Below are 57407 nucleotides of genomic sequence, written 5' to 3' on the forward strand. Positions count from 1 at the left end.
GCAGCCGATAAAACCATCCTGCTTGTACCAGTTGCAGCACTAAAGCCAACAAACCTCCGACAATACCAATTATCCACAGCATCCAAGGGTGAGCAATAATTTCCTCGATCGAACTTAATTGAGCGATCGTAATTCCCATAATTGCTCCTACAATGGGGCTGAAAATAATTTGCACAATTTGTAGCACCCGCTGCCCCACAAAAGTTTTAGAAGCAAATAACTCTAACAGCGACCAACTCACCAAGATGGTGATAGCCACTTGGGGGGGGACCCCCGACAATAAAGGTATTTCTGACCAAAGTTTGTCAATCCGCAACAAACCAATTAACAGCAGGGGCAGGGCAATTCTCATACCCCCTGCCGCAGACGCAGAGAGTGCGGCTAGGAGTCCAACCATAATAATAATTCAGTTTCTAACGTCAGCTAAAGCCTCGATCTATTTCAGAATTTAATTCCCCTGATGGCTGGCTGTAATTTGAGCAATCGAACTCAAATTGCGGCTTGAGGTTAAATATCACCTTCTATTGTAAGTGTATCTGCTTAATCGCTGCTTGGCACTGCTCGAAAAGTCGATCGACACAAGGTAGTTGACTGTTGTCAGAAGAAAGGAGGCAGCATTCAACCAGGATTGTGATTAAATTAGCTTAAGCACTCCAAGCCTTCTTCTCTCTGACAACAGTCAACTAACAACAGTCAACAGTCAACTAACTTCTTATGTCTGATTCATTATTTGCCGATGCCAGTCGCCGATTAGAACGAGCCTTAAAATATGTGTCCCTTTCCGAGGATACGATCGAACGGCTGAAATATCCCAAATCCAGTTTAATTGTATCTATTCCCGTGCGGATGGACGACGGTTCCCTGCGAATTTTTCAAGGTTATCGGGTGCGCTACGACAATACCAGAGGCCCGTCTAAAGGAGGAGTGCGCTATCATCCGGGAGTATCCCTTGATGAAGTGCAATCCTTAGCATTTTGGATGACTTTTAAATGTGCAGTTTTGAACTTGCCTTTTGGAGGAGCCAAGGGCGGAATTACTCTCAATCCCAAGGAATTGTCTAAACTGGAATTGGAACGGTTGAGCCGGGGCTATGTCGATGCGATCGCAGATTTCATCGGCCCCGATGTCGATATTCCCGCACCGGATGTCTACACCAATCCCATGATTATGGGTTGGATGATGGATCAGTACAATATTATTAAGCGACAGCTTTCTCCAGCGGTGGTGACTGGAAAACCAGTGACAATTGGTGGCAGTCTGGGCAGAGATACGGCAACAGCAATGGGTGCTTTTTTTGTAGTAGAAACTATTTTACCCAAATTTGAACTCAATCCTCAAGATACCACTGTAGCAGTACAAGGTTTTGGTAATGCAGGTGCCGAAATAGCTGAACTGCTCTGGAAAGCAGGTTACAAAGTTGTTGCTGTCAGCGATTCCCAAGGGGGAATTTATGCTAAACAAGGGCTGGATATCCCCAGTATTCGAGGCTTTAAAGACTCTCACAAAGGTATCAAAGCTCTTTACTGTGAAGGCTCTGTTTGCAATATTATCGAACACGAAATCTTGACAAATGAGCAACTTTTAGCATTAGATGTAAACGTGCTAATTCCAGCCGCTTTGGAGAATCAAATAACGGAAGCGAATGTTAATGATGTTAAGGCTAAGTTTATTTTTGAAGTAGCTAACGGCCCGATTGATTCTGCTGCTGATTTGATTTTAGAAACGAGGGGAATTCACGTAATTCCTGATATTTTAGTTAATGCCGGAGGCGTAACGGTTAGTTATTTCGAGTGGGTGCAAAATCGCAGCGGACTTTATTGGACGCTGGAGGAAGTCAACCAGCGGTTGAAGCATAAAATGGTTGAAGAAACAGAAGCAATTTGGAAAGAATCTCAGGAATTGTCAGTTTCCATGAGAACTGCTGCTTACGTGTACGGGTTAAATCGACTCGGGGAAGCGATGAATGCGAAGGGAACGCGGGATTATTATGTGAACGGTTGAGGGAAGTGCGGTAAGATTGTGCGATCGCACAATCTTACCGCAGTTATTCGAGAAGAGTGCAGTCTACGAACCGACTTGGCAAAACTTAGCTCGGAATAGGGAAATTTTAGGCCTGCACGCAGCAGTTTATTTGACCGCAACTTTGCTATTGCACAAGCGGAAAGATATTTTAAAATAGAGATTTTAAATAGAGAGAAATATGTTAATTTTTACGAACTACCTAATTGTACAAGACCCGCACTTATCATGTAGGGGCAACCACCGGAGGATTACCCCGAACAAACACCATATTGCGAGATCATGCTTAAGTTTGGATCTTGCAATTTTCTAAATCAATCGCCGCTGCACAATACGGGCATTCTTTTTTACAGCACTTCCGGATGTTATGAGGTACAGTAGCAGCAATTAGTAAACCAGTTTTTAAGATGTTTCGGATTAATCAAGTCAAGAGGCACAGCAATTATCGTGTCAACCATTTTAGTGCTGGTTTGCGAAAACAGTCGCAATAAAGATTTGAGTTGCGACCACCATAATTCAATTGGATTAAAATCAGGAGAGTATGGGGACAAGCACAAAATAGAAGCACCCACCGCTTCAATCATAGGCTTAATTGAATCTACTTTATGCGCTGGTAAGTTATCCATCACTACTACTGGTCCCGACCACAAGTGTGGCACTAAACATTGATCGATAAACACCTCAAATGCTAGGCCATCCGTCGAGTTGTCTATGGTCATTAATGCCACTACTGGCTGGAAACTAATTCCACCAATTACTGTGATTTTATTGGCCCGATAAAAAGGTTTGACAGCATAGGCTCTCGTTCCTCGTTGGGAACCTGCATGAGTTCTGGTTAAACAAGCGTAATACTCCTGTATCATCTAAAAAAACTAGATTTTTGGGGTCGATATGCTTGACTTTTTCCCAATGCTCTCACCTTAATTTCATGACTCTTTCTGTGCCAGCTTGGCTACTTCTCACTGTGTTTTTTTTACGATTTAATCCCAACTTTTGTAAAGCGTTACACGTGGCTGTTCTACCCACCCAATTTCCCGTCTCCTGGGCAAATAACTCACACAATTCTAGTAAGGTAGAATCGGGAGGTGCTGCCACTCTTTGTCTCAACTCTGCTGTGGAATAATTCAAATGACTGTATCTCGGTTTGCCCCTGGGTTTCGGGTGTAAGTTTCCCTCTATTTTTTGTTGCTTGACCAGTTTTTGAACAGAGCTTTTACTGACGGAAAATATCGCTGCTTTTTTTCTGATCGACAGCTTCTGATCTTGATGGGCTGCTACTATTTTTGTTTGCAAATTTACTGAATACGCTTTCCTTGGTGTATTCTTTTAATCTATTCTTATTGTACCTCATAACACCCGGAAGTGCTGTAACTTGTGAGTAATGGGTTAGCCCCCGCTTGGGCATACGGTTTCAAATTACACCAGAAACCCTGGAAATTTATCGCCCAGACGATCGCAAATTCCTCACTTCCGTAGAATTAGATCGACTTCGAGGACAGGAAAGCCAACTTGCACGCGAACAGCAAGAAAAACAACTCGTTCAACAACAGCTAGAAGAAGAACGCACTCTGCGACAACAGTAACAGCAGCGCTATCAAGCTTTAATAGAATGGCTGCGAGAAAAAGGCATGGACCCCCAACAATTGTAAGGGCGATCGCCCGCCCAACACCACCAATACCTCCAGACTTGCTACTGTAAAGAGAGTTAGATTTAATCAAAATCAGCGCAAGCAATTATGAGCGGTACTGTTACATCCCCCAACAACCTCAACCAGCAGCGGCCACTCTCCACGGAATCCGCTGACACTTCCAGTTCCCTGCTGGGCGACTTCATCCAAGAAACTCTCGCCTTAACCAAGCGCCTGTTTATTCAATTGCAGCGCCGCCCCTCGACGCTAGTTGCAGGAATTATTCAGCCGCTGATGTGGTTGGTTTTGTTCGGAGCTCTGTTTGAAAATGCTCCCGCAGGCTTGTTCGGCGAAAGCCAGAATTACGGACAATTTCTCGGTGCTGGTGTAATCGTTTTTACTGCATTTGCCGGGGCGCTGAATGCTGGTTTGCCGATTATGTTCGATCGCGAGTTCGGATTTCTCAACCGCTTATTAGTCGCGCCGTTGGCTTCCAGATTTTCGATCGTCCTCGCTTCGGCTATTTTTATCGTCACCCTCAGCTTCATCCAAACCGGCACAATTGTCACGGCCGGAGCATTTTTGGGCGCCGGATTCCCCGGAATTGCCGGACTCGGGGCGATCGCCCTAATTGTCCTACTATTAGTTTTGGGCGTCACCGGCTTGAGTCTGGGTTTAGCCTTCGCCCTTCCCGGCCACGTAGAATTAATAGCGGTAATTTTTGTTACTAACCTACCGCTGTTATTTGCCAGCACAGCCCTCGCGCCGCTGTCATTTATGCCAGAGTGGCTGCAAGTTGTGGTGACTCTCAATCCTCTGAGTTACGCGATCGAACCCATCCGCTACCTGTACCTGCACAGCGATTGGTCCCTAGCCAGTGTCGTGATGCAGGCTCCTTGGGGTAATGTTACCTTTGGAGGAGCGCTGTTAGTATTGCTAGCCTTTGATTTGGTGGCACTGCTGAGCATTCAACCGCTGCTGCGACGCCGGTTTGCGTGAGGAAGGGCGATCGCGACCTATCTGCGGGCGATCGTTTAACCTGCACCATCAATTGTAGGGACACGGCATTGCCGTGTCCTTAGCCCCAGCGAAGTAATATAATATTTAGTCACAAGTCAGAATATTGTTTAGATAGAATTGTTTTTTTGAAAGTTCAACTAATAAATTATGAACACCAAAACTTCCAAATCGGGCAAATTGATGATGGGGATTGCTGCAAGCGCGATCGCATCCTGTACTCTGTTATCGCCTCAAGCAAGCTTCGCTCAAGCCAGCGGTTTAAATAATGCCCAACCGCTGCAAGACTTTCAAACTCAAGACAATACCGACCCCTTTTCCGGCCGCAGCAGCGGCAGCGGAATATTTGATTTAATTCACCGGTCCAATTTGGGAGGCGGACGCAGCATGGAAGAATTTAATAGCGAACAGCGCCAAAATTTGAACGATGCGGCCGCAGAATTTCGCAACAAACAGCGCCTTTTGCTGCAAAAACAAGACCCAACAGTGCCTTCACCCGCGATCGCACCAGCAGAAGTTACCGCCCCCGTCCCTTAGATTGACAAGTTTTGTTCGCACCAAGGACTTGAGTTTTTATTTGCTAAAAACTTCCGACATAGAAAACTAATTTCTTCGTCTCAAGTGAGATGGACGAAAGTTTGTGTAGCAGCGATTTCAAGATCCGAATCTTATCTAAAAACCATCCTCCTTAATCCCGTTCCAACCACGCGCGCATTTTACCCGGATTAAGCAAACCGTAAGGATCGACCAACTCTTTAAACTGCAACTGTTCCACATTAATACTTTTCATCCCTCCATCTTCCAATATATAAGTGTGAGGATTAGCAATCAGTGCGCCTTGCTGTTCGTGATAGCGAATAATTTCATTGAGCCGTGATTCGGTAGTGTAGCGAACTATTTGCAAAGCTGCGGCGATCGCCCTGCCGTTCATCCGCAAAAACTCCAAGTGCATCATCACCTCATCCCCATAATAATTGTACAGTTCCTCAATTAACTTCAAACCTTTATCTGGGGGAAAAAGCGTCTGCAAATAAGTCAGAGACGGGTCAGCGCTGCGAGCGTGCAAAGTGGTATGATTCCAAGTAAATTCAGCAAGGGCTGCACCTTTGCTCGCTGCTTGCGCGTTTTTTTGATAGCAAATTGTGCCGCCATATTCCCGCACCAAATCTTGCAGCGGTTCCAGACAAGATTCAGCCACCATTAACAAAGCGCAGTGCTTACCTTCAGGAATTGCATCGCGGAAAGCAGCAAAATAAGCAGGAATCGGCCAAGCACAAACACAAATTAGTTTTTTGATAATTCCGTCAGCATCGCCCAAAGCTTGACCGAAGTTGGCCGATGTCATAAAATCGTCAAAAGTGACGATGATTTCCGCCCAAGGATAAGCAGGGGCGAGGGGAATTTCTAACTCAGTAATAATCCCATTTGTGCCGTAAGCGTGATTGACTTTCTGCACTTCATCGCCGCGTAATTCGATGACACGGGGATCGTCTTCCATTGTAACAACTCGAACGGCATAAAGATTTCCCCGATCGCGCAATTGCCCGTAAGTTATCGAACCAATTCCCCCGCTACCGCCGCCGATAAATCCCCCAATCGTTGCGGTGCGATAGGTTGAGGGAACCATCCGCAATTCCCAACCAGTTTCTCGGGCTTGTTTGTCGAAAGCCGACATTTTCACCCCCGGTTCTACGCAAGCTAAACCCGGTTTTATCCAGCGGATACTGTTCATTTTGCTGGTATCTAAAATGACGCCTCCCTTCAGGGGAATGCACTGCCCGTAATTGCCCGTTCCTGCACCTCTAACAGTTAGCGGAATTTTGGATTTGACGCAGGCGGCAGCAATCCGCAAAACTTCGGCTTCGCTGGCGGGACGAACTACTAAATCTCCTGTTTTATCACTTAAGAGAGGTTGCAAAACTGGACTGAAGTGATAATAATCTTGAGATAGCTTGACAACTTGCGCGCGATCGCTAATTATTTCAATTCCCGATAGTTCCGAAGAAAAAGCATCCCAGTCAATACTTTGAATCGCAGTTGCAGTCATTTTGTTTCCTAAATCCTGACAGTATTATATATTTTCTCCAGCATAGCCCAATAACATAAAATACTAACTGCAATCTTTCTTTAAGTAATAAGGTGCGTCCAGGCGCACCCTACATATAAAAGTTCTGCGTCCAGGACTGCTTTTTTCAATTAACAAATCCCCCAAACACTGCCATACCGTAGTATTTCCAAGGAACTGCAACAGTGTCAAATCTAGCTTTTACCAACATTTCTAACTGTGCCGAAAGTGTAGCTAGGCGATCGGGATTAGAATAACCGTAAGAGACACTCGTCCCCACATTTGCGCGAATTTCGGCTAACGTTTCCCCCTGATTTAGTACCCAATCTTCTCGCGCCGCTTGATAAATATCTTTCATTGCTGCTGATTCTGCTAAAAGAGGATCGGCATTCCAAAAACAGCTACCAGCATTTAAACTTTCGCGGATGCGTTGAAACAATTTCAACTTCATCTCGTCCTCAAGATGGTGAATTGCCAGAGATGAAATGCAAGCATTGAATTTATCGCCCAAGCCTGATAAATTTGGATTGTTCGCCCATTCTCCAAAATCCATTTCTATCCCAGTCCACCGAGTTGTGTATCCTGCATACTCTATTTTGGCGCGGGCAAAATCAAGCATTCGCGGCGAGTAATCGACAGCAACTATTTCCGCAGACGGGTAGCGTTTGAGAACTTTTAAAGTGAGTTCCCCCGTACCGCAGCCGAGTTCTAAAATGCGGTGGTTTGTGTTAGCAATGCAGCCTGCTACTACGTCTAGCATTTCGTCATATTTAGGTAAAAGTCGCCGAATGCCAGTATCAAAATTGGCAGTGTTGACGAAAACTTCTCCCGGAAAAATTTCGTTGTTAGTAAGTGAGACAGTAGAGTCAGAATTCACGATCGCCAACCAGAGACTACAATTGTTATCCTAACCGAGATAAAGCAAAAAATGCGTGAACTAGGGACAGGGCACTGCGGTGTCTTTAACCGAGCATCTGTACTTCACTCAACAAAAAATCCCTATAAAGTTATGGGTATTCTTACGGATAAGCGAAACACTCGCGGTAAACAATAATTAACCCTTGGTTGCACTCACAGAGTCTTGCTTTACCCCGGACGCCAGCAAAACAGTCTGAAAAAGCAGTGTTATGTTAGTAGTGCATAAATTCCAATTAAGATTAAACCTCACACTTGAGGATACCATGCGCCAGTTGATTTATCGAATTCGGGCTGCCATCAGCCAATTAATTTACAAGCGAATTCTCCTTGCAGTGACAATTTTATTTTGTATAGGTGTAGGAGTAGCGATGGAAAATATGTCTCGTCTTTCCTCCACCCTAATTGAATCGCAAGCCCTCCAAAATGCCACCCTCTATGCCCAAGCTGTTAAAGAAGCCCGCACCCTTTACAGTTCCGATGTTGTTAGTCCTCTCAACACTGCTAAAGCGATTAACTTTACCCACGACTACAACCCGACAAAAGTAACAGTTCCCGTACCAGCCAGTTTCTTAATAGAACTCGGCAACCATATCACAAAAAAAAATCCAGAAGTATCACTTCGTCTCTACAGTAACTACCCGTTTCCCTGGCGGAGAAAAGAAGGCGGAGTCCGAGACGACTTTGAACAGCAAGCTATTACGTATTTGACGCAAAATCCGACACAAAAGTTTGTCCGCCGTGAGAATTATCGCGGCAAACCAGCCTTTCGATATGCCGAGGCAGATATTCTAACTTCTAGCTGCGTGAACTGTCACAATACTCACCGTGACAGTCCTAAAACTGATTGGAAAGTGGGAGATGTGCGGGGTATATTAGAAATTATTCAACCTCTGGATACCATCACTCAAAATACTAAAAGTGAGCTTAAAAACCTGTTTTTACTGTTAGTAGGACTTTCACTTTTAGGGGTTACAGGATTAACTTTATCTATCAGCAGGTTGCGCCAGAATGCTAAACAATTAGAACAGCGCGTCAGGGAACGCACGGCACAATTGCAAGAAATTAATGTAGAATTGGTAAAAGAACAGGAAAAGAGCGATCGCCTGCTGCTCAATATTTTACCGGAATCCATTGCTGCCAAGTTAAAAGACGGTCAAAGCAGTATTGCTGACGGCTTCGCAGAAGTCACGATTTTGTTTGCGGATATCGTAGGCTTTACCGTGCTTTCAGCACAAATATCTCCCGAAGAACTGCTCAAGTTTCTAAACGAAATTTTTTCAGCCTTCGATAGCTTAACGGAAAAGTACGGCTTGGAAAAAATCAAAACAATTGGAGATGCTTACATGGTAGTGGGAGGTTTGCCAAATCCCAGCACCAACCACGCAGAAAGCATTGCAGAAATGGCTTTAGATATGCAGGAGGAATTAGCAAAATTTAATGCCAAACATCATGCAGGAATTAACATTCGCATCGGCATCAATACCGGGCCGGCAATTGCGGGGGTTATTGGCACTAAAAAATTTATTTACGACCTCTGGGGCGATGCCGTCAATACAGCAGCCCGCATGGAATCCCACGGGATTGCCGGCGCGATTCAAGTCACACAATCAACTTACGATATCTTGCAAAATAAGTATCGGTTTGAAGACAGAGGAATTATCCACATCAAAGGCAAGGGCGATATGAATACTTATCTGCTTGCAGGCAGGCTAGTTAGCGCAGTTTCGGTTTAATTTGTTTATTATATTATTAAGGGGTATGCTAGTTAGTCCGGAGTCAGTCAATTTTAGATTTTAGATTTTAGATTTTAGATTTTAGATTTACTGCACAGGTGAATCTGGGAGCTTGAACTTTGGTCTAAAATTTTTATATATCCGCGAGTTAAGTCGGGGGCTGGTATCCGTTTTTGGGCGGGTCATCAGTCATTCGTTGTTAGTCGTCAGCCAAGAACTAACAGTTAATGGCTGCTGGCTGTTGACTACTGACAATTACAGAAATTACACAGGAGATTTGAGAACCCGGTTTCTGCGCGGTTGCGTCGTTGACACACCCAAACTTGATGACCAGAAACCCGGTTTTTTTCCTATGTCCTACATTAGCCATTGACAAAATAGTAAATTTTATGCGATCGCGGATTTTATCATTCTTAAAATTTTTCCAATCTCGCTTGTCTAGGCAAATAGCTTTGTGGGTATTTGCTAGCATTCTTGTCATAGAGGGAATTATTTTAGTTCCCTCTTATTTTCGGCGAGAAAATGAACTTTTAAGCCAACTGGAACAGGTATCTCGGGCGACTGTTGATTCCCTAGAGTTTTTGCTCCAACAAGATATTTCCGATCGCACTTTCTTGCAAGAAGAAGTAAAAAATATTATTAAGGATTCTCAAGTAGTCTTAGGACTATCTATTTACCAAGCTAACGGTCAGCTAATATATACACTTGGCGAACCGCCAGAAATCAGTTTAAAGCAACTAAAAAGAGCTCGTATAGTTCACAGTCACAATTTCGATGGCAAGCGCTACGATATTGCTTGGACGGAGCGACATTTTGGAGGCGATTACATCTTAATTGTTCGGCACGATGCTTCCACCGTTCAACCGGAACTCTACGCATTTATCGGGCGGATTGCCGTTCTAGTCATCATTATATCAGCCTTTGTCACTTCTGTGACTATGTTTTTTTTAGGGGTGACAGTAATTTCACCTCTCTTGAGATTGCGCGATGACTTGATCGCTGCCGGAGACGCTTTGAGCAAAGATCGAGAACAACCTGATTTCTACTCTCTGTCTGTCAAGCGTGATGACGAGTTGGGAGAACTCATGGTCGCATTCAATCAAATGTTTCACCGAGTATACAAGGAAATTGCACAGCGGAAACAAGCTGAAGAAGTATTGCGCGCCGAACAAGAAAAGTCGGAACGTTTATTACTAAATATATTACCGGTAATGATTGCCGATCGCCTAAAACAAGGTCAGATAAATATTGCGGACGGATTTGCCGAGGTTACGGTTTTGTTTGCTGATATTGTGGGCTTTACCGAAATATCTTCGCGCACGTCTCCTGAAGAATTAGTCGAGTTGCTTAACAAAATATTTTCATCTTTCGATAGCTTGAGCGAGCAATACGGCTTAGAAAAAATTAAGACGATAGGCGACAATTATATGGTAGCAGGCGGTTTGCCACTTCCCTGTACAAATCACGCCGAATCTATTGCCGATATGGCCCTGGAAATGCAGCAAGAAATTATGAAATTCCGCGACGAATGCGGTAAACCTCTCAATATCCGCATTGGCATTAATACTGGGCCTGTAGTAGCAGGTGTTATCGGCACTAAAAAGTTTATTTACGATTTGTGGGGAGATGCTGTGAATACAGCAAGCCGCATGGAATCTCAGGGACTTCCGGGTAAAATTCAAGTTAGCAACTCAACTTATGAGTTGCTGTGCGATAAGTATTTGTTGGAAAAGCGCGGTAAAATTAATGTTAAAGGCAAAGGATCTATGACGACTTATTTGCTCAAAGGCAGAAAATTGTAACTGACAATTTTAACCATCGCCCGCGAATACGTGGTATGGGGGCTGACGTTGCAGGGCAACCGCCCTCGCCACCAAACTATATTTTTTTTGAACGAACCGCGAAGATGCTAAGGACGCGAAGGAACAGAAGAGAAGAAAACAGAAGAGAAGATAAAGAGTTGCCAAGTAAGTTAACATTGCTATATTAAAATGCGAGTTGATATTAGTTACCAGGGTAAAAATGACGGCTAATAATGAACAGAATTCTTCTAGTTCACCGATTTGGCAGCCATTCACGCAAATGAAAACGGCTGCCCCGCCGCTGAAGGTAATTCGCGGCAAAGGATCGGTTCTGGAATTAGCAGACGGGCGACAAATTCTCGACTGCATTTCTAGTTGGTGGGTGACTGTTCACGGGCACAGTCATCCGGTTCTCGCTGAGGCTCTTTACGAACAAGCCCAAAAGTTAGAACACGTAATCTTTGCGGGATTTACTCACGAACCTGCCCAGAAACTTGCGAGTAAATTGCTAACTCATACGCCTGCTTCTTTAACGCGGATTTTCTTTTCTGATAACGGCTCGACTGCTGTTGAAGTTGCTCTGAAAATGGCATTTCAATATTGGCGCAATCTCGGAGAAACTGATCGCACTAGCTTTATTAGTTTTGAGGGAGGTTATCACGGCGATACTGTGGGCGCGATGTCTGCTGGCAGAAGTTCGCTGTGGTGGGAATCTTTTGCACCTTTAATGTTTGCTGGGGATGTTGTTCCTTTTCCCGCGACTTTTGACGGCGATGAGGAGGTGGAAAGCAAGGAGGCGACGAGTTTAGAGAAGTTGGAGTTTTTGTTAAAGCAGGGTGGCTATGCGGGTATTTTTATCGAACCTTTGGTGCAAGGTGCCGGGGGAATGCGAATGTGCCGCCCTGAGTTTTTGCAGGATCTCGCCAAACTTGCCCGCCAGTTTAATGTATTGTTGATTTACGATGAAGTAATGACGGGTTTTGGCCGCACGGGCGAACTGTTTGCCTCGGTTAAATCTGCAACTTCACCGGATATCCTGTGTTTGTCTAAAGGATTGTCTGGCGGCTGTTTGCCAATTGCTGTCACAATGGCGTCGGAGGATATTTATCAAGCTTTCTGGCGAGATGAATCGGACAAAGCTTTTTTTCACGGTCATTCTTTCACCGGAAATCCCTTAGCTTGTGCGGTGAGTGTAGCATCCTTGGAGCTTTTGGATCAAAACCCAAATGTGTATCAAGAGATGGAAAAATTGCACCGACAATATCTGAATCAATGGTTGAGAAATCATCCTAAACTCGAACGGATTCGGACTTGCGGCACCATCGCAGCAATGGATGTGAAAACCGAAAGCGTTTCCGGTTATTTTAATGACATTGCTCCTGTATTGAAAGCCAGATTTCTCGAAGCGGGGTTTTTGCTCCGCCCCTTGGGAAATACGCTTTACTTGATGCCTCCCTACTGCATTTCTCCTGATGAACTAGAATCGATTTATCGGGTGATTCGTCAGGTTTTGGATACTCTGTAAACCCTTTAATTTTAGTAATGAATTTACCCAATTGGAACGATTTGGCTGACGACGCGCTGGCGGGCAAATGTATCTCTCGCGAGCAATCTTTAGCCGTATTGCGCGCACCGGATGAGGTTTTGCTGGAACAACTAAACGCAGCTTATCGGGTGCGCCGCCACTACTGGGGAAACCGAGTCAGGCTGCACTATTTGTTAAATGCTCAAAGCGGCCTTTGTCCTGAAGATTGCCATTATTGTTCTCAGTCAAAAATTTCGACTGCGGAAATTGAGAAATATCCGCTTTTAGCTAAGGATAAAATTCTGGATGCCGCCCAACGCGCAGCAGAGTTAAAAGCTGGTACGTTTTGTTTGGTGATTTCGGGGCGTCAACCTAACGCATCTACTTTCGATCGCGTTTTGGATGCTGTCGAGACTGTGAAGGCAAATTATAACCTGAAAATTTGTGCTTGTTTGGGATTGTTGAGCGAGGAACAAACTCACCGTTTGGCTAAAGCTGGAGTCGATCGCGTAAATCACAATCTCAATACTTCCGAATCATATCACACGGATATTTGCACGACTCACACTTTTGGCGATCGGGTGGAAACCGTCGAACACGTAAAAGCAGCGGGGATCACAACTTGTTCCGGCGGAATTTTGGGGATGGGCGAATCGGATGATGATGCGATCGATTTAGCGCTTTCGCTTCGCAAATTGGGCGTTACTAGCGTGCCAGTTAACTTTTTCATTCCGATTCCCGGCACACCATTTGCAGAGGTGAATCGGTTAACTCCCCGCCAATGTTTGCGAATTCTCTGTTTGTTCCGATTTTTGCTTCCCAGTCAAGAAATTCGGATTGCTGGGGGACGGGAAGTGCATTTGCGATCGCTGCAACCTCTCGGACTCTACCCCGCTAATTCTATCTTTGTTGGCGATTATCTGACAACTCCCGGACAAGCTGCCCATCAAGATTGGGACATGATTCGAGATGCGGGATTTGCGATCGAATCCCCTGAAGGTTCTCTCTTAGAAGTTGATTCAGCAGTTACCAAATCGGAACAAAAAACCCTGGTTGTTTAACTATTATAGTAGTTTTCAATCGAATGAAATAGAGTAGGACACGGCAGTGCCGTGTCCCTACCCAATATCTCTACTTCACGCTTACGTATGGGCGGATAGAAACCGGGTTTCTGAGATAGCAAATGCGTCAGCCTTAAGTTCTTAGATTGTAGCCAGAAACCCTTATTCTACCGTTGACCTTCTTCAATCTAAAATCTAAAATCTAAAATCTAAAATAATACAAGAGGGGGAAATTGTGGACAAACGCGAAGAAATTACGATCGCAGAATACCAGCTAACTGCCGAATCTTTCCGAGAAGGAACTTGGCATCACGACGTATCCCAAAATCGATCCGCACTGACGGCTGCTATGCCCCGCAATCCCGGTAAAATACTCGATATAGGATGCGGGCCGGGACGAGATTTAGTAGCCTTCAAGAGCCAAGGACACACAGTTGTAGGCTTAGATGCAACTCCAGCTTTTGTAGAAATAGCTAAGAAGTTATCGGGATGCGAAGTTTGGCAGCAATCTTTTCTGAATCTCGACTTGCCAAATGCAGAATTTGACGGTATTTTTGCCAATGCTTCCCTGATTCACGTTCCCAGCAACGAGATGGTGAAAGTGCTGCAAGATTTGCACAAAGCCTTAGTTGTTAACGGTGCAATTGTCATGTCAATGTGCCGGGGAAATTGGGAGGGATACGACGAGCGACCAACGGGAAAACGCTATACTGCCGGATGGGAATATCATACTTTAGCCCCTTGTTTAGAACGAGCGGGATTTGAAATTGTAAATCACTACTACCGCCCCCCCGGCTTACCACGCGAAGCTCAATCTTGGGTAGTAATGGTGGGCAAAAAAATCTAACGTAAATTGGAAATTGGCAATAGGTAATTGCGAATCATTGCCCTCTCTTCCTCTGCGGTTAAAAAAACTAATTCAAACATTTACAGAGGATTGTTGTATACTGTTCCCAGTCAAAACATCCAATTTATGCACAACTTAAAACATAATTAACATGACAGACAAATCCCACATTTTTTTAGCGGGTGCTAGCCGAGGCGTAGGCCTGGAAATCGCGAAGTTGTTGGTAGAACAAAAGATGCAAGTAACTGCACTTTTGCGATCGCCCGCAAATAGCACCGAATTAGAAGCAATGGGCATCAAAGTCGTCACTGGCGATGCTTTGGATGCTGCCGCGATGGAAGTGGCCATGGCTGGCGGTGAGCCAATTCATGCAGTAATCAGCACAATTGGCAGCTTGCCAAAAGATAGAGAAATATCCGATTATTTGGGCAACAAAAACTTGATTGATGCGGCGGCAAAAGCAGGCGTGCAAAAATTTCTTTTAGTCTCATCCATCGGCAGCGGTAATAGTGCCGGCGCTTTGCCGCCCCAAGCTTTAGAAACTTTGCGCCCGGTTTTAATTGAAAAGGAAAAAGCCGAAAATCATTTGATAGCAAGCGGGATGATTTATACAGTGATTCGTCCCGGTGGACTTAAATCGGAACCTGCAACCGGCAACGGTATTTTAACAGAAGATTGTCGAGTTTCTGGAACGATTCATCGGGCAGATGTAGCGCAGCTAGTTTGTCAGTGTTTAGTTTCTGATGCTGCTAACAATAAAGTTTTGTCGGCGGTAGATAAACAGATGGTTTACGGCAATCCAGAATTTGAGGTGTTAAATCTTTAGGGGCCGGTTTAGCGCAAAATAAGCTGTTTCGCTAAATTGTATGTTTTGGGCGGGCTAGAAGCCCACCCCACAATAAAATTGAAATTTTGTGGAACAGGCATCTTGCCTGTTCCTAAAAATGCTGCAAGATTTTGCACTCAAGAATCAAAGGGCTTAATCCACGATCGCCCTATCGCCCAATCCAAAACCAAACCCGCGATCGCAAACAATACCACACTCTCGACACCGCGAACCGCAAACGGCAATAACTCCTGTAGTGCGGGCATCTTCCCGGCATCAAACGACAATCCAGCATCCAACTGTCCAAAAGCCCGCACCAACCCAAAAGCCAACACCGCGCCCGATTTAAGCTGCGGGTTAACATCTCGGCGAATCGCATAGCGGTAAGTCACCCCGAACAAAAAACCGCCCAAAAGTGCGATCGTCCCTCTGAACGCAAAATTTAGGTCAATTTCCCTTACCTGCAAACTCGCCAGAGAATCGAACCTATCCGCTAGAATTAAGCTATTACCAAGGGCGATCGCCCCAAAACTAAGCAAACAAGACAAAGCAGCAACACTCCCTGCCTTCAAAGATTCTACCCGTTCAGCCGCACTAAAATTTGACGAGTCCTTCACAGCGCCCTCATTTCAAAAATGGCTCAAATTGACTTATCATAAGGTTTGGAGTCACTTTGTACAGTTTGTTCAATAAATAGCTATGGATATTTTGTCACTCGGTTGGGTTTCGGTGCTAGTTCTGTTCTCCTTCTCAATTTCAATGGTCATTTGGGGACGCAACGGTTTCTAGATTCCACAATAGCTTGCGGGGCAAGCTTTTTAACTGCCCCGCATTTTTTTAATCCTATTTAACACAATCAAAATAACAGGAGTTGGAAACATGACAGCCAAAAAAATCTTAATGTTAGTCGGCGACTTTGTAGAAGACTACGAAGTAATGGTTCCCTTCCAAGCACTGCAAATGGTAGGTCACACCGTCCACGCCGTCTGCCCGGACAAAGTGGCAGGTCAAACAGTTCGCACCGCAATTCACGACTTTGAAGGCGATCAAACCTACAGCGAAAAACCCGGTCACAACTTCACTTTAAACGCGACTTTTGACGAAATCAACCCGGCCGACTACGACGCTTTGATTATCCCCGGAGGACGCGCCCCAGAATACATCCGCCTCAACGAACAAGTGCTGCAAATTACCCGCTACTTTGCCAACAGCAAAAAGCCGATCGCATCTATTTGTCACGGCTTACAGGTTCTAACAGCAGCCGGCGTACTCGAAGGCAAACGCTGCACCGCATACCCCGCTTGCAGCCCCGACGTACTCCGGGCAGGCGGCAAATATACAGAAGTTCCAGTTACCGAAGCCGTAGTCGATGGCAATTTAGTCACCGCCCCCGCGTGGCCAGCACATCCTAACTGGCTGGCTGAATTCCTGAAAGTTTTGGGAACGAAGATAGAACATTTAGAGAAAGTCGAAGTGTGAGTATTTTCACAGTCAAAGTTAAACCGAATTCCAAACAGCAAAGCATCGCAGAACAACCCGACGGCAGCCTCACAATACATCTCAAATCCCCGCCCGTTGATGGTAAAGCCAACCAAGAATTAATCATGCTGTTGGCGAAAAAGTTTAAAGTGCCGAAATCTGCGATCGACATTAAATCCGGTTTTTCCTCCAGAAATAAACTTGTGGAAATTCCAATCGAACCTTTAACTTAGAAATAAGGGTAATAACAAATCTATCTAAAGAGGGATATAGACTCAGCTTTAAAAGTATATATTATAGTTGTAGAGTTAGAATATAAAATTATGAGCATTGAAAATAGAGTCGAAGCAACAGCAAAGAATATTGAAGGCAAAATCCAAGAAGCTGTTAGCGAAGTTACAGGCAATCAGAAAGATAAATTAGAAGGTCAAGCCAAGCAAGATGAAGCATCCGCAATTCACCTGAAAGAAGACCTCAAAGATAAAGCCAAAGAGATTGTAGACCGAGCTTAGTAACAGTATTCGCTACAAGTTTCCTGCCTACTAAATCCCGCAAACAATATGTTTGCGGGATTTTTTTATAATGAGCCTCAATCATTTGTACCAATATCTTGGGCCAGGTTTTACCAACCATAATTGCCCAAAACTAACCATCTCATAAACCCACCTCCCCCCAGCCCAAAATTCAGAATTAATTGAATTTAATGCTTGGGCGACGATGCTTAATCGGGGTTATTTGTTGGGTGGGAGCGGGTTTATCAACATTATTGGTGCGTGGCAAAATTCATCGGAGAACTGCCCCTACAGATTCTAGTAATTCATAATACAAAAGCATTAATAATTTTGTGGCGGGAACTGTTTTCCTTCCATAAGTTGTGCCACCTTGATGAGAAAATTCTACCTCAAAAGCACTGCCATCAAATTCCACCACGACTGTGCCTACTTCTCCTTTATATAATTTAATGATTTGTTTTTTTTCAAAATGGGTTGCTTCTAAATCTTCAGTTAAATCAACAATATTAATGTCTTTAATTATTTTCATTGTTTTTACCTCACTTTTTGACGGAATAACAACTTGTTAATCTGGGTAAAATTTTACCTGCGCGGACGATTAAAGCTGCTAGAATCAGAGATTCACCTACTTCGGTTTTTAGCAATAATTTCATGTGGTAATGTGTTCCGTATTCATTGTTTTTTTAAATAACAACATCTTCGTTGATAGCAGCTTCTTTTAAAGCCTGTTTGAGCATTTCAGCATTTTTTATGGTAATGCCTAACTTACTGGCAAACAAAATAGCTTTATTTTTTCCTTCTTGATGATTATGATTTAAAGAATATAATTCTATTTTATTGCCTAAATCTGTTAGATGACCATTGGACAGTTTCACTATTAATAACTGTTTTTGAATAACAAAATAGAATATTAGTCTGCTACGATAATCGACTTTTACTCAAATGTCAATTATATCGTCTTTGAGTTGGGTGGCTGGTTTGTCAACATTATTGATGCGTGGCAAAATGGATCGATCGGTGAATCTGCCCTTCCTTTCAATGCCCAAAGCCCAATGCCCAATCCCCGATGCCCAATTCCCAATGCCAATAAAAAAGCCAGGGATGGATATCCCCAGCTCGAAACATACCACAATTAGTTTTGAGAGTTGGCGCGGGCGATGTTTCAGCATCGACCCGATCCACTTTTACCCAAATTAAATCAGGGTAATGTCAGCAGCCGTAATGCCAGGTCTGCCATTCAGAATTGCCAGTGTAACGCCTCGGTCAGAACCACCAAAACCGTCAGAGTCAAATCCTAGTCGTCCAGTTGAATTTTCATAAAAGACGAACGGCTCTGTCGGGCCTGCCCCGGCTGGACCAAAACTGCTGTTGTAAGACCCACTCTCAACCGCCAAGAAGGCCTGCGAAGAAATTCGATTCGTATTTGGCACTACCCTCAAGTTGGGGAAGCCGTTGGAGCCATTGAGTTGGAAGATAAACTTGTCTTGACCGATCGTAAAATCGCCGATTTGGTCTGTGTTTGTACCCACTGCGCCTTCGCCGAAGTTGTTGTAGTAGAAGCTGTCATTGCCACTGCCACCAATCAGCGTGTCAGCACCCGGCCCGCCTCCGAGAGAGTCGTTACCGTCGCCGCCGATCAAATAGTCGTTACCAAAGCCGCCCAGCATGGTGTCGTTTCCGGCACCGGCATTTAAGGTATCGTCCCCAGCTCCTCCGAGGGAGTCGGTAGCATTGGATGAGTCGCCGAACAGGATGTCATCCCCGTTACCAGTAGTGACCACATCAGTGCCGTTGCCACCAATAATGAAGTTGCTGCCTAAGGTATCGCTAATCAAGTTGGCGGCTGTGCCAGTAAAGGTGATGCTGCTAGCGTAGGAGATGAAGTCGTTACCCGCAAAGTTGCCAATCACGCGATCGCGCTGGCTGCCAAAGATGATGGTGTCACTTCCCTCGCCACCGTTCATGAGGTTGGTAACGGTGAAGCTGCCAGTAGGATTGGTGTAGCCAATTAACAGATCGTTGCCTAGCCCGCCTTCGAGAGTAATCAAAGCAGTACCAGTAGCATTACCAAAAAAGGCAGCGGTAGCATTGATAGTATCGTTGCCATCTCCACCGGCTGCGTTAGTAAAGGTACCGCTCAGGCTGTCGTTGCCTTCGCCGCCAATCATCGTATCGCTGGAGAAGGCAGCGACGATCGTGTCATTGCCTACTCCGCCGTCGAGCAAGTTGCGACCCGCGAAGCCTGGGAATGAACTGGAGGCGCCTACGCTCGAAATTACATTCGGCACCGACGCCGACACGATGAAGTCGTCGCCTGCACCTCCCAACGCAGTATCCGAAGTAGCAAAAACGTTGATCGTGTCGTTGCCGTCGCCGCCCTCAAAGAAGTTTCTGCCGCCGCCAAACTCGCCGATCGCCCCGGTGAGAGAATCGTTGCCGCCACCACCAATCAAGGTGGTTCTCTCAATTCCGATCGTGATGACGGAGGAAGTAAATGGGCTGCTTTGCGTACTGTTGGTAATCACTAAGATGTCGTCGTCAAGATCGCCCGACAGGTAGCTGTTGCTGGCCACACCTCTTAGGGTGTCGTTGCCTTTACCGCCAAAGAGAGTGTCTCTTACATTGATACCTACAACCAAGTCGTCGCCATTATCACCCCGCAAGTAGTTGCTGCCTTCATTGCCAGCGAAGCCAATACCCAAGCCACCCTGTAAAGAAAGGTTGTTGCCACCGCCTGCAATGAAGAAGCCGATCGCGTCATTGTCCTTACCGCCGTAGAGGGAATCTCCTCTCTGCGCCCCTCCCAGAATCGTATCTGCGCCCTGATTACCAAACATCAGGTTAGCTTCGACAGTACCTTGGAGGATGTCTTCTCCCAAACCGCCGGCCACGGTAGCGCGGGCTTCAGCGACTATGGTGTCCGAGCCTGCGTCGCCAAACAGCAAAGCCGGAGTGCGCTGAGATCTGATTGAATCTTCGTCGTCGCCGCCGTATAGAGTATCGTTCGGGCCAACTGAAATCAGAGTATCGTTATCGCCTTGGCCAAATATTAAGCTGCCGCCCAGGGTGGAAGTTCTAACGAAATCCGCCCCAGCTCCGGCGAATACTGTATCCGGGCCTAGTCCCGGAAGGTTTAAATCTAGTTGATTAGGATTGTCATCTAACGTTGTCATAAAGCTTCACTCCTCTACTTGTTGGTCATCGCTGGTGCGACTACAGACACTGCCTAGAACACCGAATGTTTGGATTCCGCTGTAGTTTAACCTGTTTGCCAGCCGCAAGTCTAGCCTACTGGCGTTAACCCTGTCTAGACTTTCTCCCTCGCGGTTTTTTTGCTTGTAAGCTTTTATTTTCAAAGTCTTCACCCTTTAATAATCCTGGTGCACTGTCTCAGGTGCTCACGCTCCATAAGACGCGGCTCATATTCTTAATGTTCCACTCTGGATTGGCGGTCGGGGATCGCGTCCGGGGGAGGAAATTAAAGATTAAAAAAGGCAGATCTGGGTGATCGGGAAGACAAGGGAAATTGGGAGATTTGTTACTTGGTAACAAGGCTTTGTGGCAATTTCCGGTTTTCCAGGCAGGGTCGTCATTTAATAATTCTGACCCGGATTGAACTGCGTACCGCTCCGGGCTTTAAAAGTCTACGCCCCGCTTTAGTTCTACGCCCCGATCGCCGTAGTGTTTGTGACAGTATACCTCGGAGTGTACGCTTGCCAAGTCAAAGTAAGCATGGGGTTTGTGGCAACGCCCGGTGATAATAATTTCTGTATCCCGCGGCTTGCGTAGCAGAGCTTCGACGATCGGCTCTACCGGCAGCAGTTCTAAGTCTACTGTGGGATTGAGTTCGTCGAGAATAATCGTTTTGTACCAGCCGCTGGCGATCGCACATTTGGCGATTTCCCAACCGCGTTCTGCTTCTATGCAGTCTAGCTCTTGCTGTTGCCCCCGCCAAACTATAGCATCTCGGCCGCACCGCTGGTGGTCTACTAGCTGTGGATAGCTTTGGCGCAAAGCTGCGATCGCCGCATCTTCTGTATAACCGGTGCCGCCTTTTAGCCACTGCACGATTAACACCCGGTGAGATTGGTCTTGACTGATACCCCTACCTATTGCCTGCAAAGCTTTGCCCAAAGCGCTTGTAGACTTGCCTTTGCCCGCTCCGGTGTATATTTCGATACCCGAAATATGATGCTCTGCCGCTGCGGGGTGATAGTGGGGCTTCATTTCTGAGTGTAAGTCGGCAATCTCCAGCAAAGCTTCCGGGGCCGCTCGGCCTGTGGCGATTACTTCTAAATACTCTGGTTTGTTTTTGAGGGTTTGGACTACTTCGTCAACTGGCAGCAAACCCAAGTCCAATACGGGGTTTAGTTCGTCTAGTACCACGACGGAATAGAGCTCGCTGGCGATCGCTCCTTTGGCGATATCCCAGCCTCGCTGAGCTTCCGCGCGATCGAAGCGGGTGATTGCTTCGGCCCCAAAATATTCCGCTCTGCCGGTTCGCACTTGGTCGATCAAGTGCGGAAATGCCCGTTGCAAGGCTTCTATTGCTCCGTCTTCGTCGTAGGAGCGACCGGGGCCTTTGAGAAAGCGCAGCAACAAAACTCGCGTGGGCGAGTCAGAATTGATACCCAGCCCGATCGACCGCAACACTACTCCCAAAGCTGCCTGAGACTTGCCTTTACCAGCGCCGTCGTAGACGTGAATCTGACCCGCGGCACGTTCCGATCGGGATGAGGCTGTCCGAATACCAATGCCATTCCTTACCATAATCAGCAGTTGTTTGAGTCTGTATCGGGGTGGGTATTCGATCGCGCGCCTTGAAGGTTTAATTTTTCCATTCTTTTGGCGGATCTCAACAGATTATACGATAAGTTCTAACCCCCAATCTTTTAAGCCACGATTTAACGCAATCAGGTGCTTAAACCTCCGGTTAAGATTATTCCGCTTGTGCTGTACAATTAAAATCTAACACGGACTGATATACCTAAAGGCTTATGATTGCGAGTGTTTTCCCATTTCGGACTGTTTTGGTGCAAATTTTAATTATGTTTTTGGCGATCGCGATCGAATCGTGGTTTTTGCAAAAACTACTTAAACTCGGCCCCAAAACCAGCATTGAATATACAGCCATCCTCAATCTATCTTGCACTTGCGTAGGCTGGTTAGTTTTCTTCGGCATTGAAAGCGTTCTTAGCAAAGAATTGCGGGAACAGCTTATCGGTTATATTTTATTAGGACGTGGGGATAATGTTTACGCTCCAATAACTATGATAGCACTCTCAGTATTAGCAGTAACTTTTCTAGCTAAATGGCAGGGATTAGAATTCATAGAAAACATGGTTTCCGGCAATAAAAAAGCTTCCAAGCCAGCATTTTTAGGACCGCCGAGCCTCACCCGCCGTGCTCCCAAAAGAACTTTTCAAGTAACTACCCAGTTTGGCGGAATTTTAATCGCCCACATTGTTAGCAATGTCGTTATTTTAACCGTGTTGTTTTTGCAAAGCGTCTATTAAAATTTATGATGAAGCAATTTTTTGATGTCACTCAGCAACTCACTAAACTGACGAACAACCTTTGGGAAACCAATAAAAAAATCCAAAAGGCGATGATTCCGCCTAAAGTTGTTCATTGGAAGACTCCTTTACTACTCAGCATCTTTTTAGCTTTGCTGACAGTGGCGGCAGTCACTGACTGGCGGACGAGAACTCTGCTTTTTGATATGAGCTGGTTATTTTTTACACTTTCAATGGGTTTGCTGACCAGTCAGCAACCTTTTGTTATTAAAGGAGTAAGTCTGAGTCCGTGGGTGACAAGCATCTTAATTGGCTTGTGGTTGCTGGTAAGATTGCCGTCGGATAGGAAGGAAATAGCGTGGATATCCGGCCCACTGATAGCAGTAGTAGTTCTTGCTACAATAGAGGTTTGGAATAGCGAGTCAAAACGGGAAGGTATCAGGTCGTTGGTGCGCCCTCAGTTTTTGATCATTACTCTAGTTCACCTGCTGTTTTCCTGTTGGTTTGCTTTTCACTTTTTAATTCAGGGTTGGATACGACAGTACCCTAGCGTTTTATCCCAGGATTTGAGGCAAAGCGATTATGTGGTGACATTTCAACAGCCAACTATTAATCGCTCTCGAGGAGTTGTCATCCTCAATGCAATGGAGGGATATTTGCGAAATGAAGCCCGCACAAAACCGTGGGCGCAAGTAGAGCAAATGTTAATAGATATTGACAACGAGCGATTTTTTCTGCGGAATCAAGCCTTAAAAACAACAGGGGTAGTCGCAGAAGATGCGAGGTGGGATGTCAAAACTTCGATCGTCCAAGGAGAGTCCCGCTATCAGTTAGAGATGCAGGCAACTTGGCTGGGATTGGTTTTTAGACCGGAAATATATTCGTTTACCAAATCTTGCGAGGTGTTCGCCGTAGCCAATAGAGCGACTGTAACCTGCGGTGCCATCAAACGCTCTCAACCCGGACAGCGAAAAGATGGAACGGCGGGGGACAGTCAAGTTTGATTCTGTCTCTGTTAACTAATTGCGATTGGTATAGCGGGAGAGTGAAAGAGTCTGAGAGTCGGAGATGGAAAAAATCCTCTTTCTTCCCTCTTCCCTCTTCCTTCTTTTTAATCTGAGCGAAGCCGAAGAGCTTTCTTCCTTCTTCCTTCTTCCTGACACTAAAGTATGGCGAAAGTTTTCAGCGGGTTAATAACTAGATGAATTTGAGAAGAATCTTGACAGTCGCGACCAATGTATTTTGGGAAGTAATTCGCGACCGCATCCTTTACTTAATTATTATTTTTGCTCTGTTGATGGGCGCATCGGTACGGTTGATACCGGAATTGGCGGCGACAACCGAAAAGAAAATTATCTTAGATATCGGTTTGGCTGCTATGAGCCTCCTCGGTCTAATTGCCACAGTCTTTGTGGCTACCGGACTGGTCAACAAAGAAATTGAAAAACGGACTGTTTATCTGTTAGTTGCTAAACCGATAAGTCGGGCGGAGTTAATTGTGGGCAAGCACTTAGGGCTGTCGGCGGTGCTGGCGGTGCTTGTAGCAGCAATGACTGTTATCTATCTGGCTATTCTGAGTTTGAGCCACATTCCTTTCCCTTTGGAAAGCATTTTAATCGCTTCGTTGTTTGTCTGGTTTGAACTGTGTCTCATGGCCGGTGTCGGGATTTTATTTGGGGTTTTTAGCAGTTCGCTGCTGGCAACTTTACTGACATTTGGCGTTTATTTAATGGGACATTCGACGCGGGATTTAGTTGCTTTGGGCAAGTTAACTAAAAATCCTGGTATTGAACAACTGATGATGGGACTATATCTGGTATTGCCGGATTTAGCCAGATTCAATTTGAGAAACGATGCTGTTTACGGACAAGTTCCTTACTTGGCAGGTTTGATTACAGATGCTGGCTACGGTTTGCTGTATGTGGTGCTGCTGTTGTCAATTGCGATCGCCATATTTTCCCGCCGGGAATTTTAAAACTCGCAGTCGGCACTTTCAGGGTAACTGTTTGTAGTGAGGATTTTCGTCATTACTACAAACAATTTTATTATCAAATTAGCGCGCTAAGATATAGAAAAGGTTATTGATAGCCAATCTCGACTAAAACTCAAAATTTTAGTGGTAAAATGAGGTGACTTATGAATACTGTAATTCACAAACCGATATCGCAGCTCAAGATTACTTGGCCGCTGCTACCCGAGGATTTCATCCTACCAGACGACCCCGTGGAAAATATAGAACATCCTTTAATCTCTAAGGGTTTGCGCCAGTATGTAATGGATTCCCCGGAACTAATGCAAGACGCACTAATAGTTTCTAATTTTGGTTTGTGTGCTGCTGTGGACGATCACACTATTTGCAAAGCCCCAGACTGGATGTACGTGCAGCCGGTTCAACCTTGGCCTCACAACTATCCCCGCCGCAGTTACACCCCTCATACCGAAGGAACTGTCCCTTTTGTAGTGATGGAATTTCTATTAGCTACTTACGGCGACGAATACTCTGTCGAACACACAGAAGAAATCGGCAAGTGTTTTTTTTGCGAACAAGTAATCAAAGTTCCTCGCTATGTCATTTTTCTACCGCAGACAGGCAGAATAGAAGTTTATGCGCTTGAATCAGAGCGTTATGACAATCAAAATCCTGATGAAAACGGCCGTTATTTAATACCTGGATTAAATCTATTTTTGGGTGTGTCGCAGGGAACTCGCGAAGGTAGAACGGGATATTGGCTGCGTTGGTGGAATGCTGAAGGAGAACTGCTTTTGTGGCGGAAAGAAAGGGCAGAAAAGGAACGCCAGCGGGCAGAAGATGAACGCCAGCGAGCCGATCGCCGACAGCAAGACAAAGAGTTAGCCGAGACGCTGCTGGAACAGGAAAGATAGCGAAATCAAGAACTTTTGGCTCGATTGGCAGCCCTCGGTATCGATCCAGAATAGCATTAGAAGTCGATGTCCGTCGGAAGAAAGAAGTGGTTCGAGGGAAGAAAGGAACCCGCTCGATATATGCTTTCTTCATTCTTCTTTATTGAGTTTGCTTTCTTACTTATATGTTCGTAAAAAAAGGTGAAATTATGTTAATACAAAAACTAGAACAATTAAAAGATATTTTCGCACAGATGGAACGGGCTTTGATTGCCTACTCCGGCGGAATTGACAGCACTTTGGTAGCCAAAATCGCTTTTGATGTGTTGGGCGATCGCGCTTTGGCAGTGACGGCAGTTTCCCCGTCTATACTGCCAGAAGATTTAGAAGATGCGCGCATTCAAGCAGCAGAAATTGGGATTGCCCACGAGGAAGTAGAAACTCAGGAAATGGCAAATCCCAATTACACTTCTAACCCGGTTAACCGCTGCTATTTCTGCAAAAGCGAACTGCACGATACTTTGAAACCCCTAGCACTAGCAAAGGGTTATCCTTATGTGGTAGATGGGGTTAATGCTGACGATTTAAAGGATTACCGTCCCGGAATTCAGGCGGCCAAGGAACGCGGTGCGCGATCGCCCTTAGCAGAAGTAGGAATCACTAAATTTGAAGTGCGGCAGTTGGCAAAAGAATTGGGTTTGCCTTGGTGGGACAAACCCGCTCAACCTTGTTTGAGTTCGCGCTTTCCTTACGGTGAAGAAATCACCGTTAGAAAGTTGCAAAGAGTGGGGCGCGCTGAACGGTATTTGCGCCAGTTGGGACTGAAAAATTTGCGAGTGAGATCGGAGGGAGATACGGCGCGCATTGAGTTACCGGCAGAGGAGATTCGGGAGTTTGTGCTAAATACGGATTTGCCTGCTTTGGTTGCGGTGTTTCAGGAGTTTGGTTTTATGTACGCGACTTTGGATTTGGAGGGGTTTCGCAGCGGCAAATTAAATCAGGTTTTGCAGCAGGAGTTGTTGGGGGCGAAAGATTGATTAATTATCATGAAAAGAGGAGCGCAATTTCGCTAAATTTGCATAAATCCTGACTGTTGGTCAAAGGAATAGCATAAACTAAACTAGCAGCAAAATTAGCAAGTTTTATGAAAGTTAAATTTAGGTTATTTTCCGTCCTGTTGGCTTTGTTTTTATCGGCGTATATCCCCTTTCGGGTGTTAGCTAACCCGCAACCTTCGGGTGATACAGTTAGTTCTGCACTGTGGTGGCAAGTTGCTGTGTACAATCAGGTACAACAAATTAAAGATCGGCAATATCAAGGGTGTGTGTGGGGCGATTCTATTTCCTCGGCTCTGGGAGACTCTTTGGGAGCAGAAAATTTTAATTTTGCGATCGGAGGGATGAGTTCAGTCTCGCTGCTAGAACAGCTTAAACTTGTAGTGCCGCTTCGGTTTACCTGCGAAAAAGCGATTGTGGCGATCGGCACAAATGATGCTATGTACGGCATTAGCGATGAGCAGTTTGTTAGTAATTTAAAAGAGGCGATCGCCGTGATGCGATCGATCGGAACAAAACAAATTATTCTGATTCCTGCTTTTTACTCAACTCTTGCCGCCAGCTACAATCCTAAATTTGCCGGAACAATTGCCAGAGTTGACGAAATCAATGTTCTCATCAATAAAGTAGCCGCCGACGAAAATGTGACCGTGGAATCTAGCGATATACAAGCGTTGTTTAAAGAAAAAGCTCTGAATGAAGATTTAACAATTGACGGCGTTCACCTCAATCCTAAAGGTTTAGATATATACAGGAAAGTTTTGTTAAATATTTTGAATTCTCCCTCAGAAACGCGCACATCTTTCGATTGGTCTGTTAGATACCCGATTTCTTAAACAAGAAGTCGGGTATCTGGGTATTCTGTTTTTTAGGTGGGCTTAATTATCATGTCTAAGGAGTAGACTGAATTTGTTGTGGCTGCTGCTGCTGAAGCTGAAGTTGTTGATTTTGAATCTGAAGTCGCTGATTTTCAATATCTATTTGCCGCTGTCTGTCTTCAAGTTGCAGTCTTCTGTCTTCTGCTTGCTGTAGTCTATCTTGACGGTCTAGCTCTCTTTGTAGCTGTCTGTCTTCACGTTGCTCTTGTCTGTCTGCATCTTGTTGGCGAATCTGTCTGAGCTGATTTCGCCGCTCGAAATCCCCTCCCAAAAATAAGTTTTGAAAAGCGTTGATAGTTGCTTGAAACCCAGTAAGAACGCCACTAACAGCGCTGATCCCACTTGCAACTCCTGTTATTGGCTGCAAGAAACTGTTAATATTGTCTCCTACCCTAGCATAGCCCGATCGCGCTACCAGAATCACATCGTCGTTGCGGAGAGTGGGGTTATTATTAGGATTCAACCCTTGAGCAAAATCTACCTCTATCGTGCGGCGAGAAACAGTACCGTTGGGGTTCAAACGCAAGAGTTCTACCTTGTCTTTTTTAGCTCGTAATTGATTGAAACTGCCTGCGGTGAGCAAAGCTTGGTGAAGGGAGGTACTAGGCCGCACCTGCAAAGCGCCAGGCCTAATTACTTCTCCTACAATATTGATGCTAATCGCGTTCGGAGAAAAACTGCTATTTGCGACTTGAGAAACTTCAGCCAAGTCTACAGTAGCTGCTGTCGGGATAATTACGCTATCTCCTTCTTGCAGCAAAATATCTTGAGTGGCGTCGCCTTTTTGCAGCAAATCCCACAGATTTACCATGATAGTTTGTTCATTGCCACCTCTGACTCGGCGGCGGATTTGCACGCGGCGAATGTCAGCTTCTGTAGTGATACCACCAGCAATTTTCAGTGCTCTAGTTATTGTGGGTAAGCCTACAACGGCTCCTTGCTGTTGGTCGATAGATACAAAACTCAACTCGGTTTGTTGGTTGCTCGATCGCACATCCGAAGCAAATACAGTATAAGGCCCCGGCCGGTTTACTTCCCCGACAATTACCACCCCAATTGGTTTAGTAATATCAGCGGAAAAATTAGCACTGGCTCTTTGACGAACTTCTTGAGTATTCAGAGCCCTTGCTGTCGGTACAAAAATTGTATCTCCATCTCGAATGGTGACATCTTGACGCAAATTTCCCGTGTCTAAAAAATCCTGCAAATCAACATTAGTAACTTGCTCCGGCCCGCCTCTGCGGGGACGACGAATTTGGACATTTCGCATATCTCCTGCTGATGTCACCCCTTGTGCAAGTTGCAGCATTTCCATCAAAGTCGGGAATTTTACTCCTCCTCCTTCTCTAGTGGGATTAATCTTGTAGGAACCCGGGCGAGTAACTTCACCCGCAAGACCTATATTTAGGGGGCGAGCGACGATCACTGTCACGGTAACAACGGGAACATTGATGAAGGGTTCGTAGCGCTGGGTAATTACATTAGCGGCTTGTTGCAGGGTCAACCCTTGAATTGATACGCTGCGAATGATAGGCAAATTGAGCGTCCCGTCAACTAACACTTGATATTCCTTGCTGAATTCAGGAACGCCGAAGATATCTAAAGCAATGCGATCGCCCGGGCCTAAAGTATAAGCTGCTTCTGGTGTCAGCGAACCAGAATTGCCGATCGGCGGCAAACTTACACCCCGAGGTGGCGGCGGCGGTACTATCGGTTGGTTTGAGTTAGGAGTGGCAGCAGGATTTCTAATGGCAGGCAACTGAGCTATACTGGGCAGCGAACTCAATAGCACCAGGAGTGCTGAAAAACTCAGACTTGTAGCGGTTTGAACGGTATGTTTCATCTTTCTTCCCTGGTTGCAGCCTGCCAATGAACAAGAGCGATTTAGCTAGTGGATTTTAGTTTATTTTCCCTGCTGTCCAGTGTAGCCTCGCTTCGCTGCAAAATCCACAGGTAGAAGCATAAAAATTGTGCGATCGCACTTAACTATTTTGTACCTTGTTTATAAAGAAACTGTAAAGCCCGCCAACTGTTATCAGGATTAGGATCTCGTTTGAGCAAAATTCTTCATACATAACTCGGGATACAAATCAACCCGCCAAGGAAATGGATAAAAAAAACGCCCGTATTAGAGGTAAAATATTAAATAATTCTCTCTGCAGGACAAAGACAAGTGTCACTAAAACTCGACCGAGTAATTCCCTGGGGACGCTGCTTGGATGAATACATAGGAATGTTTAGCTTGACATCAAGTGACCTCAAGCTAAACATTCTTGATTGTGCCGCCGGCCCGGCAAGTTTCAATGCCGAAATGACTCGCCAAGGTAAAAAGGTAATTTCTTGCGATCCAGTTTATCAGTTTACTGCGGTGGAAATTGGCGATCGCATCCAAGAAACATATCAAACTGTGATTGACGGTGTTAAGGCCAATTTAGACGGCTACCTGTGGAACAATTTTGAATCGCCCTACCAGTTAGGCGAAGTGCGAATGAAGGCGATGCAGGATTTTTTAAAAGATTTTCCCTCTGGTTTGCAGCAAGGCCGCTACATGACTGCTGAGCTGCCTGTTTTGCCTTTCGAGAACCGTCAATTCGATCTAGCTTTGTGCAGCCATTTCTTATTTGCTTATTCTCACCTGCTTTCCGAAGAATTTCATCTGGAATCAATTACAGAAATGTGTCGGGTTGCGAAGGAAGTCCGGGTATTCCCTTTGTTGCAGAGTTTTAGCGGAGAGGAATCCGATCACTTAAATCCGACGATCGCAGAATTGAAAAAGAGAAGTTTTAGTGTAGAAATTCAAGAGGCTCCTTATGAGTTTCAAAAAGGCGGGAATAAGATGCTGCGAGTTAGAGGGCGAATGTAATGGCTACACAAACTGTCGTCCGCGCCACGCGGAATGAAATAGCAATAGGGTGACTAGACTTATTTTATAAATTTTTCCTCGATCGGAAAACAGCAGATTAACGCAGATGTCTTTCAAGATATTTTGCGACTTTTTTAAGAGATTGAGAACAAGCTCGCTTGCGTACCTGATTTTGAATACATGACAAAATCAACTGTAAATTTAAAAACACGAGCGCATCCATCACCCATTACCAAATCCACCATCCATCTGCTTCTATCTGCGTGCCTCTGCTGTTAAAAAAATCTCATCAATAGCTTCGCAACAAATCAAATTACCCAACTTTGATATGATATTACACCTAGAAGCCAAACTCAAACCAACTCATGCCGCAAACAGTCTGGATCGCACGACACGGAAACCGCATCGACTTCGTTAACCCCGACTGGTTTCTCACCGCAGAACGCCGCTACGATCCTCACCTTTCCGAAGACGGTCACGTTCAAGCTAAACAACTCGCCAATCGCCTCAAGGGTGAAGGAATTTCTCATATTTTTGCTTCCCCTTTTTTGCGAACTGTCCAAACAGCAAATCACGCGGCCGAAGCTCTCGATTTGTCAATTAAACTAGAGTGGGGACTGTGCGAATGGCTGAATCCTGAATGGATGACAGAAATGCCGGAAACTGAGTCCGTCGAAGCTTTGTGCCGGCGCTTTCCCAGGATTGATGCTTCCTACAAAGGCGGTATTGCTAATTATCCCGAAACCGTGGAAGCTTGTTTCAAAAGGGCGGGGGAAACTGCTAAACGCCTCGCGGCTGAGTTTCCCGAGGATATGTTATTAGTAGGTCACGGTGCGTCGGTTTTAGGAACTGCGATCGGGCTGGCGGGCTGTGCTGAAACGGAAATTAACGCTTCTTTGTGCTGTTTGGTGAAAGTGGTGCGGGGTGAGGGAGAATGGTCGATCGCACTTAATGGCGATACTTCTCACTTGACTGACTCTGAAGCCGCGATCCGGTTTAATTAAAGTTGAGATTCGTGCCAAAAATCGCATTTTATGCTATGTGTGTAAGGTGCGCCGAGGTGCACCCTACGTTAATCTGATTAGTCCGAATCTGGGTGTTATTGTTTAATCTCGATCGCACATTTTAAATCGAAAAGCTTAAATCGGTATGGCAGGACACAGTAAGTGGGCGAATATTAAACGCCAAAAAGCTAGAGTTGATGCGGTTAAAGGCAAAGTTTTTGCTAGAATATCTCGCGAAATTATTGTCGCGGCCCGCAGCGGAGTTCCCGATCCCGCTGGGAATTTTCAACTGCGGACGGCTATAGAAAAAGCGAAGGCGGCGAGTATTCCTAATGAAAACATAGAAAGGGCGATCGCCAAAGGTGCGGGCTTGGCCGGGGGAAGTTCGGATTTAGAAGCTATTCGCTACGAAGGTTACGGCGTTGGCGGAGTTGCTATTCTGATTGAAGCGCTGACAGACAACCGCAACCGCACAGCGGCTGACTTGCGAGAAGCTTTTACTAAAAATGGCGGAAACTTGGGCGAAACTGGTTGTGTGGGCTGGATGTTTGACAACAAAGGAGTTTGTACGGTACGCGGCCCGATTGATGAGGAACAATTGTTTGAAGCGTCGCTAGAGGCGGCTGCGGAATCTTATGATTTGATATTAATTGATGAGGATACTGAAGGTGCAGAGGTATTTACAAGCGTGGCTAATTTGGAACAACTGGCTGATGTTTTGAAACAAAAAAATTTTGCAGTTTTGCAGTCGGAAACTCGCTGGATTCCCAGCAATACAGTGGAAATAAACACTCCTGAAAAAGCTCGATCGCTCCTGAAGTTAATGGACGCACTGGAAGATTTGGATGACGTGCAAAGCGTGACAGCTAATTTTGAAATGACAGATGAATTGATGTCTTTGAGTATGGTTTAATGCTTTAAAGATGAGGGATCTTGATCGTCCTGCTGACACTGCAAAAGACGAAAACTCGCCAGCGGGACGATCGCGCTACACTATTACCAGGAAACGAATCCCTATCTGTACGCGAGTGGGGAGTGTCAATACAACGCATTGCTGAAAAAGCTGCATTGAAAATCTCAACCCACAGTAAAGCCATGCTAGATAACAACGAAAGCAAAAGAGACAGCACCCACTCAGAAGAAGTTCTCTCAGCAACCGAAGTATCAGAAACCAAGGATCGATCCGAATCAAATGTGCAGGCTGAACCAGGGGATAAATCCAATTGGTTCGGTTCCGTTTTCGGAGCCGTCTCTGCAAGGGCGAGTGCGGTAAGGAATGCGGCAGCCAGTGCTGGAGGTGCGATTGTTAATACAGCGAGTGCGGTGGGGAATGCAGCAGGCAGTGCTGGAGATGCGATTGTTGTTAATACCGCGAGTGCGGTAGGGAATGCCGGAAGTGCGATCGTTAATACCGCGAGTGCGGTGGGGAATGCAGCAGGCAGTGCTGGAGGTGCGATTGTTGTTAATACCGCGAGTGCGGTAGGCAATGCCGGAAGTGCGATTGTTAATACCGCGAGTGCGGTAGGCAATGCAGCAGGCAGTGCTGGAGATGCGATTGTTGTTAATACCGCGAGTGCGGTAGGCAATGCCGGAAGTGCGATTGTTAATACCGCGAGTGCGGTAGGTAATGCGGTAGGGAATGCCGGAAGTGCGATTGTTAATACCGCGAGTGCGGTGGGGAATGCAGCAAGCAGTGCTGGAGGTGAGATTGTTGTTAATACCGCGAGTGCGGTAGGGAATGCGGTAGGGAATGCCGGAAGTGCAGCACTCCAATTTCCCAATTTTTTTGGTTCAGCCCTCGGTTCGATTTCCCAGAGTCCTATCCTAAAAAAACTGACTGAAAATTTCAAAATCGACTGGTTAGTTAATGCGATCGATAAAGTTGATGTCGTGACTGCCGAGGCGCAAGTTCGAGAGTTGCAGCGCCAATATCCTCACGAGAAACCTCAAGAAATCGCACATCGCTTAATGGTGGAAAAAGCCTTGCTAGCTGCAGGAAGTGGCTTGGTTAGCAGTTTAGTTCCGGGCGCAGCTTTGGCATTGGCTGGCATGGATTTAGCGGCAATGACGGTGTTATCCGCCGAGTTGGTTTATCAAATAGCTGCCGCCTATGGAAAGGATTTGCAATCGAGCGATCGCCAAAAAGAAGTTGTCGCTATTTTCGGTTTATCCTTGGGTAGCAATTTAGCGATCGAAGCTGGAGTTACGCTTGTCAGCAATATTCCCTTGGCGGGTGCGGTAATTAATGCTAGCGCCAGTGCGACAATGATTTACGCGCTGGGATACGGTGCTTGTCGGTTTTATGAAGCCGATATCGATTCCTCGAAAATCGAAACCAAGCTCGAAGATTTACAAGAGGTATTGCAAGCGGAAAGTGACCAATATTTAGAGACAGCGATCGCACAAGAAACGGTGATGGATTGGATTTTGGTGTATGTCGTCTATACCACCCAAAAATTCACCCGATGGGATGAGTTATTACCCCAATTACAAGCGGCGAATTTAAATCCAAAGTCTTTAGCTGAGATTGAAGCTGTGAAAAATAAGTCTAAATTGCCTCCCAAGTTGGATATTTTACTCGAACAACTCGAACTCGACTTTGCCGAACCGCTTTTAAAGCGATGCACTGACATCATCGAGGTTGACGGTGAAATTAATGAACTAGAGGGGAAAATTTTGCTGACAATTCAACGGGCTGTTTTGAGCAAAAGAAAGCAAGCTCAAAAGCAAGCGTAGCAAACTTCTATCTAGAATGGGGTATCGGAAGCCACTGAAGTACAAACTGAAGTCTAAGCTAGATCGCAAACTACTCGGTGCCTTCACGCCCGGAAATGTCAAATCCAATACTCAAACTGGCTCAAGCGAATGGGGTAAAACTCTGGGACGATAACAGTTAATTGATTTAGTGATTCGAGCTAAAAAATAAGGGATCTATGAACCAATAATCCCAGTCTATGAAAGAGTGGGGAGTGTCATTTGAAACAAAAAAAATTTGCATTTTTGCAGTCGGAAAATCGCTGGATTCCGAGCAAGACAGTGGAAATAGACACTCCAGAAAAAGCTCGATCGCTCCTGAAGTTAATGGATGCACTGGAAGATTTGGACGACGTGCAAAGCGTGACGGCGAATTTTGAAATGACAGATGAATTGATGTCTTTGAGTATGGTTTAACGATCTAAATCACCAGATTTTTGCCATCCGCAAGACAAATCCCGGTAACTCTGGATCTGCGCTGACTGTTTCAGGATTATCCAAGATTTCCGGTTCGCGATTGGGACGGTAAATATAGACTTTTCTGTTTTTGCGATCGAGCAAAAAGCCGAGGGATACACCGTTCTCAATATATTCTTGCATCTTGTTTTGCAATCCCTTGAGAGTGTCACTAGCAGACCGCAATTCAATCACAAAGTCAGGACAAATGGGTGCGAAGGAGGCTTTTTGTTCTTCACTTAAGGCATTCCAGCGCTCTAGTTTAATCCAGGAGGCATCGGGAGATCGGGTTGCTCCATTCGGCAAGGTAAAGCCTGCACTGGAGTCAAACGTTTCACCTGTGCCATCTTCTTCTGCCCAGTTCGCAAGTTGCTGAGCAATTTTAATGTTGCGGTTCCCTGTATCTGAAAAGGCTGGTGACATGATAATGACTTCCCCACTGGCAGTACGCTCAATTCTCAAATCGCGATTAACTATACAGAATTCATAGAACTGTTCAACAGTCATCGATTGGATCGCAGGGAAATTGACCGTCAGTGGGACGCTTTCGGTTTGAATTAGCAGCGTCGTCATGGTTTTTCCTCGGTTGGTGCAGGGGTGATAGAATACCTTGAGCTTACACTATTTTAGCTTGGCGATTGAAAGTCTTACTCGATCGGGGAGTCGGAGGCTTGTATCCGTTTTTGGGCTGGATTAATAATCTTTTTTCCCAGTCAGTAAATAAGTAACCATATATCCCTTGCCCTTAACTTGAATGGCGCCGCGCTTCTGAAAAGTATATTTATCTTTTAATAGCTGGTAGGTTTCGGCCGTGACTTGAATGCAGCCAGTAATGCCGTGGGATTCCATGCGCGAAGCAATATTTACTGTGTCGCCCCAGAGGTCGTAAATAAACTTTTTTAAGCCGATGACGCCGGCAACGACAGGGCCACTGCTAATCCCAATCCGAATGCTGAAAGGTTCCGAATGTTCTAAACTCAGGAGCCGAATTTCGTGCAGCATATCGATCGCCATGTTCGCAACCGCCTCGGCGTGATCGTCTCGGGCCGTAGGCAAACCGCCGACAACCATGTAAGCGTCACCAATAGTCTTAATTTTCTCCAAACCGTGGCGATCGGCCAAGTGGTCAAAAGCCGAAAAAATATCGTTGAGCACTTCCACCACCGCCGTCGCTGAAATTCTCGACGAAAGCTCTGTAAACCCCACAATGTCGGCAAACATCACAGTCACTTCCGCAAAACTTTCGGCGATATTGTGTTCGTTGTCCTTCAAGCGCAGAGCGATCGCTGCCGGCAAAACGTTCAGCAGCAGTTGCTCGGATTTAGCTTGTTCGAGTTCCAACTGTAAGTAAGCAGCCTGCAACTGTTCGGCTTGGCGAATTCTTTCTCGGGCTAGCTTTTCGATTTGGGCGGTGCGGCTCAAAGCTGTCAGCATATATGTCACCGGAATCAGAGTCCACAGCATCCCCATCGTCAGAGTTCCCCAAGAGCGCCAGTGCTTGCGAATCCGGCGAATTTCCGGGGTTGCTGACACGTACATAGACCACTGGCGGCCGCTAATTTTCAGCCGCCTTCTGCAAGCTGTATAGTTCGGGCCTGGATTGTCAAGAATCGGGCAGTTTTGCAGGAGAGAGGGTTTCGCAGCGGCTGATGCTGGAAGCACTTGTTGGCTGGCGGATTGGAACTGCACCGCAAATTGCTGAATTCGCCTCTCAGCAGGGAGATTTTTGAGAGCTGAGTTCCCCGTTGGCGGTAACAGCGACGCTGCTTCTTGCTTGTCTGGAGCATCGCTAACGAGATAAATATTGAGGTAGTCGGTATTGCGTCCTTTTAAAGAGGTTTGGAAAATATCTTTGCCTCGAAATACGCCCAGAACAAATCCTTGTAGCAGTTGGCGGCGGGATTCCAGCGTAGTTGGTTGACTGCTGTTTTCGTAAATCGGAACTATGGCCAAAAGACCCTGTTCCGGGGAATTGCTCTGAGTTAAGCCGATGTAGTTGGTGACAATCATTTCTCCTGTATCGCGCCCTCGATCGAGCGCGACGCGGATTTCTGGGTGGGAGGCGAGGTCAAAGCCTAATACTGTCTCGTTTCCGGCTGGTGGTTCGACGTAGAAAGCCGGGAAGTATTCTGAACGCTGGAGAGCCTTGCGGAGTTCTCCTCGCGGGCCGCGCTCTGTAATCTCGAAGCTGGGCTCTGTTTCGTTTCTAGCTTTGGTTTCGTAGTTGCGGCGCTCGGAAGTGGGGACGCGGGGGGCCCAAGCCAGGAGTTGCAGGCTGGGGTGGACGGATAGGGGACGGGCGACAAACCGAGCAAAAGAGGAACGCTCGACGGCGCTGAAGGCTTTCATGTAGTCGCTGAGGGCGAGAACAGTATCTAAGTCGGAGTTGAGCTGGCGTTCGATGCCGATCGAAATATCGTCGATGCGGCGCTGCATTTCGTAGTCGCGGCGCTTGTCTTCCCAGTCCCAAACCAAGGCGAATGCCAGAAGCGACAGTCCCACACCCAAACCTAGCGTCAACGCGGCTGGAATGTAGCGAGACCAGGATAAAGGTAGTTTTTTCAGCATATTTGCCTAGCGAATAAGGGCAGCAGATTAGCACACCGCTGAGTGCGATTTGTTCCGGCCTCTGAGTGCGGTTAATTCAAAACCCTGATAACTCAAGCACCGACGGCAATGGGGAATTAAAAGTTATATCTTGAAACTTTTAAATTAATTTCCGATCGCTCAGCAGGGGATTTCAATCCAGAATTCCGCTCCCTGTCCGGGCGCTGAGATGCACCGCAGGCTTCCCTTATGTTTTTCTACCACAATCTGATGGCTGATGGATAATCCCAAGCCAGTTCCAGACCCTACAGGTTTGGTGGTGAAGAAGGGATCGAATAGCCGCTTCCGAACGTCTTCGGTCATTCCCGGACCGCTGTCGGCGATGCAAATTACAATGCGATCGCCATCACAGAGCTGGTTTTTACTGTGGCTTTTCAGATCGGCTTTTTTCATGAGGGTGCGAATCACGATCGTCCGAGGTTGCGGTTGGTTTTCTAGAGCGTCGATCGCATTGCTGATAATATTGAGAAATACCTGGTTTAACTGACCCGGACAACAGTAAATTTTGGATGTTTTTCCGTATTCTTTAATAATTTCAATCCGGCTTTTTATATTTGCATGATGCAATCTGTGCTGCAATATTAAAAGTGTACTGTCAATTCCTTCATGAACGTCTACCAACTTCATTTCTGATTCATCCAGTCGCGAAAAGTTCCGCAGCGACAACACAATTTTACTGATTCTTTCTACTCCTAATCTCATGGAATTTAGCATTTTTGGCAAGTCTTCCTTCAGAAAATCTAACTCTAAGTCCTTAATTTTTCTAGCAATCTGAGGCACTGGGGACGGGTAATGTTCCTGGTAGAGACTTAACAGTTCAACTAAATCGTGAAAATAGTTGTCAGTGTGAGAAATATTGCCGTTAATAAAAGTTGCGGGATTGTTGATTTCGTGGGCGATGCCAGCCACCATCTGACCGAGGCTCGACATTTTTTCGGATTGAACTAATTGGATTTGAGCGTTTTGTAGTTGTTCGTAGGCTTCTTGCAATTGGGCGGCTTGTTTTCTTAACTGAGATTCGGAAGCTTGGAGTGCGGCGGCGGAAATTTTGCGGTTTGTTATATTTTCTATCATCCCTAATTTGTAAATAGGTTTTCCTTCGCCGTCTCGAATTAAAGTAGCTGTCACATTTACCCAAACAATTTTACCTGTAGCTGTAATTTGGCGGAGTTCGATTTGATAGTGAGTAATTTCTCCCCGTTCGAGAGCATCAGCAACTTGGATATTTTTTGGAGAATCGTCGGGATGCCCAAGTTCTATAAAAGTTTTGTTGAGCAATTCTGCTATGGTATATCCCAGCATTTCGCAATAAGTTTTATTGACTCTCACTAACTTGTTATCATCTAAGTTAGCTAAGTATATAGCGATTGGTGCATCTTCAAAAATTGTGCGAAATAGTTCCTCGCTGGCACGGACTTTAGCTGCTAGGGAAAGCCGATCTGTGATGTCTTCAAACGTAGACAAAATGCCGACTACATTGCCGGAATTGTCGTGTAAAGGTATTTTATTTGTATCCAGACAGCACTGGGTGCCGTCGGCTTGCATTTTGGATTCTATGATGTGATATTCTGGGGTGTTGGTTGCCATGATGCGGCTGTCGCAGGCTCGAAAAACTTCTGTTTCTTCCTGCTTCCAGGGCATATCGAAGTCGGTGAGACCAGCGATTTCGCTGGGGTGATTGAAACCTGCGACTTTAGCAAAGTTTTTGTTACCTCCCAAGTAAACTAAATCTCGATCTTTCCAGGCGATTAACTGAGGGATATTATTGATTACCAACCACAGCATATTTTGGGATGTTTGCAAGGCTTCGGTACGTTCGAGGACGCGCTTTTCAAGTTCTTGGTTGGCTTCTTGCAGGGCGATTTTTGACTCGCTGAGGGCGATTTCTGCTAGCTTGCGATCGCTGATGTCGATTGTCACTCCTTCCCACAGTATGTCGCCCCCAGATTGCGCTTCGGGGCGGGCGATGCCGCGAATCCATTTCAGTTTTCCAGATGGCGTTACGATCCGCCATTCATATATCCAAGGTTTTAAAGTTTCGCCGGAAATTGCGATTGATTCTAAAAGGACTTTTAGGTCTTCTGGATGCACCGTTGACCACATTAAATCCGAGTTTTCTTGAACTTTTTCTGGATCTAATTCGTAGAGTTCGCAACAGCCTGAACTGGCATAAATGAATTTATCGGAACCGTCGGGATGTAGCAAGTATTGATAAATCATTCCCGGCACGTTGGCGGCCATTTTTTGAAATCTGGCTTCGCTTTGCCGCAGTGCTGATTCTGCAAGTTTACGATCGCTAATGTCAATCAACAAACCATCCCAAATAATGTTATTATTTTCCCCCCGTTCGGGTCGCGAAGCCCCGCTAATCCACTTAATTCTATCGCCCGGAAAAACAAATCTGCCTTCCCACCGCCAAGGGTCTAAAGTTTTAGCTGAGATAGCAACTGATTCATGGAAGCTGGGCGCATCCTCTGGATGAATCATTTCTATAGCAGGAATAGCTGAATTTTGGAGTACCTCTGGTTCTAATTCCCAGAGTTCGCGGCAGCCGGAACTGACGTAGGGGAATGACACAGTACCGTCTGCTGCTAACTGAAATTGATAAATCATTCCCGGAACGTTGGCAACCAGTTTTTGAAACCTGGCTTCGCTTTGCCGTAGTGCTGTTTCTGCTTCTACGCGATCGGTAATATCGTAAAATGCCGATAAAATTGCGGCTTCGCCATTAAAATTAATCGCTCGCATCGACATTTTTACCCAAAACAAACTGCCATTTGCTTTCTTGAGGCAGATTTCTTTGCTGTCGCTAAAGCCGTTTTGTTTGACTAAACCTATCAATTGACGGCGGTCATTGATATTGGCATAAAGTGCCAGTTTTTTGCGTCCGATAAGTTGTTCGTAACTCAAACCTAAACTTTTACCTAGAGCAGGATTTGCATACAAAATAACGCTATCTTCTAGGCGCGTAATTAACATGGGAACGGGAGTCGTACTGGCGATCGCGCGCAATCTTTCTTCGCTTTCTTCCCTGGCTGTTTCGGCTGCTACTCTTTTGCTAATATCGTTCTGAACTCCGATAAAATGAGTTAATTTTCCCTCATCGTCTAAGATGGGGGAAACCATTAATTCGTTCCAAAAAGGAGTTTTGTCTTTGCGATAATTTTTGAGAACTACCTGAATTTCAGTTCCCGCTTGCAAGCTGTGGCGGAGTTTGTTTAATTCAGCCCGATCGGTATCGGGACCCTGCAAAAATCGGCAGTTGCGTCCAATAACTTCTTCGCGGCTGTAACCGGTCAGTTTCTCAAAAGCAGGATTGCAGTAGATAATAGGTGTGTCATGCTTGCGAGCATCAGCAATTAAGACGCTGTTGTTCGACGCTGCGATCGCCCGCTCTAGGAGAGACAGGTTGAAAGAGTCTGTTGTCATCTGTGGCAATATCCAAATTCCCAGGGGGGGGACAGAACAATAAAAATTTATAAATAGCTTGAGCCATTCTTATTCTATAATTTTATTTTCAATTTAGCTTTTTGAACAAAGTCAGCAGCCCAAAAAAGCCCATGGGGGCGAGGACTAATACTATTTTAGATTTTAGATTTTAGATTGGCAATGACTAATTCCATTATGGTTTGGCGCACGGGCATACAGTTGCCTTCTGGTTTGAAAGTAGTACAACCGAAGGCATTAGGGACTTATCCAGAAAACAGAATGTGAAAATACCGAAAGCCCAAAGAAAACAGAAGGTGAAAATACTGATATTTTTAACTGTTTTTCTTCTCCCCTTTCCATCCGGCTCATCAACCCTTTTAAATTGACAAGCTGATGGAAGAACCCTGAGCAGTTTTGCTTACTTCAATCCTGGCTTGAAAAGCTTCTTTCAGGTGGGGCATATGGGTAACGGTGAGGATGCAGGCGAAGTCGGAGGCGATCGCATTAATTGCAGCAATCAGCCGATCGCACCCTTCCGCATCCTGAGTCCCGAATCCCTCATCAATAATCAACATTTGCAAAGCCGTACCCGCCCGCTGAGACAGCAGTCTCGCCAGCGCCAGCCGAATCGCAAAATTAATCCGAAAAGCTTCACCGCCAGAGTAAGTTTCGTAGGCGCGAGTACCGCGAGCATCAGCAATTAAAATGTCTAAAGTGTCAATCAATTTAGTTGCTTTTTTAGAAGCAGAAGCCCGCTGAGTAATAAATTGAACGTGCAATTGATTAGCGCTCAATCTCGACAATATCTGATTTGTTTCCGCTTCGAGTTGAGGCAAAACATTTTCAATCATTAAAGCTTGAATGCCGTTTTTACCAAATGCTTGGCCCAACTCTTGATAAACTCGCTGCTGGCGTTTTGCAACTTGCATTTGCTCTTTTTGAGCTACTAGCTGAACTTGCAGGTTTTCCAGATTTTGCTGCTGCTGCTGGAGGCGTCCGAGACTTCCCAAATGTTGGTCAAGCTGCTGGCGGCGGCGACTGATTTGCTGTTCGATCGCACTTATGCGGGCTGTGGGATCGGGATGTTCTTGCAATTGCTGGTTCATCGCGGAAGTTTGAGCGCTGACAGCTTGCAAATCTCGATCGCGGACTGCGATGGAATTTGCTATTTCATTAACCCGCTGCTGCACTTGCGGGTACTGCACAGTTGCCGATCGCAATTTTTCGGCACGGGCGATCCAAAACTGCGATCGGCGCATTTCGCTGCGGACGTGTTCGTGCTGTTCCAAATTATAGCCAACTTCTGCAATGTATCTATCTAAAGACAGAATTTGCTGCTGTATTTCCGAGCTATTTTTTTGCTGTTCTAACTGTTGCTGTACCGTGGCTAATTGAGTTTGCAAATCCGGGCGGCGAGCATTAATTTTATTCAGTTTCTGCTGAGCATCTTTGATTTGAGCTTGCTTAATTTCCGCCCACCGCAAGCGCTTTTCTTCGCTGCGGGCGAGGGAGTGGCTGCGATCGCTGTAATTGAGCTGTTGCAGTTGCTGTTCGATTTGCTGGAGTTCGCCCAAATCATCGGCTGCATACTCGCCGGTGCGTAGCAACCGCTCTATTTCTGCCGCGTCTTGACGCATACTTTGCAGTCGGTTTTCATCTTGGCTCAGGCTATCTAATTGTGCTTGCAAATGGCTGCGGCGTTCGCGCAATTCTTGGTAGGGCGCTAATTCCTCTTCTAGTTCGCGGTATTCATGTCTGAGGACTTGAATTTCGCGCTCGGAGACAGCCAACTGTTCGCGCACAACCCACAGTTGATTCCAGATTTCCTGCTGTTGGGTGTGGTGTTTTGTGACTACCAAATTCCAGTAGTGTTCGTCTAAAGGTCGATCGCACAAAGGACAATTGCCAAAATTTGTATCTCGCACCATTAAAGGCGAATTCGATGGCTCGTTTTCCGCAAAATTTGAGGCTTTACCTTCACCTGCGCTGGTTTCTCCTTCATGTTTCCGCAGCAGTTGCAGTTTTTGGTCGATCTCGGCGAGTCTGGTTTGATAGTCGCGGCTTTTGGCTTGCAGGTTTCCGAGAAAGTCGTGCCTTTCTTGACCTTTTTCGCGGACTCGCTGCTGATAAACTCGCTTGTTTTCCAACTGCAAAATTTGATTGGCGATGGCCGAGATTTCCTGCTGTAATTGCGGCTGTCGCTGCTGCTGCTGAACTTGCACCTGTCGGTTGATTTCCTCTAAGCGGGCGGTTAAACCGGCGCGGGCGCGATCGAGCTTTTGTTGCTTTTGCTGCTGCTGTTGTAGCAGCGGCGAAACTTGCAGTTGCAGTTGCTCTAGTTCGTTGAGACGCGATCGAACTGCTTGCAACTGTGCGAGTCCTTTGTCAACCTCCGGCTGCTGTTTGAGAATTTCCAGAACATCTTTTTCATCTTGTTCTAAAACCTCTAATTGAGCTTGCAACTGCTGAATTTTGCTTTGCAAAAAGCTCAGTTCTTGCCGCTGCTGTTCTTGCAATTGCTGACGCTGATTTTGGGCTTGTTGATTAACCTTGAATTTGCCAGCCAGAGTTTCTTCTGTGGCTTGCAAGCTGTGGAAATACGCGATGCCTGCTGTTATTTCCTTTTCTTGCCCTAGGAGGGCTTGCAGCTCATTTTGCTGCTGTTTGGCTGCGCTGAGTTCTTGCTGCAAGCGGCGGCATTCTTGAGAGATATTGTAGTGCTGTTGCTGGTGGCCGGCGAGGAGTTTTTGCCAAGTTTGGCGGTTGTGGTGCTGGAGTTGCAGTTGCTGTAACTCGTTTGTGTCGGCTTGCTGCTGCTGCTGAAGCAAATCGGTTGCTTGCTGCAATTGAGTTTGTTCGGAGGCGAGAGCCTCTTTTTGTTGGAGTTGCTCTTGTACGGTTAGCAAACTCTGTTTGAGCACTTCGACTTGAGCTTTAAATTGTTTGGACGTATCTTTGGCTTGGTCGGATAAAGTGTCGTAGGAGTCGAGCTTGAGCAGGTTGGCTAAAACTTGTTTGCGTTCGATCGGCTTTTTGAGCATAAATTCATCAGCTCGCCCCTGCCGCAAATATGCCGAATTGATAAAAGTATCGTAATCTAGTTTGATGTGTTCGAGGATTTTTTGCTGAGTTGTTCTCAGCCCCTTGTCTGTGAGCGTGCGAAAATTAAGTTTTTCCTCACTCTCGGCAGAATTCAAGCTGACTTGAAATTCCAAACTTCCCGATTGTCCGCGTCGGCGGTTGCGAATCACCCGGTAGATTTGGCCGCCGGTGGAGAAAGTGAAATCAACGCGCACATCTGTTTCGCCGATATGGATGATATCGTCTTCCGTATCGCTGCGACAACAGCCCCAAAGTGCCCAGGATATGGCTTCTAAGAGGGAGGATTTGCCAGCACCGTTAGGCCCGCAAATGCAAGCGGTGTGCAGGCCGCGAAAGTCTAAAGCAGCATCTCGATAGCTGAGAAAATTTTTGAGTGTAAGTTGTATAGGAATCATTTAGGCCGCCGCGCCGTACAATCTATTTATAAATAACACTATTTGTACGCTGTTGCCTAGTTATTCAATCTAGATCCAGAACAATTGTCAGTGCTTCTGCAATTTCTTCCATAATTGTCTCGGACAAGGTTCCGAGTTGTCGGACAAATCTTTGTTGAGAAACGGAACGGACTTGAAAAGTATCGGCGGCGGAGAGTTTCGCCAAGCCATTTTCTGATGTCGGTTCGAGCTGCACCATCCAATCAAGCGGGGAAAAAAGATCGTTCCATGCTGTAATTGGAACAATTACTTTGAGCCGCAAATTTCCCACTTCATCATCGCTGACAACCACAACAAGTCTAGTTTTGCCAATTTCATCTCCCACCGTTGGATCTAGTCTGACAAGCCAAATTTCGCCCTTACGCATTAGTTTCTACCCCTGCGTTCAGGTATTCTTCCTCTGAATCGAAATACGGTTCGCTGTCGGGCGACCACAAATCGTGCAGCGGCCCTCCTGGTTCATACAAAGGAACCGCTGCTTCTGCTGCGGCTCTGAGTCTCCGCTTTCTCTCGGCTTTGCGCTGGGCTTTTTCTTCTATTTCTTCGCGCATCATCCGCGAAGCTGTTTCGATGATTTCTAGGCGTTCTTCTGCTGTCAGATTTTTGAGTGCTGCTAAGATTTCTGTTTTAGTCACGGTTTTGTCGGGTGGTTTGTGAGAAAGTGCGATCGATCTCATATGTTGCACCATTCTCAATAATCCTTTTTTGGGCGGGATATCCTGCCCACCCCACAAGAAAATCTACTCTTTGTGGAACGGGGAAGATGCCCGTTCTTGACAAAAATGACGCAACATCTCTGATCGATCCAACCATCATTATATCTTTCACAAAAATCAATCTCGGCGCTCTCTGCTTGTGGCGCACCCTACATCAATCGAATTGGCAGATTTTCCATCATCAAAAAGGGTTGACTGTATTCCTACAGCCAACCCCGCGCCTATTTATTTGTCCTGCGTTTGCTCAAACAGCAACACTATCTGGCAATATTCGGGAACGTATAGCCGACACCGACTAACAATCCCACTTCAGCTCCGTCAACAAAACCAATATTCAGTCCCGCTGTTGCTGTAAAATTGCTCGACAGCGGCACATCTACACCGCCCGAAATCAGGAAGCCAAAATGACCGTCATCGCCGGTAGAAACTATCACGCCAGCACCTGCATAAGGAGCCGCAGTAATCACAAAATCTTCGCTGACTTCGACGGTTTCTTGAGATACAAAATCGAAGGTAACGGGAACTAGAACAGTTAAGTTGTCGCGGAACAAAACACTCGGTCTCACCGACAAATTGTTCGTCAAACCGATTTTGCTAATAATCGCAAATGAACCGTCGCCTAATGCTGTATCTCCGCCAAAACCTAGATTGCCGCCAATGCCGATGTAGCTGGGCCCAGAACGAGTAGCTCGACCTGGTCGGATTTGAGTTCCTTGAGCCACTTTTTCAGTTGCTTCTGAGGCAGTTGCCGGTTTTTCAGCAACTTTCGGTTGGTTTGTCAAAGCTGATGCAGAAGTGCTGACAGGATTGCTCAACAATTCTTGTGCTGTTTTGACTTCTTTTTCTTGCTTCGTTGCTGTTACTTCCAGATTATTGTTCTCGGCAACAATTGAGGTAGGTCGATCGCTCTTTTTGGCAGTCTCGACTGTTGACTCCACTTTGACACCATTATCAGGAATTTTAGCGCTTTCTTCCGGCTTTTCAGTCTCAGCAGCAATGGAGGTATTTGGCGCAGTTTCTGTCTCAGCAATTTCAGATGTTGCTGCTTCCGATTTTTCTGGTGCAGCAATAGATACTTGCAAGTTGGCTGACGGTTCGGAGGCTGCTGGCTCCGCTGCTTCTGTTAGTTCGCTCCAACTGATAGAATCAATTTTTTTATTACTAGCGGTTGTTTCTGCGTCGGGTTTAACTGCTGAAGTTGCCGCAGGCTCAGAAGTTTGGTCAATATTTTGAGCTGCGATTGTTGCAGTTGTAGCGACATCGGGCAAGTTGCCAGTTTCAGCTTTCGCTGACATGGTACTGCAACAAACAGCTAAAGCTGCAAGATTTATTAACGCAAAAGTAGACTTGGAAAATAGACTATTCATAGAAACTCCTCAATGAAGGGTGTGTTAAAAGTGTAAGTGTTTGAGGGCGACCGTCGAGAGCTTTGCTAAAAAAAGACACAAATATGAGTTGTGTTGTTCCTAGATTGCCATTTTACCGTTGAATAGTCAACTCTCAAGCTGATTAGATTCAAGAACGGACGGTGGGTTTAGAGGCTAATTTTAATTTACAGATCGATCGGCTAAAAATCAATCCTAGGGATGATTTCACCCTTAATCTTGTTTAATTGAGGGTTCGATCGCGCGTCTCGCTTGCATTCTACAATTCTGTACTTGGGGGCGCTGCACTCGCAGCGACGCCGGAAAAATCCGGTTTTTGAGGGCGCACCGCCTCGAAACCAAGAGACAACAAGCTTTCAAAACAGTTTTGGCAGCCCCGCCGTCCACAGCAAGTGCAGTTAATACAACGCGATCGGCTGCTGCACAGTCCATGACAATTAATGTAGAATAATACCACCGATCCGAGAAATATTTGTGGGTCGATCGTGTCAAAATTACTGAATTTTATGAAAATTGTGTAAAATTTAGTGTTCTATTTGTAAAGTTTAGCCTTCGCTTTCGCTCAGGGTCTGACCATCTAACAACAGCACGCAACTAAACAAGTAAAAAAATACAAATTATCTCATCTCAACCTGACTTTATGAGCAAAGTTCTAGTGATATTAGGCGAATTGAGCGATCGCGACATCGATTGGATGCTCGCCAACGGCACCCGCACCCAAGTCCTCCCCGGCACAACTCTGATCGCCGAAGGTAAGCCCTTAGACGCTCTGTACATAGTTCTGGAGGGAACTTTGAGCGTTGCTGTATCATCTTTGGGCGACAAAGAAATTGGAAAAATTATTTCCGGGGAAGTGTTAGGCGAAATGTCTTTTGTAGACGGGAGGCTTCCTTCTGCTAGCGTCACGGCAATTGAAGAGTGCCTCATCCTGTCAATTCCCCGGCGGCTGCTAACTGAAAAACTTGAGCAAGACGTGCTTTTTTCCCTGCGGTTTTATCGGGCGATTACCAAATTTCTTTCGTCGAGACTGCGGGGTACAGTTAAACGCTTCGGCGATGATAGTGATGGTTTAATATATCAAGAACCCGACGACGAGGGCGCTATCCCGGAAAATGTCGAAAATCCAGATTTGGCTGAATCGAGATTTCAATGGTTGTTGGAGCGTTTGAAGGGAAGTTGAAGGAAGAGGGAAGTTCGGCAACGAGCACTGTACAAGATGTAACGGATGTAACGGATTTCAGGAAGAAGGAAGAGGGAAGAAGGAAGAAGAGAAAATAACACCTATTTCCAATTTCCAATTACCAATTCCCAATTCCCAATTAGAAAACATATTTTTCAGCGACGCGCCAATAGCGAGAAAAACGCTTCAAATCAATGTAACCATCGTAGTGGACAAATGGTTCGGGTGGCAAAACTTCTACAGGGTGCGATCGCTTAATTTCCCGGCAAATATCCTGAAACCGAGGACTGGGACTTTCCGCAGTTACCACTTGATTCGCGCCGGATTCGATCGCAAAAGCGATAACTTCCGCCGCCACATCGCCCCGCCGAATAACTACCGGCAACTCTAGCAAACATTCGTAAATAAACACCATTCGTTTAAGACTCAACTGCCATTCATCAATCAGTGCATCATCCCAAACCCAGATGGCTGGTGCCTCTGGGTGCGCTTGAAAAGCGGGGCATTCAGGACTCAAACAGTCACCGTGCAGCCAAATAATCGGATTGTTCATAAATTAGTAATTGTTAACTGTTGACTGTTAACTGTTGACTGTTAACTGTTGACTGTTGACTGTTGACTGTTGACTGTTGACTGTTGACTTATAACAACTGCCTACTGCCTACTGCCTACTGACAACTGATTAATTTCTGCGATCTTTTTTAGGGCGGTTCCAACTTTTAGAACCGCCGCTACGATCGACCTTTTCTCCATGAGGAAACAACTTCCCTTCCAAATATTCGTAAGTTCCCTCAAAATCGCATTGCCCATACAGAGGACAATCGCGACAATAAACCGCCTTAGTGTAACGCTCCAAATTTTCCCGATTAAAAAAATAAGGTTTGTGACTAAAAGTGCTTGCTACCCACTGCCAAGAAAGATTATTGCTCGCCGGATCTCCATCTAGCAAATGTTGCAAAAACCAGCGAGCTCCGGCTTGCCAGCGCACGCGGCGCCAGTGTACGAGATAAGCGGCAGTCCACATCCGCTGGTGATTGTGCAAATAACCAGTTTCTCGCAACTCGCGGCTGAAACTGTCGATGCAAACCAAACCAGTCGTGCCCTCGACGACATCCTGCGGCAGAGTTTCGCTGTAATCTTTAGCAGTGTAACCAGTTTTGTAGGGTTCCCGGTCTTGCCAAATCCCGTTGCCCAATTCGGCGTACAGTCGCTGCCAATAATCCCGCCAACCCAACTCGTTGACAAGTTTTACGGCCTCTTCTTGATGCCGCACCTTCTCCAGCACGGCATCCCGGACTTCCGCAAGACTCAAAACCCCGTAGCGCAAATAGGGCGACAAGCGCGTTACCGCACCGTTGAGGAAATTGCGGGTTGAGCCGTATTTGCTGGGGTCAATTTGTTGCAGGGCTGTCTCGGCTGCTTTCCGCCCGCCTGGGGTTGGGGGTACGCTGCTGTCCCGGCCGGCGGCTTCGGGGAACTGTTCACGCACGTAGGCAATTAATTCGTCGCGGCTGGCAAATTCCCGCTTCATGTCCTGACTCATTGTTTTTTCAAGCACCTGCTATTGTTTCTTAATCTTAAAGCTATGCGATCGGGTTAGAAGCTGCCCGATCGCCATAAATTGCCCTGACAGCCTGGTAACTTACAGTGGGCCCGAGCAGCAATCGATCGTCTGCTAGCAGCCAAAATTAGCATCAAAGTCAGTACACTCAGGGATAGATATAATACCAAAATCTCATGGAAACTTTTCCGGCGGACGCTCAAGCGATCGCCAGCTTAGCTAATCGACAGCAGCCAGGTACAAAACAACTGGAAAACAGCGAAATTCAAGAGTTCGATCGAGCCATGATGCGCCGCTGCATAGAATTGGCTCGCCGTGCTCTGGGCAAAACCGCACCCAACCCCCTTGTCGGTTCTGTAATTGTCCGAGATGGCAAGATTGTCGGCGAAGGGTTTCATCCCGGTGCCGGTCAACCTCACGCCGAAGTTTTTGCGCTTCGGGAAGCGGGGGAACTCGCCGAAGGAGCGACCGTCTACGTAAACCTGGAGCCATGCAACCACTACGGGCGGACTCCTCCCTGTTCCGAAGCTTTAGTTAAGGCCAAGGTGGCAAAAGTAGTGGCTGGCATGGTCGATCCGAATCCTTTGGTCGCTGGAACTGGGCTGACCCGGTTGCGAGAGGCTGGGATTGAAGTGGTGGCGGGAGTGGAAGGCGAAGCTTGCCAAAAACTCAACGAGGCTTTCGTTCACCGAATTTTATACCGCCGGCCTTTGGGAATTTTGAAATATGCAATGACTTTGGACGGTAAAATTGCTACCAGTAGCGGCCACAGCGCTTGGGTGACAGGCGAGGAGGCTCGGAGCGAGGTACACCGGGTGCGCGTCGGCTGCGATGCTGTGATTGTTGGGGGAAATACGGTGCGTCTGGACAATCCCCTACTGACGAGTCACCAGCCTGATAGGAATAATCCCCTGCGGGTGGTGATGAGCCGCACTCTGGATTTGCCAAAGTCGGCTTGGTTGTGGGAAACCTCTGTGGCGGCTACTTTGGTGCTGACTGAGCCTGGGGTTAACCCGGAATTTCAGGAATTTTTGATCGCAAAAGGGGTGGAAGTTGTGGAACTCTCGCCGCTGACACCGACTAATGTTATGGCTTATTTGTACGATCGATCTTTTCTTTCTGTACTCTGGGAGTGTGGCGGCACTTTGGCGGCGAGGGCAATTGCTGAGGGTGCAGTTCAAAAAATTATGGCTTTTATTGCTCCTAAAATTGTCGGCGGTCAAGGGTCTCCAACTCCTGTGGGAGATTTGGGCTTTTCCGCAATGACTGATGCTTTGACTTTAGAGCGGGTTTCTTGGCGCCCGGTGGGTCCAGATTGTCTGGTGGAAGGCTATTTGAAAATTAAAGATTGAAAGTTAAAAGCGAGTCTTTTTAGTTTTTGATTTTTAACTTTTAACTCCTTTTATGGTTGAAATTCTGATTTGGAGTTTGATGGTTGGCAGTCTCGGCTTGGAGGCGGCGCTCGCGGGTGTATTGGTGAGCCGCGAGCAATTGGCTATGTGGCAAAAATACAACGAGGAGGAGGAAGTTTTGACTCGGTACGAATCTCAAGAAGATAATTTTAATGCGCCTGAAAATGCGCCCTCTAAGGGCAATCCTCCACCCACTCCTAATGCTGTTGATTTGACGGTTTGGGAGTACAAGATTGTGCGGGCTAGCAACGATTTGTTTCGCAATCCTGCGATTTTTCACAAACTGTGCCAAGAAGAGGCGGAAGTTGGCTGGACTTTGCTCGAAAAGCTCGACGACAGGCGAGTGCGGTTCAAACGTCCGATCGCGCTCCGGGACGCCCCTAGGCCTAATTTACCCACCTTTGACCCTTACCGCACTCATTACGGCCCGATCTCGAATGCGATGAGTTGGGCTGCGGCGATCGTGTTTCTGAGTGCGATCGTGCTCCCCGCTGTTTTGGGCTATGCTTTGGTGTCTACTACTCTAACCAGAAGTCGCTCTAATTTGCCTCCGGCACCTGTTCAATCTTTGCCCTCTCCCAGGGGGTAAGAAACTAATAAGTGAAAGAGCGGTCCAATGGAAGAGGGAAGATGGAAGAATGAAGATAGAATTGTTTTTTTATCTCAAGTCCGGTCAACAAAGTATAATTAAGTTTGTAGTGAGGAATTCAGTCCTCTCTTCTCTTAAAAAGCTGACGACAAACTATTATATTAGAAGCAATTAACCGGACAACATCTAACTGACCAACCAGCAGAATTATTGAATTATATGTTTTTCTTTAATTCTGCCTTCTGTCTTCCACCTTCCAATTTTGGCTGCCTTCGACTGTAGACCATCCTGTCATACAAGCGGCGTGGGAGAAGGAGCGGCTAGCAATCTCAAGTCATAATTTGTATCGCCTTGAAATTGAGAAACGCGGACAAAATAAGTCCCCGCAGGTAAAGGCCCATTGCTGACAATTGTTTCTGAAGACGTGCCTAAATTGTTAGACGAAGCAATAATATCGTCTAATCCAACTGCGCCGTTGCCGTTGAGATCTTGAATTAATTCAACATCAACATCTGCACTCAAACCGTCAACAGTTACACTGAAAAGGCTGGGAGTATTGAGGATGAAACTGTAAATGTCGGCTGGTTCTGCAGTTCCCACAAAATCGCTCGCTGTTTGAATTTCTGTCAGAATGCCCAGGCTTTTTGCTGCGTTCAAATTGTCGGCGGGATCGGGGAGAGTGCTCAACAGTCCTTCTTGTTGACCGAATTGAATGTAATGGTCGATCGCACTTTTAACTGCGCCGCTTTGGACTGCTGCTGCTACCAGGGGATATTTTTCTAGATAAAAGCTGGGGTCGAAAAAAACGCTGGCTTTGCGGTTTTCAAATTGACCGGCTTTGAAGTAGTGTTCAAAAGGGGTAAATTGATTTGTTTGGACTGCTGTCTGCACGTCTGGGTTGCTTGCTAAATAGAAACCAACATCGAAGAAAGGGTTGGGGTTGCGTCGTTCAAATTGACCGAATCTAATAAAGTGATCGGCTGCTGAAAAGCCATTGAGTTTGGCTGATACCGCTACATCTGTATTGGTGTCTAAATAATAGCTGGCGTCGAACAGGGCATTCGGGTCGCGATTTTCAAATTTGCCAATTTTTCGGTAGTGATCGAAGGGACTCGATACCGTGCCTCTGGCAACTGCTACGGCGACATCTGGGTTGTTTTCGAGATAAAATTTGCTGTCGAACAGTGTTCTGAGGGTTAGCATTATTAAAAAAATCTCTCTGGACTTTAGTCTGGAAATTGCACGATCGAGAATCCAGTTTACATCAAAGTTTTGTTTTGTGAGGATGTCTTAATTATGGCTAAATCTGGACTGATGGCAATGCTGCGCCGCGCTGCAAGTATTGCTCAGAAATCAAGGGAAACGGGCATTCCGGCTGATGAACTGCTGGGGATGCTGACGGCTGGTATTCCCAATTCTCCCATATCTCGGCGCCGCTTGCTGCACGGGGGCTTAGCTGCTGCGGGGGCTGTCGCTGCTGCGACTTTTACCAGGGAGGGAGGGGGAGCTTTTGCTCAACAGGGCGGACGATCGCCCATTTTGGTTGTGGGTGCGGGAATTGCGGGTTTGACGGCGGCTTATCGCTTGGGCCAAGCGGGCGTGCGCGCCGATATAATCGAGGCAACTAACCGCGTGGGGGGGCGGATACGCACTATTCCCAAGGTGGCTGGAACGGTAATTCCGGCGGACGTGGGGGGAGAATTTATTGACACCGGTCATACTAATTTAATCTCGCTGGCGACGGAATTGGGTTTGCGGGCGATCGACTTAGCCCAAGTGCAGAGTGGACTGGTGAAGGATACTTTTTTCTTTCAAGGGCGCCGCTTTTCTCTTGAGCAAATAATCGCAGATTTTGCGCCGCTAGCTAGTAAAATTAGTGCTGATTTGCAGGCGGTTGGCGATGAAATTAGCTATCAAGATTTTACAGAAGCAGCGGAAAGATTGGACAATCTTTCGATCGCTGAATATCTAGACCAAGCTGAGACTAGCACGATTGTCCGGCAGTTACTCCGCATTGCTTATACTGGAGAATACGGTCGAGATCCCGAGGAACAGTCGGCGTTAAATCTGCTGTTTTTAATCAGTTCTGAACCTGGCAGTTTTGAATTGTACGGCAACAGCGATGAGCGTTATCAAATTGACGGCGGCAACAGTCAAATTATCAACAGTTTAGCGGGTCAATTGTCTGGTTCGATCGAGGCGGGGACGGTTTTGGAAGCGATTACTCTTTTGCCGGATGGCCGCTATCGGGTAAATTTGCGATCGGGACAAAGCGCGTTCGAGCGCACTTACGAGCGAGTTTTGTTAACTTTGCCGTTCAGCACTCTGCGAGACGTTAAAATTAACGTACCTTTGCCCCAACCGAAGCGCAGGGCGATCGAGCAGTTGGGTTACGGTACTAATTCTAAGTTAGTTACCGGCTACCGCAGCCGAATTTGGCGGGAACTTTATCGATCGACTGCTTCTGTTTATAGCGATTTAGGATTCCAGAATACCTGGGAAGCTACGCCTTTTGTTCCTACTCCTAACGGTTTAGTTACTAATTTTACAGGAGGAAAGCAGGGTTTGTCGATCGGTGCGGGAACTCCAGAAGACCAAGCACAAAGATTTTTGAACCAATTTGAAAGAGTTTTTCCCGGAGTGAGAAATTTGCGATCGGGCAAAGCTGTGCGAGCTTATTGGCCGGGAGAACGCTTTTCTAAAGGTTCTTATGCCTGCTATTTAGTCGGACAGTGGACGCAAATGTACGGCGTTGAAGGCGAACGAGTTGGCAATTTATATTTTGCCGGGGAACACACTTCGCTGGAAAATCAAGGTTACATGGAAGGCGGTTGCGAAACTGGACAAAGGGCGGCTGTTGAAATTTTGCAAGACTTGGGTTTGATACCTTCTGTTGATGCTTTGAATGTTAGAACTGCGAGCAGTTTGAACAATCGCCGTCCCAGCCGGAAAATTCCCGGAGCGCGGAATCTTGGCAATAGAAAGCCGAGTATTAGATAATCTCGTAAGGTGCGCATTGCGCACCCTACAAGTATGGCGTACAACTTATCAAATAATCTCGTCCGGGTTAATTCCCCGATCGCGCAAATATTCAGCCAGTCGTTCGGCCCGTTCACGTTCGCGATCGGCCCGTTCACGTTCTGCTGCTAACTGTTCTACACCCCATAAAAGCAGATTTCCTGCTTCATCCCACCAGCGCAACCAATAGCCTGAACGCTGTTCTTTCTCCCCTCGCCACGTTCCTAAATACAAACCAATATCTGCCATCCAGTGGCGACCTTCCGCGTCAGGAAATTCTAATTCGTATTTGCCATTTTGCAAGCGATATACTTCCAGTAAGCCAGTTTCTGGGTCAAAAATGATGTATGTTGGTACTTGCAGAATTTGTTCGTAAAAAAACCACTTTCCCGGAGGAAAAGTACGTTTGACAGAATATTCACCCCCGTCTGTTTCGGACAAGAATTCCATGACAATAGTGGGAATTTCTCCTTCCAAGTTTGGGGTATAACTTTTGCGGTCTCTTCTCGATTCGGCGGGCAGTACCGACGGTACATAAACCCAATCTGGTGCTTTGATTACTAACTCGCCGTTGACGGTAGCGCAAATCCCAAAATTGCTGGCTATCAGCATTTGTGGCCCGATAAATCCTCTCAATTCTAAGATTTCTCGCAGTGCTCCAGCAATTAGCGGTTGACCTGTATTCTCCACTGGTTTTTCTTCTAATTGGAAGTCGTCTGGCAACTTCTCCCACGTTACGATCAGTTCTAACGTTTTTTGTCCTGGGTTATCTTGAGTAACGACCATGACTTTACTTTACTTTCTCAAGTTTGATGTTTTATCATAGCACAATGCAGCGTGAGCGCGACGCGCCATACATATAAATATGCTAGCCTAAATTTTAGCTGCATTATCTTGTAGGATTTATTTCATAAAAAGCAGAAAAAACATGGTTTATTTACCTTTAACAGGAGCTTTATCGATTTGGCTAATGTCCTCGATATCAACTCGCCCTTTGATTGCATACTCTACAAATACACTTGCCCAAAACTCCGAAATTGACGAGCCGTTTTGCTACATGAAAACCCCCGACGGCAAAACAGTAGACTTGGGCAAGTTATGCGAGAAACAGCCATCTTTAGGAACTTCCCAAACTTGCATTCCCGGTCTCAACATCGCTGCAAAAGTGTCAATTAAGGCGACTAATTATGACGGCAACTTTTTCAGCGGTCAAGTCCTTAATCAAGGCTGCAAAATAATCAAGAATGTCAAAGTCAATTATGAAGTTTTGGACGAGTCAGGCAATTTAATTGACAACGGATTTATCTACGCTGAACCACTTACTCTTGCGCCCGGACAGTCAGCCGCCTTTCGGGGCGAAGTTGTCGCGGGGGCTAAAGTACAGGCTACTCATGCCGACGGTCAAGAATGATTTTAGATTTTAGATTTTAGATTTTAGATTGAAGAATTGGACAAGAAAGCCCACGGATTCATCCGTGGGCTTTCTATCCCGGATGCTTTCGGTGAAGAATGATTGTTGAGATTTGCCCGATCGCTGATATCATATTTTGGCTCAGATATCTGTAAAAACAGAACTTGCAGAGGTAAAATATCTTGAAAACTCGATCTACATACTGGCAAATCTTACCCTACCTCCGTCCCCAAAAACAAACCATCGGTAAAGCATTAGCTTGTACCGTAGTATTTACCGTATTTTGGCCGATTATAGCGTGGCTGGTTGGCGAAACAGCCAAATTTATAGGTAAAGGAGATTTACAAGGGTTCGCTCAAATTGCTGCACTCAGCGCCATTATATTTCTACTTCGCGGTACAGCCCAGTACGGTCAAGATACGCTGATGGCGAAAGCAGCTTTGACTATTGCTTTAGAAATCCGCAAAAAAGTCTACTCCCACCTGCAAAAACTCAATCTCGGCTACTTTGAAACTGCCAAAACCGGAGACTTATCCTACCGCCTCACCGAAGATATTGACCGCATTGGCGAAGTCGTAAATAAATTTTTTCATCAGTTTATTCCTTGTATTTTGCAGCTAATTGCCGTCCTGGGATATATGATTTATCTCAACTGGCAATTAACCTTGGGTGCATTAATTATTGCACCGCTGATGGCTATCTTAATTGGTTGGTTTGGCGAGAGATTGCTGAGTTACTCGCGGCAAAGTCAAAATCGCATCTCTGATTTATCCGCTTTGCTGACAGAAGTATTCAGCGGCATTCGTTTAATCAAAGCATTTGTGGCTGAAGACTACGAAATTGCCCGCTTTGCAGAAGAAGCAGAACAAAACCGCCGCGCTAAGTATTTGTCAGAAAGAGTAAAAGCACTTCAGTTCGTTGTAGTTGGCTTTTTGGAAGCGATGAGCGTGATTTTGCTCTTTTTCCTGGGAGGTTGGCAAATTTCTCAAGGAAATCTCACAGGTACTCAATTTATAAGTTATATCGCAGGGGTGGCACTTTTAATTGACCCCATCGCTATTACAACTGCTAATTACGGGGATTTTAAGCAGGGAGAAGCTTCTAGCGATCGCATTTTTGAACTATTAGCAATTGAACCCGCTGTTGTCGAAAAGCCTGGGGCAATTGAACTTCCCCATGTTACCGGAAAAGTCGAATACCGCAATATTAATTTTGCCTATAACTCAGAGACACCCATTCTGCAAAACATGAGTTTGTTGGTGCTTCCCGGAGAAATGATTGCCCTCGTGGGTGCATCCGGTGCGGGTAAAACTACTTTAGTAAACTTGTTACCGAGATTTTACGATCCGCAAGCGGGACAGATTTTAATTGACGGTATTGATATTCAAGATGTCACCTTAAATACTTTGCGGCGGCAAATCGGAATTGTACCGCAAGAAACGATTTTATTTTCGGGTACAATTGCTCAAAATATCGCTTTTGGGCGATCTTATTATGAACTGAAAGATGTGCAAAAAGCTGCGGAGATTGCTAACGCTCATCAATTTATTAATCAGTTTCCTGATGGCTATCAAACTTGGGTAGGAGAAAGAGGTGTAAATTTATCTGGGGGACAGAAACAAAGAATTGCGATCGCCCGTGCAGTTCTGCTCGCTCCCAGAATTTTGATTTTGGATGAAGCGACATCGGCGCTGGATTCGGAATCCGAAGGTTTAGTGCAGGAAGCGCTGGAAAGATTGATGC

At 46.0% G+C, this 57407-nt stretch carries 54 protein-coding genes and 1 pseudogene (1 of these 55 running past the window's edge); 32 read left to right on the plus strand and 23 right to left on the minus strand.

Annotated features, from left to right (window positions below; genetic code table 11):
* Positions 1 to 397 (minus strand): DUF4126 domain-containing protein (locus QUA45_RS08185; RefSeq protein ID WP_333220215.1); only part of this gene is annotated, 397 nt, incomplete at its 3' end.
* Between the two features lie 317 nt (positions 398 to 714).
* On the opposite strand from QUA45_RS08185, the gene QUA45_RS08190 reads away from it, so the two are divergent.
* Complete coding sequence (locus QUA45_RS08190; RefSeq protein WP_333094202.1) at positions 715 to 2001, plus strand: Glu/Leu/Phe/Val dehydrogenase; 1287 nt, start codon at positions 715 to 717, stop codon at positions 1999 to 2001.
* 16 nt (positions 2002 to 2017) lie between these two features.
* Entirely contained in the window at positions 2018 to 2179 is a 162-nt protein-coding gene (locus tag QUA45_RS08195; RefSeq protein ID WP_333220216.1) for a hypothetical protein, read from the plus strand.
* 205 nt (positions 2180 to 2384) lie between these two features.
* Here QUA45_RS08195 and QUA45_RS08200 read toward each other — a convergent pair whose 3' ends face one another.
* Positions 2385 to 2882 (minus strand): transposase, encoded by a 498-nt coding sequence (locus tag QUA45_RS08200; protein WP_333220218.1) that lies wholly within the window; start codon positions 2880 to 2882, stop codon positions 2385 to 2387.
* 534 nt (positions 2883 to 3416) lie between these two features.
* Between QUA45_RS08200 and QUA45_RS08205 the strand changes: the two genes are divergently transcribed.
* The 3 genes from QUA45_RS08205 (at position 3417) to QUA45_RS08215 (ending at position 5201) form a co-directional block, all read left to right on the plus strand.
* Positions 3417 to 3602 carry a hypothetical protein gene (locus tag QUA45_RS08205; RefSeq protein ID WP_333094207.1) on the plus strand — a complete coding sequence of 62 codons (186 nt, stop codon included), beginning with the start codon at positions 3417 to 3419 and terminating at the stop codon, positions 3600 to 3602.
* A 153-nt stretch (positions 3603 to 3755) separates the two neighbouring features.
* The gene (locus QUA45_RS08210; protein ID WP_333094209.1) at positions 3756 to 4646 is read left to right on the plus strand and encodes an ABC transporter permease; all 891 of its coding nucleotides are present in this window, start codon (positions 3756 to 3758) and stop codon (positions 4644 to 4646) included.
* Positions 4647 to 4814: 168 nt separating this feature from the next.
* On the plus strand, positions 4815 to 5201 hold the full coding sequence (locus QUA45_RS08215) for a hypothetical protein (RefSeq protein ID WP_333094211.1): 387 nt from the start codon (positions 4815 to 4817) through the stop codon (positions 5199 to 5201).
* A 151-nt stretch (positions 5202 to 5352) separates the two neighbouring features.
* Here QUA45_RS08215 and QUA45_RS08220 read toward each other — a convergent pair whose 3' ends face one another.
* Together QUA45_RS08220 and QUA45_RS08225 are read right to left on the minus strand one after the other, a co-directional pair.
* Positions 5353 to 6711, minus strand: a complete 1359-nt coding sequence (locus QUA45_RS08220; RefSeq protein WP_333220220.1) for an FAD-binding oxidoreductase — start codon at positions 6709 to 6711, stop codon at positions 5353 to 5355.
* 145 nt (positions 6712 to 6856) lie between these two features.
* Positions 6857 to 7606, minus strand: a complete 750-nt coding sequence (locus QUA45_RS08225; RefSeq protein ID WP_333220222.1) for a methyltransferase domain-containing protein — start codon at positions 7604 to 7606, stop codon at positions 6857 to 6859.
* A 304-nt stretch (positions 7607 to 7910) separates the two neighbouring features.
* On the opposite strand from QUA45_RS08225, the gene QUA45_RS08230 reads away from it, so the two are divergent.
* From QUA45_RS08230 to QUA45_RS08255, 6 genes are all read left to right on the plus strand, one after another.
* Positions 7911 to 9380 carry an adenylate/guanylate cyclase domain-containing protein gene (locus QUA45_RS08230; protein ID WP_333220224.1) on the plus strand — a complete coding sequence of 490 codons (1470 nt, stop codon included), beginning with the start codon at positions 7911 to 7913 and terminating at the stop codon, positions 9378 to 9380.
* A gap of 389 nt (positions 9381 to 9769) precedes the next feature.
* Complete coding sequence (locus QUA45_RS08235) at positions 9770 to 11182, plus strand: adenylate/guanylate cyclase domain-containing protein (protein ID WP_333220226.1); 1413 nt, start codon at positions 9770 to 9772, stop codon at positions 11180 to 11182.
* 220 nt (positions 11183 to 11402) lie between these two features.
* Positions 11403 to 12707, plus strand: a complete 1305-nt coding sequence (bioA, locus tag QUA45_RS08240; RefSeq protein ID WP_333220228.1) for an adenosylmethionine--8-amino-7-oxononanoate transaminase — start codon at positions 11403 to 11405, stop codon at positions 12705 to 12707.
* Positions 12708 to 12724: 17 nt separating this feature from the next.
* Complete coding sequence (gene bioB, locus QUA45_RS08245; protein WP_333220230.1) at positions 12725 to 13768, plus strand: biotin synthase BioB; 1044 nt, start codon at positions 12725 to 12727, stop codon at positions 13766 to 13768.
* 235 nt (positions 13769 to 14003) lie between these two features.
* Entirely contained in the window at positions 14004 to 14615 is a 612-nt protein-coding gene (locus QUA45_RS08250) for a methyltransferase domain-containing protein (protein WP_333220232.1), read from the plus strand.
* Between the two features lie 151 nt (positions 14616 to 14766).
* Positions 14767 to 15441 (plus strand): SDR family oxidoreductase, encoded by a 675-nt coding sequence (locus tag QUA45_RS08255; RefSeq protein ID WP_333220234.1) that lies wholly within the window; start codon positions 14767 to 14769, stop codon positions 15439 to 15441.
* 137 nt (positions 15442 to 15578) lie between these two features.
* Here QUA45_RS08255 and QUA45_RS08260 read toward each other — a convergent pair whose 3' ends face one another.
* Positions 15579 to 16058, minus strand: a complete 480-nt coding sequence (locus QUA45_RS08260; protein ID WP_333094227.1) for a hypothetical protein — start codon at positions 16056 to 16058, stop codon at positions 15579 to 15581.
* Between the two features lie 82 nt (positions 16059 to 16140).
* Here QUA45_RS08260 and petN point away from each other — a divergent pair, with 82 nt between their 5' ends.
* The 4 genes from petN (at position 16141) to QUA45_RS08280 (ending at position 17432) form a co-directional block, all read left to right on the plus strand.
* Positions 16141 to 16230, plus strand: a complete 90-nt coding sequence (gene petN, locus QUA45_RS08265) for a cytochrome b6-f complex subunit PetN (RefSeq protein WP_071883976.1) — start codon at positions 16141 to 16143, stop codon at positions 16228 to 16230.
* A gap of 90 nt (positions 16231 to 16320) precedes the next feature.
* A complete protein-coding gene (locus tag QUA45_RS08270; protein ID WP_333094229.1) occupies positions 16321 to 16920 on the plus strand; it encodes a DJ-1/PfpI family protein in 600 nt (199 codons plus the stop codon).
* On the plus strand, positions 16917 to 17153 hold the full coding sequence (locus tag QUA45_RS08275) for a DUF167 domain-containing protein (protein ID WP_333220236.1): 237 nt from the start codon (positions 16917 to 16919) through the stop codon (positions 17151 to 17153). Before QUA45_RS08270 ends, QUA45_RS08275 begins: the two co-directional genes overlap by 4 nt.
* A 90-nt stretch (positions 17154 to 17243) precedes the next feature.
* A complete protein-coding gene (locus QUA45_RS08280) occupies positions 17244 to 17432 on the plus strand; it encodes a CsbD family protein (RefSeq protein WP_015175540.1) in 189 nt (62 codons plus the stop codon).
* A gap of 271 nt (positions 17433 to 17703) precedes the next feature.
* Here the strand turns inward: QUA45_RS08280 and QUA45_RS08285 are convergent, their stop codons facing one another.
* The 5 genes from QUA45_RS08285 to QUA45_RS08305 all read right to left on the minus strand — a co-directional run bounded on the left by QUA45_RS08285 (position 17704) and on the right by QUA45_RS08305 (position 22202).
* Positions 17704 to 17961 carry a DUF4926 domain-containing protein gene (locus QUA45_RS08285; protein WP_333220238.1) on the minus strand — a complete coding sequence of 86 codons (258 nt, stop codon included), beginning with the start codon at positions 17959 to 17961 and terminating at the stop codon, positions 17704 to 17706.
* A 154-nt stretch (positions 17962 to 18115) separates the two neighbouring features.
* Positions 18116 to 18307: a DUF6883 domain-containing protein gene (locus QUA45_RS08290; protein ID WP_333094234.1), complete on the minus strand. Its 192-nt coding sequence runs from the start codon at positions 18305 to 18307 to the stop codon at positions 18116 to 18118.
* 63 nt (positions 18308 to 18370) lie between these two features.
* On the minus strand, positions 18371 to 18601 hold the full coding sequence (locus QUA45_RS08295; RefSeq protein ID WP_333220240.1) for a hypothetical protein: 231 nt from the start codon (positions 18599 to 18601) through the stop codon (positions 18371 to 18373).
* 24 nt (positions 18602 to 18625) lie between these two features.
* Positions 18626 to 20605, minus strand: a complete 1980-nt coding sequence (locus QUA45_RS08300) for a calcium-binding protein (protein ID WP_333094237.1) — start codon at positions 20603 to 20605, stop codon at positions 18626 to 18628.
* Positions 20606 to 21068: 463 nt separating this feature from the next.
* The gene (locus QUA45_RS08305) at positions 21069 to 22202 is read right to left on the minus strand and encodes a cob(I)yrinic acid a,c-diamide adenosyltransferase (protein WP_333039380.1); all 1134 of its coding nucleotides are present in this window, start codon (positions 22200 to 22202) and stop codon (positions 21069 to 21071) included.
* A gap of 227 nt (positions 22203 to 22429) precedes the next feature.
* Between QUA45_RS08305 and fraC the strand changes: the two genes are divergently transcribed.
* The 6 genes from fraC to QUA45_RS08335 all read left to right on the plus strand — a co-directional run bounded on the left by fraC (position 22430) and on the right by QUA45_RS08335 (position 27701).
* Positions 22430 to 22948, plus strand: coding sequence for a filament integrity protein FraC (fraC, locus tag QUA45_RS08310; RefSeq protein WP_333069349.1), 519 nt, complete (start codon positions 22430 to 22432; stop codon positions 22946 to 22948).
* A gap of 5 nt (positions 22949 to 22953) precedes the next feature.
* Entirely contained in the window at positions 22954 to 23952 is a 999-nt protein-coding gene (locus tag QUA45_RS08315) for a DUF5357 family protein (RefSeq protein ID WP_333094239.1), read from the plus strand.
* A gap of 197 nt (positions 23953 to 24149) precedes the next feature.
* Positions 24150 to 24923, plus strand: a complete 774-nt coding sequence (locus QUA45_RS08320; RefSeq protein WP_333094240.1) for an ABC transporter permease — start codon at positions 24150 to 24152, stop codon at positions 24921 to 24923.
* A 161-nt stretch (positions 24924 to 25084) separates the two neighbouring features.
* Positions 25085 to 25831 carry a Uma2 family endonuclease gene (locus QUA45_RS08325; RefSeq protein ID WP_333220242.1) on the plus strand — a complete coding sequence of 249 codons (747 nt, stop codon included), beginning with the start codon at positions 25085 to 25087 and terminating at the stop codon, positions 25829 to 25831.
* Positions 25832 to 26019: 188 nt separating this feature from the next.
* Complete coding sequence (gene larE, locus QUA45_RS08330; protein WP_333220244.1) at positions 26020 to 26847, plus strand: ATP-dependent sacrificial sulfur transferase LarE; 828 nt, start codon at positions 26020 to 26022, stop codon at positions 26845 to 26847.
* A 107-nt stretch (positions 26848 to 26954) separates the two neighbouring features.
* Positions 26955 to 27701: an SGNH/GDSL hydrolase family protein gene (locus QUA45_RS08335; RefSeq protein ID WP_333094245.1), complete on the plus strand. Its 747-nt coding sequence runs from the start codon at positions 26955 to 26957 to the stop codon at positions 27699 to 27701.
* Positions 27702 to 27756: 55 nt separating this feature from the next.
* Here QUA45_RS08335 and QUA45_RS08340 read toward each other — a convergent pair whose 3' ends face one another.
* The gene (locus QUA45_RS08340; protein WP_333094247.1) at positions 27757 to 29586 is read right to left on the minus strand and encodes a polysaccharide biosynthesis/export family protein; all 1830 of its coding nucleotides are present in this window, start codon (positions 29584 to 29586) and stop codon (positions 27757 to 27759) included.
* A 330-nt stretch (positions 29587 to 29916) separates the two neighbouring features.
* Here QUA45_RS08340 and QUA45_RS08345 point away from each other — a divergent pair, with 330 nt between their 5' ends.
* The 5 genes and pseudogenes from QUA45_RS08345 to QUA45_RS08365 form a co-directional block, all read left to right on the plus strand.
* Positions 29917 to 30606: an SAM-dependent methyltransferase gene (locus QUA45_RS08345; RefSeq protein ID WP_333220246.1), complete on the plus strand. Its 690-nt coding sequence runs from the start codon at positions 29917 to 29919 to the stop codon at positions 30604 to 30606.
* Positions 30607 to 30971: 365 nt separating this feature from the next.
* On the plus strand, positions 30972 to 31610 hold the full coding sequence (locus tag QUA45_RS08350; RefSeq protein ID WP_333094251.1) for a histidine phosphatase family protein: 639 nt from the start codon (positions 30972 to 30974) through the stop codon (positions 31608 to 31610).
* A gap of 145 nt (positions 31611 to 31755) precedes the next feature.
* On the plus strand, positions 31756 to 32523 hold the full coding sequence (locus tag QUA45_RS08355; protein ID WP_333094253.1) for a YebC/PmpR family DNA-binding transcriptional regulator: 768 nt from the start codon (positions 31756 to 31758) through the stop codon (positions 32521 to 32523).
* A gap of 20 nt (positions 32524 to 32543) precedes the next feature.
* On the plus strand, positions 32544 to 34346 hold the full coding sequence (locus QUA45_RS08360; RefSeq protein WP_333220248.1) for a hypothetical protein: 1803 nt from the start codon (positions 32544 to 32546) through the stop codon (positions 34344 to 34346).
* 240 nt (positions 34347 to 34586) lie between these two features.
* A pseudogene (locus tag QUA45_RS08365) lies at positions 34587 to 34781 on the plus strand (YebC/PmpR family DNA-binding transcriptional regulator); the annotation flags it as partial.
* A gap of 9 nt (positions 34782 to 34790) precedes the next feature.
* Here the strand turns inward: QUA45_RS08365 and QUA45_RS08370 are convergent.
* From QUA45_RS08370 to QUA45_RS08405, 8 genes are all read right to left on the minus strand, one after another.
* A complete protein-coding gene (locus QUA45_RS08370) occupies positions 34791 to 35393 on the minus strand; it encodes a Uma2 family endonuclease (RefSeq protein WP_333094256.1) in 603 nt (200 codons plus the stop codon).
* 120 nt (positions 35394 to 35513) lie between these two features.
* Positions 35514 to 37388, minus strand: a complete 1875-nt coding sequence (locus QUA45_RS08375) for an adenylate/guanylate cyclase domain-containing protein (RefSeq protein ID WP_333094258.1) — start codon at positions 37386 to 37388, stop codon at positions 35514 to 35516.
* A gap of 159 nt (positions 37389 to 37547) precedes the next feature.
* Positions 37548 to 40856 carry a PAS domain S-box protein gene (locus QUA45_RS08380; RefSeq protein WP_333094259.1) on the minus strand — a complete coding sequence of 1103 codons (3309 nt, stop codon included), beginning with the start codon at positions 40854 to 40856 and terminating at the stop codon, positions 37548 to 37550.
* Between the two features lie 377 nt (positions 40857 to 41233).
* Complete coding sequence (locus tag QUA45_RS08385; RefSeq protein ID WP_333220250.1) at positions 41234 to 44353, minus strand: AAA family ATPase; 3120 nt, start codon at positions 44351 to 44353, stop codon at positions 41234 to 41236.
* 64 nt (positions 44354 to 44417) lie between these two features.
* Positions 44418 to 44759 (minus strand): type II toxin-antitoxin system PemK/MazF family toxin, encoded by a 342-nt coding sequence (locus QUA45_RS08390; protein ID WP_333220252.1) that lies wholly within the window; start codon positions 44757 to 44759, stop codon positions 44418 to 44420.
* A complete protein-coding gene (locus QUA45_RS08395) occupies positions 44752 to 45081 on the minus strand; it encodes a hypothetical protein (RefSeq protein WP_333220254.1) in 330 nt (109 codons plus the stop codon). Before QUA45_RS08395 ends, QUA45_RS08390 begins: the two co-directional genes overlap by 8 nt.
* Before the next feature lie 284 nt (positions 45082 to 45365).
* Positions 45366 to 46475: a hypothetical protein gene (locus QUA45_RS08400; RefSeq protein WP_333220256.1), complete on the minus strand. Its 1110-nt coding sequence runs from the start codon at positions 46473 to 46475 to the stop codon at positions 45366 to 45368.
* 231 nt (positions 46476 to 46706) lie between these two features.
* Positions 46707 to 46985 carry a hypothetical protein gene (locus QUA45_RS08405; protein WP_333094266.1) on the minus strand — a complete coding sequence of 93 codons (279 nt, stop codon included), beginning with the start codon at positions 46983 to 46985 and terminating at the stop codon, positions 46707 to 46709.
* A gap of 148 nt (positions 46986 to 47133) precedes the next feature.
* Here QUA45_RS08405 and QUA45_RS08410 point away from each other — a divergent pair, with 148 nt between their 5' ends.
* On the plus strand, positions 47134 to 47673 hold the full coding sequence (locus QUA45_RS08410; RefSeq protein WP_333094267.1) for a cyclic nucleotide-binding domain-containing protein: 540 nt from the start codon (positions 47134 to 47136) through the stop codon (positions 47671 to 47673).
* A 139-nt stretch (positions 47674 to 47812) separates the two neighbouring features.
* On the opposite strand, the gene QUA45_RS08415 is transcribed toward QUA45_RS08410, so the two are convergent.
* Together QUA45_RS08415 and QUA45_RS08420 are read right to left on the minus strand one after the other, a co-directional pair.
* The gene (locus tag QUA45_RS08415; protein ID WP_333220258.1) at positions 47813 to 48226 is read right to left on the minus strand and encodes a hypothetical protein; all 414 of its coding nucleotides are present in this window, start codon (positions 48224 to 48226) and stop codon (positions 47813 to 47815) included.
* A gap of 129 nt (positions 48227 to 48355) precedes the next feature.
* The gene (locus QUA45_RS08420; protein ID WP_333220260.1) at positions 48356 to 49216 is read right to left on the minus strand and encodes an FAD-binding domain-containing protein; all 861 of its coding nucleotides are present in this window, start codon (positions 49214 to 49216) and stop codon (positions 48356 to 48358) included.
* A 194-nt stretch (positions 49217 to 49410) separates the two neighbouring features.
* On the opposite strand from QUA45_RS08420, the gene ribD reads away from it, so the two are divergent.
* Complete coding sequence (gene ribD / locus QUA45_RS08425) at positions 49411 to 50586, plus strand: bifunctional diaminohydroxyphosphoribosylaminopyrimidine deaminase/5-amino-6-(5-phosphoribosylamino)uracil reductase RibD (protein WP_333069377.1); 1176 nt, start codon at positions 49411 to 49413, stop codon at positions 50584 to 50586.
* Positions 50587 to 50638: 52 nt separating this feature from the next.
* The gene (locus QUA45_RS08430) at positions 50639 to 51235 is read left to right on the plus strand and encodes a hypothetical protein (RefSeq protein ID WP_333094272.1); all 597 of its coding nucleotides are present in this window, start codon (positions 50639 to 50641) and stop codon (positions 51233 to 51235) included.
* Between the two features lie 291 nt (positions 51236 to 51526).
* Here QUA45_RS08430 and QUA45_RS08435 read toward each other — a convergent pair whose 3' ends face one another.
* Positions 51527 to 52438 (minus strand): PPC domain-containing protein, encoded by a 912-nt coding sequence (locus QUA45_RS08435; protein ID WP_333094273.1) that lies wholly within the window; start codon positions 52436 to 52438, stop codon positions 51527 to 51529.
* Between the two features lie 93 nt (positions 52439 to 52531).
* Between QUA45_RS08435 and QUA45_RS08440 the strand changes: the two genes are divergently transcribed.
* Complete coding sequence (locus QUA45_RS08440) at positions 52532 to 54235, plus strand: NAD(P)/FAD-dependent oxidoreductase (protein ID WP_333094275.1); 1704 nt, start codon at positions 52532 to 52534, stop codon at positions 54233 to 54235.
* Between the two features lie 48 nt (positions 54236 to 54283).
* Here the strand turns inward: QUA45_RS08440 and QUA45_RS08445 are convergent, their stop codons facing one another.
* Positions 54284 to 55039 (minus strand): Uma2 family endonuclease, encoded by a 756-nt coding sequence (locus tag QUA45_RS08445; RefSeq protein WP_333094277.1) that lies wholly within the window; start codon positions 55037 to 55039, stop codon positions 54284 to 54286.
* A 142-nt stretch (positions 55040 to 55181) separates the two neighbouring features.
* Between QUA45_RS08445 and QUA45_RS08450 the strand changes: the two genes are divergently transcribed.
* Positions 55182 to 55664 (plus strand): FxLYD domain-containing protein, encoded by a 483-nt coding sequence (locus QUA45_RS08450; protein ID WP_333220262.1) that lies wholly within the window; start codon positions 55182 to 55184, stop codon positions 55662 to 55664.
* 182 nt (positions 55665 to 55846) lie between these two features.
* Positions 55847 to 57407, plus strand: partial view of an ABC transporter ATP-binding protein gene (locus tag QUA45_RS08455; RefSeq protein ID WP_333094279.1) — the 5' portion only. 167 nt of this gene lie beyond the right edge of the window; only the first 1561 of its 1728 coding nucleotides appear in the window; the start codon lies at positions 55847 to 55849; its stop codon lies beyond the right edge, outside the window.

The sequence above is a fragment of the Microcoleus sp. Pol12A5 genome, from assembly GCF_036701435.1.
In the GTDB taxonomy this organism is placed as follows: Bacteria; Cyanobacteriota; Cyanobacteriia; order Cyanobacteriales; family Microcoleaceae; genus Microcoleus.

What these genes read in the sequence shown, in the direction of transcription:
- QUA45_RS08355 (WP_333094253.1), top strand. Translation starts at nt 31,756, where the DNA reads ATGGCAGGACACAGTAAGTGGGCGAATATTAAACGCCAAAAAGCTAGA.
- QUA45_RS08305 (WP_333039380.1), bottom strand. Translation starts at nt 22,202, where the DNA reads ATGGTAAGGAATGGCATTGGTATTCGGACAGCCTCATCCCGATCGGAA.
- QUA45_RS08230 (WP_333220224.1), top strand. Translation starts at nt 7,911, where the DNA reads ATGCGCCAGTTGATTTATCGAATTCGGGCTGCCATCAGCCAATTAATT.
- QUA45_RS08285 (WP_333220238.1), bottom strand. Translation starts at nt 17,961, where the DNA reads ATGAAAATAATTAAAGACATTAATATTGTTGATTTAACTGAAGATTTA.
- QUA45_RS08280 (WP_015175540.1), top strand. Translation starts at nt 17,244, where the DNA reads ATGAGCATTGAAAATAGAGTCGAAGCAACAGCAAAGAATATTGAAGGC.
- QUA45_RS08395 (WP_333220254.1), bottom strand. Translation starts at nt 45,081, where the DNA reads ATGGTGCAACATATGAGATCGATCGCACTTTCTCACAAACCACCCGAC.
- QUA45_RS08200 (WP_333220218.1), bottom strand. Translation starts at nt 2,882, where the DNA reads ATGATACAGGAGTATTACGCTTGTTTAACCAGAACTCATGCAGGTTCC.
- QUA45_RS08320 (WP_333094240.1), top strand. Translation starts at nt 24,150, where the DNA reads ATGAATTTGAGAAGAATCTTGACAGTCGCGACCAATGTATTTTGGGAA.
- bioB (WP_333220230.1), top strand. Translation starts at nt 12,725, where the DNA reads ATGAATTTACCCAATTGGAACGATTTGGCTGACGACGCGCTGGCGGGC.
- QUA45_RS08385 (WP_333220250.1), bottom strand. Translation starts at nt 44,353, where the DNA reads ATGATTCCTATACAACTTACACTCAAAAATTTTCTCAGCTATCGAGAT.
- ribD (WP_333069377.1), top strand. Translation starts at nt 49,411, where the DNA reads ATGGAAACTTTTCCGGCGGACGCTCAAGCGATCGCCAGCTTAGCTAAT.
- QUA45_RS08190 (WP_333094202.1), top strand. Translation starts at nt 715, where the DNA reads ATGTCTGATTCATTATTTGCCGATGCCAGTCGCCGATTAGAACGAGCC.
- QUA45_RS08295 (WP_333220240.1), bottom strand. Translation starts at nt 18,601, where the DNA reads ATGCTGAAACATCGCCCGCGCCAACTCTCAAAACTAATTGTGGTATGT.
- QUA45_RS08435 (WP_333094273.1), bottom strand. Translation starts at nt 52,438, where the DNA reads ATGCTAACCCTCAGAACACTGTTCGACAGCAAATTTTATCTCGAAAAC.
- QUA45_RS08400 (WP_333220256.1), bottom strand. Translation starts at nt 46,475, where the DNA reads ATGAATAGTCTATTTTCCAAGTCTACTTTTGCGTTAATAAATCTTGCA.
- QUA45_RS08430 (WP_333094272.1), top strand. Translation starts at nt 50,639, where the DNA reads ATGGTTGAAATTCTGATTTGGAGTTTGATGGTTGGCAGTCTCGGCTTG.
- petN (WP_071883976.1), top strand. Translation starts at nt 16,141, where the DNA reads ATGGATATTTTGTCACTCGGTTGGGTTTCGGTGCTAGTTCTGTTCTCC.
- QUA45_RS08420 (WP_333220260.1), bottom strand. Translation starts at nt 49,216, where the DNA reads ATGAGTCAGGACATGAAGCGGGAATTTGCCAGCCGCGACGAATTAATT.
- QUA45_RS08450 (WP_333220262.1), top strand. Translation starts at nt 55,182, where the DNA reads ATGGTTTATTTACCTTTAACAGGAGCTTTATCGATTTGGCTAATGTCC.
- QUA45_RS08410 (WP_333094267.1), top strand. Translation starts at nt 47,134, where the DNA reads ATGAGCAAAGTTCTAGTGATATTAGGCGAATTGAGCGATCGCGACATC.
- QUA45_RS08325 (WP_333220242.1), top strand. Translation starts at nt 25,085, where the DNA reads ATGAATACTGTAATTCACAAACCGATATCGCAGCTCAAGATTACTTGG.
- QUA45_RS08380 (WP_333094259.1), bottom strand. Translation starts at nt 40,856, where the DNA reads ATGACAACAGACTCTTTCAACCTGTCTCTCCTAGAGCGGGCGATCGCA.
- bioA (WP_333220228.1), top strand. Translation starts at nt 11,403, where the DNA reads ATGACGGCTAATAATGAACAGAATTCTTCTAGTTCACCGATTTGGCAG.
- QUA45_RS08300 (WP_333094237.1), bottom strand. Translation starts at nt 20,605, where the DNA reads ATGACAACGTTAGATGACAATCCTAATCAACTAGATTTAAACCTTCCG.
- QUA45_RS08255 (WP_333220234.1), top strand. Translation starts at nt 14,767, where the DNA reads ATGACAGACAAATCCCACATTTTTTTAGCGGGTGCTAGCCGAGGCGTA.
- QUA45_RS08445 (WP_333094277.1), bottom strand. Translation starts at nt 55,039, where the DNA reads ATGGTCGTTACTCAAGATAACCCAGGACAAAAAACGTTAGAACTGATC.
- QUA45_RS08415 (WP_333220258.1), bottom strand. Translation starts at nt 48,226, where the DNA reads ATGAACAATCCGATTATTTGGCTGCACGGTGACTGTTTGAGTCCTGAA.
- QUA45_RS08215 (WP_333094211.1), top strand. Translation starts at nt 4,815, where the DNA reads ATGAACACCAAAACTTCCAAATCGGGCAAATTGATGATGGGGATTGCT.
- QUA45_RS08370 (WP_333094256.1), bottom strand. Translation starts at nt 35,393, where the DNA reads ATGACGACGCTGCTAATTCAAACCGAAAGCGTCCCACTGACGGTCAAT.
- QUA45_RS08350 (WP_333094251.1), top strand. Translation starts at nt 30,972, where the DNA reads ATGCCGCAAACAGTCTGGATCGCACGACACGGAAACCGCATCGACTTC.
- QUA45_RS08440 (WP_333094275.1), top strand. Translation starts at nt 52,532, where the DNA reads ATGGCTAAATCTGGACTGATGGCAATGCTGCGCCGCGCTGCAAGTATT.
- QUA45_RS08220 (WP_333220220.1), bottom strand. Translation starts at nt 6,711, where the DNA reads ATGACTGCAACTGCGATTCAAAGTATTGACTGGGATGCTTTTTCTTCG.
- QUA45_RS08340 (WP_333094247.1), bottom strand. Translation starts at nt 29,586, where the DNA reads ATGAAACATACCGTTCAAACCGCTACAAGTCTGAGTTTTTCAGCACTC.
- fraC (WP_333069349.1), top strand. Translation starts at nt 22,430, where the DNA reads ATGATTGCGAGTGTTTTCCCATTTCGGACTGTTTTGGTGCAAATTTTA.
- QUA45_RS08235 (WP_333220226.1), top strand. Translation starts at nt 9,770, where the DNA reads ATGCGATCGCGGATTTTATCATTCTTAAAATTTTTCCAATCTCGCTTG.
- QUA45_RS08270 (WP_333094229.1), top strand. Translation starts at nt 16,321, where the DNA reads ATGACAGCCAAAAAAATCTTAATGTTAGTCGGCGACTTTGTAGAAGAC.
- QUA45_RS08390 (WP_333220252.1), bottom strand. Translation starts at nt 44,759, where the DNA reads ATGCGTAAGGGCGAAATTTGGCTTGTCAGACTAGATCCAACGGTGGGA.
- larE (WP_333220244.1), top strand. Translation starts at nt 26,020, where the DNA reads ATGTTAATACAAAAACTAGAACAATTAAAAGATATTTTCGCACAGATG.
- QUA45_RS08335 (WP_333094245.1), top strand. Translation starts at nt 26,955, where the DNA reads ATGAAAGTTAAATTTAGGTTATTTTCCGTCCTGTTGGCTTTGTTTTTA.
- QUA45_RS08315 (WP_333094239.1), top strand. Translation starts at nt 22,954, where the DNA reads ATGATGAAGCAATTTTTTGATGTCACTCAGCAACTCACTAAACTGACG.
- QUA45_RS08210 (WP_333094209.1), top strand. Translation starts at nt 3,756, where the DNA reads ATGAGCGGTACTGTTACATCCCCCAACAACCTCAACCAGCAGCGGCCA.
- QUA45_RS08375 (WP_333094258.1), bottom strand. Translation starts at nt 37,388, where the DNA reads ATGCTGAAAAAACTACCTTTATCCTGGTCTCGCTACATTCCAGCCGCG.